Here is a 57,671-nt window from a genome sequence, read left to right as displayed (position 1 = left end):
AGCCCTCATGGAAATGGATGCCTGCATAGTTGATAACCCCACTCGCCTTGGATTCCGAGGTTCCGTGAGCACGGGCGTAATGCCCTGACGCGTTGATCTCCCCGCGGCTTTCAACCTGGACCGTCGACGGGGCACCAAATGGGGAAACGGCCAACCGGTTTCGCTGGTCCGTAATGATTGGCGGCTCCTGCATTGCAGCAAGCGCTGTCTTCGAGTGAATTTCGATGAACGCGGTACAGCCTGATGCACCGCTCGCCGGTGGATGCTGGATGCTCGTAATGGACATGGGCATCTCACCGTCGGCCTCCATCTGGACTCTTGCCCCGGCGCGAGACCAGATTTTTCCGCGGCAGTTCTCCATGGCTTGCGCAGGGTCAGCTCTGGCCGGGAATAGGACGGCCGGCCCTGCTGGCGAGACACAGGCTGACAGCATGACAGCCTGCGCCGCAATGAAGCCCACGGCTATTGAAACCCGCATCTCGACTCTCCGACCAGTGTTCAGGCGTCGCGCCGTTGCCTGACCGGGGAACGCACCCGCTAACGCTGCAGCGCCCATCTCGCGACGGATGCCGCAGCGAGTGGCCGATGCGCCGCCGCATTAGCGGATTTCACTTGGATTTTGCTCCTTCCGTATAAGGATCCGGCTTGCCGGTACGCGCGCCGTCGGTATACGGGTCAGGTTTCCCTGACTTGCCTCCGCTGGTGTACGGATCCACCTTTGATCCATCCTTGTTCAGTCCTTCCGCGGTCGACTTCTTTGCCCCCTCGGTGTATGGGTCAAACTTGCCAGACTTCGCCCCGTCCGTGTAAGGGTCCGCACTGCGTCCCCCGTCCGTATAAGGATCCGGCTTCTTTTGCCCCTGCGCCATCGCCACGCTTGCCATCATGGAAAGCACTACGAGAGTTAGGTAAGCGCGCTTCATCATTGCACCTCCGCTTTAGCGAATTTTCCTGTCAGCAAGGTACCGCAGGTAGTTCATGGTGGCACTGAGAGGTGGAGAAGCCTTGCGCCAGATCAAGGAACCGCCGCTGACAGGCTGAGCGGGGCTTGAGCGTGTCTCCGCCCGCACTATGCGAAAGCCGTTAAGCGGCCAATCGATGACTCAGGCCCTGTCGAGTTGCAGTGCTGGCAATCAGGTAACGGTGGATCGGGGGTGATGTGCGCCAGGCCGAAGGCTGGCTGATGGTCCGTCGCGGTACCGGCTACAAGCGATCGGGTGAAAATCGTTCCGCCAGCCTATTGGGTATCGCCATGGAAAGGCATTGCCGTGGCAGCAACTGCCAGGTGGAATCTTGGTGCGCCCGGCTGGGATCGAACCAGCAACCCCTGCCTTCGGAGGGCAGTACTCTATCCATTGAGCTACGGGCGCACAGGGTATGACGGGGTACTTCGCTGACAGCGCGCGAGTGCCGCTGCCGGAAAGTCGCATAGGATACCGTGTTTGTCCGCGGACGTCCATGTCCGGCTCAATCAGGGTGGCGTGGCGACGTCTCTTCCAAGCCGCTTTTGCCTCATGCCATAGGCCTTTGAGGCTATAATCGCGAGTTATTTGTGTAAAAACGGGGCTGCGCAACGTCCACATCAGGTCAGTGGACAGCGGTGGCGCACCCTGCTGGCTGGCCCCTTTGGGGACAGTTGACGCCGGATAACAGTCCGATGCACGCAATTGGCCAGGGGGAATTGGCCACCGAGCAAGCGGCCACATAAGCAGCCGATCGCGAGCGGCCACAGGTTTCCTGCAAATTGAGAGTTGAGTATGAGCGACGTCCACAACGCACACGACGAACACGAGTCTCCCATCAAGACCCCCAAGCAGCTGATCGCTGTGGTGATTGCCGCCTTCCTGGTGCCAATCATCGTGATCATCCTGCTGGTCAATTTTGTCGGACACGGCGCCAAGGAAGGCGCGGGCTCCACCGCTACCGTGGAAGCCGTCAATGACCGCATCAAGCCGGTCGCCTCGCTCGAACTGAAGGATCCGAATGCGGCGCGCGTCTTTAAGACGGGCGAACAGGTCTACAAGGAAGTCTGCGCCGCCTGCCACGCCACCGGTGCTGCCGGTGCGCCCAAGTACGGCACCGCCGGCGACTGGGCTCCGCGTATCGGCCAGGGCTTCACCGGCCTGCTGAACTCCGTGCTGCACGGCAAGGGCGCCATGCAAGCCCGCGCCGGCACCACCGCCGACGATTACAGCGACTACGAACTGGGCCGTGCCGTGGTCTACATGGCCGACGCCGGCGGTGCCAAATTCCCGGAGCCCGCAGCGCCCGCTGCCGCCGCTCCGGCTACCGCCGCCGCCTCGGATGCCGCTGCCGCGCCTGCCGCCGCAGCAGCCCCGGCAGCTCCCGCCGGTGCTGCACCGGCTGCCGCACCGGCTGCTGCTGCTGCAGCGCCGGCTTCCGCCGAAGTGGGCAAGAAGGTCTACGACCAGGTCTGCGCCGCCTGCCACGCCGCCGGTGTTGCCGGCGCGCCGAAGCTGGGCGACAAGGCTGCCTGGGCGCCGCGCCTGAAGGAAGGCATGGACGCCGTTCACGCCTTCGCCCTGAAGGGCAAGGGCGTGATGCCGCCGAAGGGCGGCTACGCCGGCCCGGACGCCGACGTGATCGCAGCGGTCGACTACATGGCCAACGCGTCAAAGTAACCGGCCGGAAATCATCCCGGGCCACCCACCACGGCGCAAGCGGTGGAACGGACCCGGAGAACAAAAAGCCCGCGGCACGCCGCGGGCTTTTTGTTTGCCTGTGCCAGGCGTCAGTGGCTCAGACCACGCGCGAGTAGCGCAATGGCGCCGGCAGCGGCGTACCTGTATCAGCGCCCGGGGTTCCCGCTGGTGCCACTGCCGGCACCGCGTCCGCAGCCCGCCGCGCGTCTTCACGCAGGAAGCCGTCGAAGACCATCGCCAGCCGGCGCACCAGCAAGCGGCCCAGCGGGGTCACTTCGATGCGGCCGGGCTCGCATCGCACCAGGCCTTCCCCGGCAAGCCGCGCCAGGTCCGCCATCTCGCCAGCGAAGTGCGCGGCAAAGTCGATGCGATGCCGGGCTTCCACCGCTGCAATATCGAGCACGCCGTTGCACATCAACGCGCCGATGACCTCGCGCCGCAAGTGATCTTCATCGCGCATGGCGAAGCCGCGCATCACCGGCAGCACGCCGCCGTCGAGCACGCGGTAATAGTCGTCCAGCGTGCGCGCATTCTGTACATAGCGGCCCGCCACCGCCCCGATCGACGAGACGCCAAATCCAAGCTGGTCATAGCCGGCGTGGGTGGAATAGCCCTGAAAGTTGCGCTGCAGCCGGCCCTCGCGCTGGGCCACGGCCAGCGCGTCGTCCGGCAGCGCGAAATGATCCATGCCGATGTAGACATAGCCCGCGGCGGTGAGCTGCTCGATGGTGCCGACCAGGATGTCGAGTTTTTCAGCGGGCGCCGGCAGCGCGCGCTCGTCGATGCGCCGCTGGGGCTTGAATACGTGCGGCAGGTGCGCATAGCTATACACGGAGAGCCGGTCCGGGCGCATCGCCAGCACTTGCTCCACGGTGGCGGCGAAGCGCGCCGTGGTCTGGTGCGGCAGGCCGTAGATCAGGTCCATGCTGACCGAGCGGAAGCCGAGCCGGCGCGCGGCGTCGACCACTGCCCGGGTTTCGGCCTGCGATTGCACGCGGTGGATCGCTTGCTGCACCTCGGCGTCGAAATCCTGCACGCCCAGGCTGATGCGGTTGAAGCCGAGTTCGGCCAGCAGCGCCATCTGCGCGTCGCCGATCCGGCGCGGGTCGATCTCGATGGAGTGCTCGCCCTCGGGCAGCAGGTTGAAATGCTGGTGCAAGGCATCCATCACGCGGCGCATCTCCGCCGGGTCGAGGAAGGTCGGCGTACCGCCGCCCCAGTGCGATTGCACCACCTCGCGCCGCGCGCCGAGTTGTTGCGCCACCAGCGCCATCTCGCGCGCCAGGTAATCCACATAGCGGGCGCTGCGGCGATGGTCTTTGGTAATGATCTTGTTGCAGCCGCAGTAGTAGCAGATGTTCTCGCAAAACGGCACATGCACATAGAGCGACAAGGGCGGCTGCCGGCCGGCATCCACGCCGGCGCTGGCCGCGCATTCGGCCAGTGCCTGCCGGTAGTCCTGCTCGCCAAAGCCGCCATGGAAGCGGTCCGCCGTGGGATAGGAGGTGTAGCGCGGGCCGTTGATGTCCATGCGGCCGGCCAGCTCGCGGAAGTCCGACAAGGCATGCCGGTCCGGTGCCGAGGCGGCGCGCCCCGGTTGCTTGCTCTTGCAGGCGGCGCCGCAATTGCCGGAGCAGGTGTTCGGTGGACTGGCAAGGGAAACGGGGACGGATGCGGTGGCGCGGGTGAGCTCAGCCATGGGGCGGCCTTCGTGGTGGACTGGATGGCTCATCGTAGTGGGGGCCGCTCCTGCGCGCGTTGACCGGCATCAAGTCGTGGCCCATGACACCAGGGCCCTTGGCCGGCCACCAGCGGCCAGGCCGTCACAAGCGTGCGCCGCGTCATGCCAGCGTCACCTGGACCGGATAGGCTGCCCCGCGCTTGCCGGCTTTCCATCCACCAGCTCAATCCGTCCCTTCGGCCCCCATGCACGCTTCTCCCCTGATTGCGCAGGCGCATTGCGCGCCACAAATGCCGCGCCGCCGCCTGCTGGCTGCCCTCGGCAGCGCTCTGCTGGCGCCCGCCACGTTGCTGGCGCAGGCACCCCCGCGACGCCCGCTGGTGATTGGCCACCTGGTGGATCGCGGCGGCGCGCAGGCCGATCTCGCGCGCGACTACCTGGCCGGCGCCAAGGTCATGTTCGACGCGGCCAACGCCGGCGCGCGCGATCCGCGCGTGGTGCACGTGGTGCGGGAAGTCGAAACCGATCCGCGCGCTGCCACCGCGCAGGCGCTGTCGCTGGTCGACGGCGAGCGCGCCGAACTCCTGTTCGGTCCCAGCGACGCCTTGTTGCCGGTGCTGGCCGCCTCTCCCGAGCTGGCCCGGCGCGGCGTGCAGATCGTTGCGCCCTTATCGGGGCTGTCGCTCGCGGCCGATCATGTCTGGTACACGCGGGCCGACTACCGCGCCGAACTGGATGCGGCGATTCACCAGTTGCGCAGCTACGGGCTCAAGCAGCTGGCGTTGGCCGTGGCGCCGGATTTCGCTGCAGGAAGCCTGGCCGCCGGCACGCCGTGGCGGCGCCAGCTGGAGCAGGAGCCTGGCCTGCAAGCGCTGACGCTGGAAGCCGGCAAGGGCAGCGACGGCGGCGCGGCGGCGGCGCGCATCGCCGCGGCGCGCCCGGCGGCGGTGATCGTGGCCGGCGACACGCTGGCCTACGGCAATCTCGGCCGTGCGCTGGCCGCGCGGGGGTGGTACGGCTTCCTGGTGGGCTTGTCCGCGGTCAACCCGCTGGCGGCGCGCGAGATTCTCGGCGCCGGCTATAACGGCGGCATCGTGCTGACGCAGATTGCGCCAGGTCCGCAGGACCTGACCCTGCGCGTGGTCAAGGAGCACGTGGGCCGGATGAAGCAGTTCCTGGACGAGCCCGCTTCACCCGCCACGCTGGCTGGCTACATCGGCGCGGCCTGGCTGGTGCGGGCTGCGTTGTCTGCGCCGCGCGCCGCCACGCCGGCCGACCTGCGGCGTGCCCTGCAGGCCCGCGTCGATGTGGGCGATTTCGTGCTGGATTTCACGCATGGCTCGCGCGGCTCGCAATACGTGCAGCTCGCGGCGATGGGCAGCGCAACGGCCCGCTGAATGGTAGCGGCCGCGCACTAGCTGCCGCTCAGGCTCGTGGCAGCACGATCCGCACGCGCAGCCCGCCCTCCGGCCGGTTGGCCAGGCTCAGTTCGCCACCGTGGCGCGAGACGATATCCGCGGCGATCGACAGGCCCATGCCGACCCCGCCGGTGGCGCGGTTGCGCGAGGATTCGAGCCGGTAGAACGGCTCCAGCACGCGCGCCATTTCTTCCGGCGGAATGCCGGGGCCGTCGTCGCAGACGTCGATGACCACGCGCTCGGCGCTGTCGGCCAGCGCGATGCGCGCGCTGCCGCCGTAGCGGTGCGCGTTTTCCACCAGGTTGACCACGGCGCGGCGCAATTCGGCCGGATAGGCCAGCAAAGGCTCAGCGCCGCCGGACAGGCTGACGTCCTGGCCAATCTCCGTGGCGTCGTCCACCACCGCCTGCAACAGGGCATGCACATCCACGCGCTGGCGCGGCGCGGCGGCGCCGTCGCGCTCGCGCAGGTAATACAGCGTGGCATCGATCAGCCCGTTCATCTCGGCGAGGTCCTGGCGCAGGCGATAGCGCACCTGGTTGTCGTCGACCCCTTCGATACGCAGGCTCATGCGCGTGAGCGGCGTGCGCAGGTCGTGGGACACCGCGGCCAGGAAACGCGATTGCTGCGCCAGCTGGGTGCGGATGCGCTGCTGCATATGATTGAAGGCTTTGGCGGCGTCGCGGGCCTCGGCCGGGCCGCTGTCCTCGTCCAGCGGCGGCGCGTGCACGTCCTGGGCCAGCCGGCTGGCGCTGCTGGCAAGGCGCTGGACGGGCCTGGCCAGCAGGCGCGCTCCCACCCACGACGCAGCCACGATGGCCGCAAGCTGGAACAGCAGCCCCAGCCGGGGCGGGCCAAAGCCACGGCTGCCGCGCGGCCGGCGTGGCGGCGGCGGACCGCCTTGGCTGCTGCCCGCGCCCGCTTCGGCGCCGGACGGGGGGACTCCCCCGCGGCCTGGTTCGCCCGGCGGTGGGGGCGGAGGCTCGTCGCCGGGGACGAGAGTGAATCCGCTGTGCCCGGGGTGAGGAAAGATGCTCTCGATGACCGTGACGCCGAGCAGGTGCACGGCCAGCATGATCGCCGCCATCACCAGGAACAGGCGGATGAACATGGAGTCGTGGCGGGCCACCCAGGCCGGGCGCTCAGCCTTCGACGGTGCCGGTAAAGACATAGCCTTCGCCTCGGACGGTACGGATCAGCGCCGGGTCGCGCGGGTCATCGCGCAGCTTCTGGCGCAGGCGCGAGACCAGCAGGTCGATGCTGCGGTCGAAGACATCGAGATCGCGGCCACGCGCCTGGTTGATCAGCAGTTCGCGGTCGAGCACGCGGTTCGGGTATTCGATAAAGGCCAGCAGCAGGCGGAACTCGGCATTGGACAAGGGCACCACGGTGTCCTCGCCGTCCACCAGTTGCCGCAGCGTGGTATTGAGGCGCCAGTGGCCGAAACGCAGCTCATGGCCGCCCACCGCCGGGGGGCGCTTCACGCCGCCGCCCCGGCTGCGGCGCAGTACGGTGTGGATGCGCGCCACCAGTTCGCGCATCTCGAAGGGCTTGGTGACGTAGTCGTCGGCGCCCACTTCCAGGCCGACCACGCGGTCGGCCAGTTCGGTGCGCGCGGTGAGCATGATCACCGGCAAGTCGCCGCGCTCGCGGATTTCGCGGCAAAGCGCCAGGCCGTTTTCGCCGGGCAGGGAGAGGTCGAGTACCACCAGGTCGTAGTCGCGCACGGCCAGCGCGGCGCGCATGGCGGCACCACCCTCCGCGCCATCGGCTTCGATGCCGAAGGTGGCCAGGTACTCGGCCAGCATGGAGCGGATCTGTGGATCGTCGTCGACGATCAGCAAGTGCAAGGGCGTAGCGGGGGAAAGATCCATCGGGTTTCGCAGGAGGCTATTGCGGCGGTTTGCAGCGGAGTTCGCGGCAGGTTTGTGTCTAATCGGGGGGAATCGGGCTCGACCGGGCAGCGCCCGCCGCCAGGGATTCACTCTACCAGCCCGGCGTTGCGCCCTGATAGGCGCGTTGTGGCCGCTTTGTATCACGCGCGATACAAAGCCCGCCGCCCGGCGGCCCGCTTTGTACGGCATTGCTTCGGCGCGCTGACCAAGCGCTCAAGCAAACGGAGGCCTGCCTTTTTAAGATGGCATGTCGCCAACCCGCCGCTTTGCACCCGGCAGGCCCGCACCGGCGGCCCGGCGCCCCGCTATGCTTGAGCCATCCGCATGGTGTCGGCAGCCCGGGCCTCTCCCCGCAAGACTTCCACGGAGATTCCCATGACCCAGCCACAAGCCTTGTTACCCCGCTTGTTACCCTCGATCCGCGCCCTGGTATCGCTTGCCGCGCTGTGCGCGGCGTGCGCGCTGGCCTTGCCCGCCCATGCGCTGCAGACCGGCGCGCCGGCCACGGCCGGGCCTGGCCTGCCAGGCTCGCCCGACTCGCTGCGTGACGCGCTGGCACTCACGCCGGCGCAGACTGCCCTCTGGCAAGCCGCCCGCGCCGCCGCCCGCGAGGCGCATGCGCATGCACTGGAACTGCGGGCGCGCTTTATCCGCGAGGAGGGCCAGTCCGATGCCACCGGCACGGCCAATGCGCCGGAGCCGTCGCTGCGCGCCCGGGCGGAGCGCGAAGACCACCTGCACGACGCGCTCGACAAGGACCGCCGCGCCGTGCGCGACCGCTGGATCGCCTTTGACGAAAGCCTGGATGCCGGCCAGCGCAAACGCCTGCGCGCCATGCCGGAAGCGGGCCGCTGGCCGGGGCCGGGCGGGATGCCTGGCCCCTTCGCCGACGGTGCGATGCCGCCGCATGGGCCCGCGCCCATGCCCTGCGCCTTCGGCGCGGACGGCCCGGGCAACGTACCCGGTGCTGCGGGACCTCACCGACAAGGAGCACACGATGCGCAGTAAGCATGACTCCCCCGGCAGTCGGCGCCGCTTTCTCGGCGGTGTGCTGGGCGGCTCGCTCGGCGCGGGCTTGATCGGGCTGGCGGGCGATGCCGCCGCGCAGTCCGCGCCGACCGCCTGCCTGCTTACGCCGGCACTGACCGAGGGCCCTTTCTATATTGACGAGGCGCTGATGCGCAGCGATATCCGCGATGGCCGGCCCGGCCAGTTGCTTCGACTGCGACTGGTCGTGGTGGATTCCGACCGCGGCTGCGCGCCGGTGGCCGGCGCGCTGGCCAGCATCTGGCACTGCGATGCCGGCGGCAGCTATAGCGGCTATGACCAGGCCGGCATGCCGCCGCCGCCCGGGGCGCGGGGAGGCCGCATACCACCGTCCGCGGGTGGCGCCGGGCCAGGGCGGGAAGAAGGCGGCATGCACGCCGCGCCCACCAGTGCCGCTCGCTTCCTGCGGGGCGTGCAACCTACCGGAGCCGATGGCAGCGCGCAGTTCCTGACGATCTACCCCGGCTGGTACGCGCCGCGCGCGGTGCATATCCATCTGAAAATTCATGTCGGCAAGGAGGAGGTGCTGACCTCCCAGATGTTCTTTGACGAGGCGCTGAACCGCGAAGTGCTTCTCGGCCACCCCGCTTATCGCGCTCGCGGCGCCTCGCCGTACCGGAACAGCCAGGACCCGATTGCCGGCGCGCATCCCGGCCTGGTGCGGGTGCGCCGCCTGCAGGATGCGGCCGGCACGCTGGAGGGCGAGTTCACGATCGGTATCGCGCGAACCTGAGGCAGCCCCCGGTCCTGCCCATCAAAAAAACGCCCCCGGACACTAAAGTACGGAGGCGCGTAACAGGGAAGAAGTCGGGCATCACGGCCCGGCCACCCCGCTCCGAAGGGACGAAGCGGTGCGGCGCCCGGACCAGAACGACAGCCCAGGCACGATCAATGGTAATGAGGCATCAGGCCGGGGTCTTGTCCCGCTTGTAGGGCAATGTATCGGCTGTGTAGGTTCGGGCTTTATACGTCCGGCGCTGGCTACGCCGCGGTCTTGCCGGGCGTGCCCAGCAACGCCTTGAGTCCGGCCAGGCGGTCTTTCGGACTCATGGCCGGGGTCTCGTCCTTGATCTCGGGCGCTTCCTCCAGCTTCATCTCGCCGATAAACCGCGAGGGCTGGCACGAGTAGGTGTCGCGCGCGCGCTTGCGCTTCTTGCACCAGCTGATATGCAGGCTGCGCTGGGCGCGGGTGATGCCCACATACATCAGGCGGCGCTCTTCCTCGATTTTCTCGTCGGTCATGTCCTCGTCTTCGCGGCAGTGCGGCAGGATGCCCTCTTCCACGCCGACCAGGAACACGTGCGGATACTCCAGTCCCTTGGAGGCGTGCAGCGTGGACAGGCGCACGGCGTCGGGATCTTCCTCGCGGCCTTCAAGCATGCTCATCAGCGCCACCGTCTGCGTCAGCTCCAGCAGGTTCTTGCCTTCGTCGCCAAAGCCGTCGGCGGTGTCGAAGCCAGTGGCTTCGCCTTCACCCGTGGCCTCGGGCTTGGTGCCCTTGCGCTTGAGCCAGTCGAGGAATTCCAGCGTGTTGGTCCAGCGCGACTGCGCCTGGCGTTCGTCGAACATGTCGTAGAGGTAGGCTTCGTAGTGGATGCCTTCCATCAGGTCGTCCAGCACTTCGGTAGCGGGATCGCTGGCCGCGCGCCCGGCCAGCCGCACCATCGCCTCGCAGAACACGCGCAGCGGCTCCAGCTGGCGCGGCTGCAGCTTGCCCTCGATGCCGCCCATCATGGCCGCCTCGAACAGCGAGACCTTGGCCTGCCCGGCGAAGGTGCCCAGCACTTCCAGCGTGGTGTTGCCCACGCCACGTTTGGGCGTGGTGATGGCGCGGATGAAGGCGGGATCGTCATCCGGGTTGGCGATCAGGCGCAGGTAGGCGCAAATGTCCTTGATCTCGGCCTTGTCGAAGAAGCTCTGCCCGCCCGACAGCACATAGGGAATGCGCTCGCGGCGCAGGATCTGCTCGAACAGGCGTGCCTGGTGGTTGCCGCGGTACAGGATGGCGTAGTCGCGGAACTGCGCGCGCCGCTCGAACTTGTGCGCCGACAGGCGGAACACCACGGATTCCGCCTCGTGCTCCTCATCGTTCATCGGGTTGATGGCGATGGGGTCGCCCATGCCGTGCTCGCTCCACAACTTCTTGTCGAACAGCTTGGGATTGTTGGAGATGACCGCGTTGGCCGCTTCCAGGATGCGCACTGTGGAGCGGTAGTTCTGCTCCAGCTTGACCACCTTGAGGTCGGGAAAATCGGTCTGCAGCAGCTTCAGGTTGTCCAGCGTGGCGCCGCGCCAGCCATAGATGGCCTGGTCGTCGTCGCCCACCGCCGTAAAGGCCGGGGCGCGCAGGTGCGAGCCGCCGGCGAGTTGCTTGAGCAACTGGTACTGGCAGGCGTTGGTGTCCTGGTATTCGTCCACCAGGAAGTAGCGCAGCCGGTTCTGCCAGCGCATGCGCACCTCTTCGTTGCGCGCGAACAGCTCGGCCGGCAGGCGGATCAGGTCGTCGAAATCCACTGCCTGGTAGGCATGCAGCGTGGCCACGTAGTTGCGGTAGATCAGCGCCGCCTGGTGATCGTCGGGGTTTTCGGCCTGGGCGATGGCCGTCTCGGGATCGACCATGCCGTTCTTCCACAGCGAGATGGTGCTCTGCACGCTGCGGATCAGCTTCTTGTCGGTGCTGGCGAGCTGCTCCTGCACCATGCCGAAGCAATCGTCCGAATCCATGATGGAGAAGCGCGGCTTCAGGCCTACGTGCTCCGCCTCGGCGCGCAGGATCTGCACGCCCAGCGAGTGGAAGGTGCTGACGGTGATCTGCTTGATCGGAATGCGCTTGCCCTCGCGCGTGGTCTTGCCTTCCATCAGCTTGGCGATACGCTCCTGCATCTCCTTGGCGGCCTTGTTGGTAAAGGTCACCGCGGCGATGTGCTTGGGCTGGAAGCCCTTGTCCTCGATCAGGTGGGCGATCTTCTGCGTGATCACCCGGGTCTTGCCCGAACCGGCGCCGGCCAGGACCAGGCAGGGGCCATCGAGGTAGCGAACGGCTTCGGATTGGGCAGGATTAAGTCCGTGGGTCATGCGAGGGCTGGTGGTGAGGCTGGGTGGCGGGATGGCCGGCAAGGGCGGGCGCGAGGCTCCGCGCGGCACATGGGCAGTACATGGGCAGCACATGCGCGGCCACGAGTGAAGCCTGCGGCACAGGAAAAGCCATCGGAGCCGCAGATGTTAACATGCCCGCAGGCCGCCCCGCCCTCCGGGCCAGCCCGGCAATCGCCCGCGTTGACAAGCCCCCGAGGCTGGCTGTAGAGTCGCGCCATCCGACCGGGAGAGCGCGCAGATCTTGCGCCGCCGAAGGGGTATCACCCGAAAACTCTCAGGCACCATGGACTGGTCGGATCGGCTTGCAACATGCACACGATGCACGCCGTACTCTGGAGAGCGGCACCCGCCATTGCTGAATCAATGGTGAGCGTGCCCACCGAAGGGGCGCGCAAGGCCTGGGTCCTGGTTTAGCCGGGGCCGCCTTGTAATCTCTCAGGTATCGAGGACAGAGGGGTCATCCGCCGCAGCGGATTTGGCAGCGCTATTGCGCGCCGAATCCTGCGGCGGATGGCCCTTTTTTCGTTTTCGAACCGAGATTAGCCTTCCCCCGAGGATTCCATGACGCTCCAGGCCACGCCCCTCAACGCTATCCACCGCGCCATCGGCGCCCGCATGGTCGACTTCGGCGGCTGGGACATGCCGGTCAACTACGGCTCCCAGATCGAGGAACACCACGCCGTGCGCACGGACGCCGGCATGTTCGACGTCTCCCACATGTGCGTGGTCGATCTCAATGGCGAGCATGTGCGTGCCTTCCTGCGCGGCCTGCTGGCCAACAATGTGGACAAGCTGCAAACGCCGGGCAAGGCGCTGTACGCCTGCATGCTCGACGAAAAGGGCGGCGTCATCGACGACCTGATCGTCTACTTCTTCGCCGAGGATCACTTCCGCCTGGTGGTGAACGCCGGCACCGCCAACGCCGATATCAAATGGATCGCCGCACGCAACGCGGCCACCAATAGCGGCGTGAGCATCACGCCGCGCCGCCACGACAACGCGCCCGACGGCGTGGCCCCGCTGGCCATCGTCGCTGTGCAGGGCCCGAACGCCCGCGCCAAGGTGTGGAGCGCCTTTCCCTCGACGCAACCCAGCGAAGCCCTGAAGCCGTTCAACGCCGTGGTGGTGCAGGATCCCGCGCTCGGCGAAGTCATGGTGGCGCGCACCGGTTATACCGGCGAAGACGGTTTCGAACTGGTGGTGCCGGCAGAGAACGTGGCCGGCCTGTGGGAAAAGCTGATCGCCGCCGGCGTGCGCCCGGCCGGCCTGGGCGCGCGCGACACGCTGCGCCTGGAAGCCGGCATGAACCTGTACGGCCAGGACATGGATATCCATACCTCGCCGCTCAACGCGGGCCTGGCCTGGACCGTGGACCTGCAAAGCGAACGCGATTTCACCGGCAAGGCGGCGCTGGTCGCCGGCGGCCAGACCCAGCAGTTCGTCGGGCTGATCCTGCGCGAAAAAGGCGGCGTGCTGCGCGCCCACCAGAAGGTGATCACCCCCGCCGGCGACGGCGAGATCACCAGCGGCACCTTCAGCCCCTCGCTGTCCCAATCCATCGCTTTTGCCCGCCTGCCGCGCGACGTTGCCATCGGCGCCGAGGTTCAGGTCGAGATCCGCGACCGCAAACTCGCCGCGACTGTGGTTAAACTGCCGTTTGTGCGTAATGGCAAGGCACTCGTGAGCTGAACGCTCGCACCCGGTCACAGCGCGCCAGCCGGCGGTTACCCATCGATCATCGTGTATCGGAACCTCCGCCCGGCTGGCGCTGAATAACAAATTGAATCTGGAGCAATCCCATGAATTTCCCCGCCGACCTGAAATACACCGAGTCCCATGAATGGGTGCGCGTCGAAGCCGACGGCACGCTGACCATCGGCATCACCGACCACGCGCAGGACGCGCTGGGCGACATCGTCTTCCTGGAACTGCCGGAAGTGGGCAAGTCCGTCGGTGCCGGCGATGCGCTGGCCGTGGTGGAATCGGTCAAGGCCGCGTCCGACATCTACGCCCCGGTGGCCGGCGAAGTGATCGCCGTCAACGATGCCGCCGCCGCCGCGCCCGAGAGCGTCAATGCCGACGCCTTCGACGCCTGGCTGTTCAAGCTCAAGCCGGCCAACAGCGACGACGTGAACGGCCTGATGTCGGCCGACGCCTACAAGGCCAACGTCGGCGCCTGATGCCAGATCGTCATTCCCGCGCCACGGGAATGACGGACAAAGACTGCCGCGACGCGCACCGGGCCGACCACCCGCCGCACCGCTCCCACGAGATTCTTGCCATGAACGCTCCCCTGCCCATGACTGCCGCCCAAGTTGCCCGGCCCACGCTGGCCGAACTGGAGGCGCGCGACGCCTTCGCCTCCCGCCATATCGGCCCCGACGCCGCCGAGCAACAACACATGCTCAAGGTGCTAGGCTATGACAGCCGCGCCGCGCTGATCGACGCCGTCATCCCCGCCGCCATCCGCCGCCGCGACGGCATGCCGCTGGGCGAGTTCACCGAGCCGCTGACCGAGGAAGCGGCGCTGGCCAGGCTGCGCGGGCTGGCGAACAAGAACAAGGTACTCAAGAGCTTTATCGGCCAGGGTTACTACAACACCCTGACGCCGGGCGTGATCCTGCGCAATATCTTCGAGAACCCGGCCTGGTACACCGCCTACACGCCCTACCAGCCCGAGATCTCGCAAGGCCGCCTGGAAGCCATGCTGAACTTCCAGCAGATGGTGACCGACCTGACCGGGCTGGACATCGCCAACGCGTCCATGCTGGACGAAGGCACCGCGGCCGCCGAGGCCATGACGCTGCTGCAGCGCGTCAACAAGCACGCTTCCAATACCTTCTACGTGGCCGACGACGTGCTGCCGCAAACGCTGGAAGTGGTACGCACCCGCGCCCTGCCGCTGGGCATCGAGGTCAAGGTCGGCCCCGCTTCGGAAGCCGCCGGCGCCCATGCCTTCGGCGTGCTGCTGCAGTACCCCGGCGTCAATGGCGAGGTCGCCGACTACCGCGCCATCGCCGATGCCGTGCACGCCGCCGGCGGCCTGGTGGTGGCTGCCGCCGACCTGCTGGCGCTGACCCTGATCGCCGCGCCCGGCGAATGGGGCGCCGACGTGGCGGTGGGCAACTCGCAGCGCTTTGGCGTGCCGCTGGGTTTCGGCGGCCCGCACGCCGGCTATATGGCGGTCAAGGATGCCTTCAAGCGCTCCATGCCCGGCCGCCTGGTTGGCGTGACGATCGACGCGCAAGGCAACAAGGCCTATCGCCTGGCCCTGCAGACGCGCGAGCAGCATATCCGCCGCGAGAAGGCCACCTCGAACATCTGCACGGCGCAGGTCCTGCTGGCCGTGATGGCCTCGATGTACGCCGTGTACCACGGCCCGCAAGGCCTCAAGCGCATCGCGCAGCGCGTGCACCGCCTGACCGCCACGCTGGCCGGCGGCCTGCAGCAGCTCGGCTATGCGCGCACCAACGCCGCCTATTTCGACACGCTGACCCTGGAAACCGGCTTCAACACCGAAGCCCTGCACGCATCGGCAACCGCCCGCGGCATCAACCTGCGCCACGCCGGCGCCGCCCGCATCGGCATCTCGCTGGACGAAACCACCTCGCGTGAAGACGTGGTCACCCTGCTGGAAATCTTCGCCCACGGCAAGCCGGTGCCCGATTTCGACGCGCTGGAAGCCGCCGCGCAGGACGCCTACCCGGCCGGCCTGGCGCGCCAGAGCGCCTACCTGACCCATCCGGTGTTCAACACGCATCACGCCGAGCACGAGATGCTGCGCTACCTGCGCATGCTGGCCGACAAGGACCTGGCGCTGGACCGCACCATGATCCCGCTGGGCTCGTGCACCATGAAGCTCAACGCCACCAGCGAGATGATCCCGGTGACGTGGCCCGAGTTCAGCAAGGTGCACCCGTTCGCGCCGCTGGACCAGACGGTCGGCTACCGCGAGATGATCGACCAGCTTGAAGCCATGCTGTGCGCCGCGACCGGCTACGCCGCGGTGAGCCTGCAGCCCAACGCCGGCTCGCAAGGGGAATACGCCGGCCTGCTGATCATCCACGCCTATCACGCCAGCCGTGGCGAAAGCCATCGCGACATCTGCCTGATCCCCTCCTCCGCCCACGGCACCAACCCGGCCTCAGCGCAGATGGCCGGCATGAAGGTGGTGGTGGTGGCCTGTGACGAGAACGGCAACGTCGACCTGGAAGACCTGGCCAAGAAGGCCGAGCAGCACAGCAAGAACCTCGCCGCCATCATGATCACCTACCCGTCCACGCATGGCGTGTTCGAGCAGGGCGTGCAGCAGATCTGCGACATCGTGCACAAGCACGGCGGCCAGGTCTACGTGGACGGCGCCAATATGAACGCCATGGTCGGCACCGCCGCGCCGGGCCAGTTCGGCGGCGACGTGTCCCACCTGAACCTGCACAAGACCTTCTGCATCCCCCACGGCGGCGGCGGCCCGGGCGTTGGCCCGGTGGCGGTCGGCGCGCACCTGGCGGACTTCCTGCCCAACCAGGACAGCGTGGGCTATCGCCGCGACGACCAGGGCATCGGCGGTGTTTCCGCCGCGCCGTTCGGCTCGGCCAGCATCCTGCCGATCTCGTGGATGTACATCGCCATGATGGGCTCGGCCGGCCTGACCGCCGCCACCGAGAACGCCATCCTGGCCGCCAACTACGTGGCCCGCCGCCTGTCCCCGCACTTCCCCGTGCTCTACACCGGCCAGCACGGCCTGGTGGCGCACGAGTGCATCCTGGACCTGCGCCCGCTGCAGAAGACCACCGGCATCTCCAACGAGGACGTGGCCAAGCGCCTGATGGACTACGGCTTCCACGCCCCGACCATGAGCTTCCCGGTGCCGGGCACGCTGATGATCGAGCCGACCGAAAGCGAGGCCCTGCACGAGCTGGACCGCTTTATCGACGCCATGATCGCCATCCGCGCCGAGATCGGCCGCGTGGAAGACGGCAGCTTCGACCGCGAGGACAACCCGCTGAAGAACGCGCCGCACACCGCCGCCGTGATCACCGCCGATGCGTGGGAGCACAAGTACACGCGCCAGGAAGCCGCCTACCCGGTGGCCGCGCTGCGCACGCAGAAGTACTGGCCGCCGGTCGGCCGTGCCGACAACGTGTACGGCGACCGCAACCTGTTCTGCGCGTGCGTGCCGATGAGCGAGTACGCTGAGGAGTAAGCTGGTGGATGCCGGGGTTGCGGCCGTCGCGGCAACCCCGGCGCTTCGCCAGCGCGCTATGCTCGGTGTGGATGCGCGGCCACCCGGCCGTGCCCGGCAAACGGAGCACGCATGTGGAATCTCAGCGCCCCATGGTGGGAATTCGTCCTGCGCGGACTGATCGTCTACGGCAGCCTGCTGGTGTTACTGCGGCTTTCCGGCAAGCGTCAGATCGGCCAGCTCACGCCGTTTGACCTGGTGCTGCTGCTGGTCCTGTCCAACGCGGTGCAGAACGCCATGAACGCGGGAGACAATTCGGTCACCGCCGGCCTGATCCTGGCCGTGACGCTGATCGCGGCCAATCTCGGGCTGGCCTGGTTGAGCTGGCGCAGCCGGCGCTTCGAGAATGTGGTCGAAGGGCGCCCCGAGATACTGATCCACGAAGGCAAGGTGTTTCCCGACGTGATGAAACGCGCCTTCATCACGCGCGACGACCTGCACAAGGCGCTGCGCCATGCCGGCTGCGAGCGCGTGAGCGATGTGCATTTCGCCATCCTCGAAAACGACGGCACCATCAGCGTGATGGCGAAGAAAGACGCCCCACCCACCCCCCAGGACGCTGCCACCTCGCTGTGGCGCGCCCCCGATAACGACATCGGCAACTCGTCGGTCTGAGACCGGCGCGTAGCCAACCAGGAGCCTTGCCGTGGCTGTCAGCGTTTTCGACCTGTTCAAGGTGGGCATCGGCCCCTCCAGTTCCCACACCGTGGGCCCGATGCGCGCGGCCCTGATGTTTGCCCAGGGCCTGGCGCGCGACGGCCTGCTGCCGCAAGTGGCCAGCGTACGCATCGAGCTGTACGGCTCGCTCGGCGCCACCGGGCGCGGCCACGGCACCGACAAGGGTGTGATCCTCGGCCTGCAGGGCGAGGCGCCGGACACCATCGACCCCGACACCATCGAGCTGCGCCTGGCCGCGCTGCGCGCCAGCCGCACGCTATCGCTGCTGGGCACGCACCCCGTGCCCTTTGTCGAGAAGGAACACATCGTCTTCTATCGCCGCGAGGCGATGGCCGAGCATCCCAACGGCATGAAATTCCATGCCTTCAATGCCGGCGGCGAGCCCATCCGCGAGGGGCGCTACCTGTCGGTGGGCGGCGGCTTCGTCATCACCGCCGGCGCGGCCAACACGCAGATCCTGGAAGCCGACCAGCAACTGCCGTACCCCTTCCGCAGCGGGCGCGCCATGCTGGAAATGGCGGCCGCCAGCAAGAAGAGCATCGCGCGGATGATGATGGAGAACGAGTGCGTGTGGCGCAGCGAGGCCGAGGTCAATGCCGGCCTGCTGCAGATCTGGGCCGTGATGCAGGCCTGCGTGGCACGCGGCTGCCGTACCGACGGCGAGCTGCCGGGACCGTTCAAGGTCAAGCGCCGCGCCCCCGAACTGTTCCGCAACCTCACCGAGCACGCCGAGCGCGCGCTGGCCGATCCGCTCTCGGTCATGGACTGGGTCAACCTGTACGCGATCGCGGTCAATGAGGAAAACGCAGCCGGCGGCCGTGTGGTCACCGCGCCAACCAACGGTGCGGCCGGCATCATCCCGGCCGTGCTGCATTACTACGACCGCTTCGTGCCTGGCGCCAACCCGCAGGGCGTGATCGACTTCCTGCTTACCGCCGGCGCCATCGGCATGCTCTACAAGCTCAATGCCTCGATCTCGGGTGCCGAGGTGGGCTGCCAGGGCGAAGTCGGCGTGGCCTGCTCGATGGCCGCCGGCGCGCTCGCCACAGTGATGGGCGGCACGCCCGAGCAGGTCGAGAACGCGGCCGAGATCGGCATGGAACACAACCTTGGCCTGACCTGCGACCCGGTTGGCGGGCTGGTGCAGATTCCCTGCATCGAACGCAATGCCATGGCGTCGGTGAAAGCCGTCAACGCCGCGCGCATGGCGTTGCGCGGCGATGGCATGCATTACGTGTCGCTGGATTCGGTCATCAAGACCATGCGCGAGACCGGTGCCGACATGAAGACCAAATACAAGGAAACGGCGCGCGGCGGGCTGGCGGTGAATATCGTGGAGTGCTGAGGCCGCTTCCCGTTCCTTCTTCCACTGCCACGCTTTCTGCTACGCTTGCCGGGCATCCACCCACTTCACCCACTTGGAGTCCGGCATGGTCAAAATCAGTTTTCTCTACCCGCACAGCAAGGGCGGCAAGTTCGACATGGACTACTACCTGCAGCGGCACATGCCGCGCGCCATCGAACTGTTCGGCGCGCAACCCGGCTACCGGGGCGCGGCAGTGGAGCGCGGGCTGGGCGGCGGCGCGCCGGGCTCGGATCCGGCCTACACGGTGATGTGCCATTTCCTGTTCGAGTCGGTGCAGGACTTCGTTGCCGCCGCCAAGGCCGCCGGCAACGAGCTGCAGCTCGATATCCCCAACTACACCGATGCGGTGCCGGTGGTGCAGATCAGCGAAGTGGTGTCCGTCGCTTGACCCGATTGCCGCCCCAGCCGCAGCAGCCCACCCGACTTACCCACAACCGTTTCGTCCACCCCAGGCCCGGCCTGCCCGGCAGATGGCTGGCCCGGCTGGTGTCCTCGCCGCGCCTGCTGGCGGCACGCCGCGCGGTGCTGTCGCGCCTGCCCTTCATGGTGCTGCAAAGCGAGGTCGAGCAGGTGGTCTACCTGAACTGGCTGGTGGACGCCACGGCGGCCGCCCGGTACGCGCCGCCGGGCGTGCGCCTGTGGCAACGCGACGGCAAGACCTTGTTCACCGTGCTGACCTACGCGCACCGGCACTTCGGCCCGGCCGCGGCGGGACCGCTGCGGCGCCTGTATCCATCGCCGCTGCAAAGCAACTGGCGCTTCTACGTCGACCAGCTGCCCGGCGGCGCGCGCGCCGGGCGCGTGGTGCTGTTCGTCAAGAACACGCTGGACAGCGCCATCTATGCACTCGGCAGCCGGTTCTTCAGCGACGCCCTGCCATCGCACCTGGCGGCGCGCTTCGTGCACCGGCGCGAAGACCGCGCGATCCGCACCGAGATCGTGCCCGGCGCGGGCAGTGCGCCCGCGCTGCGCAGCACGGTACGGCCCGCCGCCACGCGCACGCTGCCCGCCAGCTTCGCTGGCTGCTTCGACTCCTGGGAATCCGCGGTCGCCTTCCTGTGCCTGCAGGACAGTGCGATTTCGCACGTAGAGGATGCCGGCCGCATCGCCCACGCCGGCATCGACCTGCCGATCGATCTCGCCGCCGTGCAGCCGCTGGAAGCGGTCATTGGCGAGTGCAATCTGCCGATGCTGCGCGAACTCGGCGTGCCGCCCGGCGAGTGCGCGCAGCCGTTCTGTTTCCTGGTGCCGGCGGTGCCATTCCGCGTGCTGTGGGAGCGGCTGCTGTGAGGCCATGAAGCCACGCGCGGATAGCCATGAATTCGTGCGGTAGCGCTATCATGTCCGTTCCCACTCAGGCGGTGCAGCCATGCAGACCTTCCATCAGCTCTTCGACGAAACCTCCTCCACCTTTACCTACCTGCTGATCGACGCCGCCACACGGGAGGCGCTGCTGATCGATCCGGTGGATCACCAGCTAGACCGCGACCTGGCGCTGCTGCAGGCCAGCGGCGCCACGCTGGCGTGGGTGGTCGAGACCCATGCCCACGCCGACCACATCACCTCCGCGGGCCATGTTGCGCTGCAAACCGGCGCGCACACCGCCGCGCCCTCGGGCTGCGATATCCAGCCCGCGCAGAAGCAGCTGATCGACGGCGACACGCTGCAGTTCGGCACGCAGACGCTGCGCGCCATCCACACGCCGGGCCACACTGCCGGCAGCATGAGCTACCTGTGGGAAGAGCCCACCCCCGCCGGCGTGGTGCGCCGCATCTTCACCGGCGACGCGCTGCTGATCGACGGCTGCGGCCGCACCGATTTCCAGTCCGGCGACGCCGGCACGCTATACGACAGCCTCACGCAAAAACTCTTCGCCCTGCCCGACGACACCGTGGTCTATCCCGCCCACGACTACAAGGGCCGCACCGAATCCACCATCGGCCAGGAACGCGCGCATAACAGCCGCGTGGCCGGCCGCACGCGTACCCAGTTCATCGAGATGATGGCGCAGCTGAACCTGCCGAAGCCCAAGCTGATCGACGTGGCCGTGCCGGCTAACCAGCGGCTTGGTTTGCGCGATGGGGAACAGGTCCCGCACGGGGCATAGGCGGGCGCCGCCGCAGGCGCGTTGGCCACGGCAAGATAATGCAGACAGGAGAGACAGGACATGGCCCAGTACACCGCAGAAATCCTATGGCTGCGTGGAGAACAGGATTTCCTCGGCAACCGCTACAGCCGGAAACACACGCTGCGATTCGATGGCGGCATCGAGGTGCCGGGTTCGTCGTCGCCGCATGTCGTGCCGCTGCCCATGTCGGAGGCCGCGGCGATCGATCCTGAAGAGGCCTTCGTCTCCTCGCTGTCCAGCTGCCACATGCTGTGGTTCCTGTCCATCGCCGCCAAGCACAAGTTCTGCGTGGACCGCTACTTCGATGCGGCGGTCGGGACCATGGCGAAGAACGCGGACGGCAGGATGGCCATCACGGTGGTCACGCTCAGGCCGGAAGTCACCTTTTCCGGGGAGCGGCAGCCGAGCCGCGATGAAATCGCCCACCTGCATCACACGGCGCACGAGGCGTGCTTCATTGCCAACTCGGTCAAGTCAGAGGTGCGCTGCGAGCCGGTGTACGGGGGCGCGCAGGCCTGATATCACGGCGCCAGCGCAGGAACGGCGCGCGACAGAGGCAATGCGATGCGACCGCCACGCCAGGTGGCAGCGGTTGAGGATCGGCGTCGGCTTCCGGCCTCGCGGTGCGGACCGGGCTAGTCCCAGATGCAGCGGACCGCCGCCGCGGCGATCACCGGCACAGACAGGACCAGCGGAATCGCGAAGTAAGGCACCTCGAAATTCACGACATGCTCATAGATGAGCCAGCCGATGCCGATGGCTAGCGTGACCAGTCCGACAATCGCAGCGAGAACGTTCACGGCCCGGTCCGAAGGACGTCCGCGCGTCCGTTCTGCTTTGGTGGAAAGCGCTTTCATCGTAGCTCCGAAAGTTGTCGTCACGGGCATCTGATGCGTTAATTCTAGTCCTGCTCCACCGGTTTGCGCGGGTTGCCTGCGCACGGTACCCGTAGCGCGCTCAGATCGCCCAGCTATCGCAAGTCTGCCGCACCGTTTCGCGCAGACTCCGCGTGCTGGCGTCGATCTGGCGCACGCGCTCGGCATCGCCGTTGCGGCTTTGCGCCAGCGCGCGGATATTGGCCAGCGCATCGAGCGATCCCAGCGCTTCGGCATGGGGGACCAGCGCATCGCAGATCGAGATGATGTGATCCGCGATCGGCATGCGCGTGAGCTCGTTGGGATGCACATACTCGCCTTCCAGCCCGAAGCGGCAAGCCTGGAAGCGGTTGAAGGTGTAGACGAGGTAGTCGTCTTCCTGTGGCATGAAGGGGCGCGAGAGGAGCAGGTAGCGCGCAAGCGCCTGGATGTAGGCGGCGATATCGCAGGCACGGCCCACCGTGAGCGGCGTGTCCATCACGCGGACCTCGATGGTGCCGAACTCGGGCTTTGGACGGATATCCCAGTAGAAGTCCTTCATGCTCTCGATCACGCCGGTCTTGCGCATCTTCTCGAAGTAGGCGGTGAACGCATCCCAGGTGAGCAGGTGCGGCGCGCGCCCGCTCATGGGGAAGGCCGCGACCGAGTTCAGCCGCGCCGAGGCGAACCCGGTGTCCACGCCCTGCACATATGGCGACGAGGCGGCCAGCGCGATGAAGTGCGGCACGTAGCGGCCGATGGCATGGAGCAGGAACAGCGAGTCGTCGGCGCTCGGGCAGCCGATATGCACGTGCTGGCCGAACACCGTGAACTGCTTGGCCAGGTAGCCATAGAGTTCGGAGATGTACTGGTAGCGCGGCGAATCGGAGATGGTGCGGTCGGCCCACTGCTGGAAGGGATGGGTGCCGCCGCCGCAGATGCCCAGGTTGAGCGAACGCGAGGCATCCACCATCAGGTCGCGCATGGTGCCGAGTTCGTCCAGCGCCTGTGCATAACTCGTGCAGATGCCGGTGCTGATCTCGATCATCGAGGGGCTGATCTCAGGCTTGATGTCGCCGGCATGCTGCGCGCCTTTCAGCGCACGCAGCAGGTCCGGCGCGAACGGCGCCAGGTCATAGTCGTGACGATTGACGAGCTGCAGCTCCAGTTCCACGCCGAAAGTCAGCGCTTCGGAGTGCTTGAACGGTTCGAGTGACATCAGCGTCCTCCTCCATTGCTTCTGACCTCGCCCGCAAAGCGAAGTGCCCAGGCCGCCATCGTGGGCCCCATCAATTGTTCGATCGCCAGCGTGCACAGGATGATGGCCGCCAGCGGCTCGCCGGTGTTCGGATACAGCAGCGCGACATCGCTCATCAACAGGTACGCCAGACCCGACATGGGCGCCAGCGCGAGACCGAGCGCCACGCACTGCTTCAGGCTCAGGCCCGAGAAGGAGCCCAGCGAGACCACGCCCACCAGCTTGGCGAAGTGGCGCAGCAGTACCAGCACACAGGCGGCGCCGCCGCCGATGGCCCAGTCGTGCGCGGTCAGCGGCAGGCCGAGCGACACCACCATCACGATGATCAACAGGCTGCCCGCGCTGCCGAAATGCGCCGGCCACACGCGCGGCTGGCTGTCCTGGTGCTTGAAGACGACGCCGGCCAGCATCAGCGTGAGCGGCATGGAAAGCTTGAGTACGCGCGTGAGCGCGAGCGTGAGCAGCACCAGTCCCACCAGCACCAGGAAACTGTAGTGATCGTCCGAGGCCATGCGTGCGTAGATGCCGTGCCCGAGCTTGCCGACGATCCAGGCCAGCAGGCAGGATCCCGCCAGCAGGTAAAGCGGATGCAGCAGCGCGGCGCCGAGATTGCCGTATTCGGAATGCAGCCAGCCCGTGGCCAACTGGACGATGGTGGCGGCGTAGATGCTGTTCAGGGCCGCCATGGCGAGCAGCCGTTCAGTCACCTGCCCTTCCGCGCGCAGTTCATTCTTGAGTTGCAGCACGATGGTCGGCGAAGTGCTGACGGCGATACCGCCGGCCAGGATGGCCACGGCCGGGCTCACGCCGATCCATTGCAGCACGGTGGCCACCAGGCCCCAGGTCAGCAGGCTTTCAAAGGCACTGGTGAAGAGCAGCCAGCGGTTAGCCCGCAGCCAGGTGAGCGAGAGCCGGTGCCCCAGTTCGAACAGCGCCAGCGCCAGCGCCATATCGATCAGGACGCGGCTCTGCGCGATCATGTCTTCGTCCACGATGCCGCGGCCGAGCATGCCGGCCAGCAGGCCCGCGGCGGCATAGCCGACGATCCGGGGCAGCCGCAGGTACGTGCGGCATATCTCTCCCGCCAGGCCGGCGCCCACCAGCGCCAGCCCGACCCAGAAAAGCCCGCCCGGTACCAGGGGCAGGCTTGGAAACAATTGGCTTAGTCCATTCATGGGCTACATGGTAACGGAGGCGCACGAAAATCCTTGTCGGATTTTGTCCGACAGAGAATGGAATTTGCAGGCAACGTGATGCGTTCAGGCGTAAAAAAACGCCATCTTACCGGGATGGCGTTTTTTTTTGCATCAGGGTCAGAGCGCTTCCGTACAGACGCTATACAGACGCTACACGCCCCAGAACTTCCATGCCGGCCGGGTCGCGCGCAAGCCGGCTTCCACGCGAGCGTACAGTGCGCGCGATTTGCCCTGCGCGGCGCCACCCGCGCGGGCCTTCTCGAAATAGCCCAGCGCGGTCTCGCGCTGCTCCAGCCCGAGCGCGGCCTCGACGGCACCGAGATAAGCATCGCCTTCCCAGCCGTCGCGCGCGGCAAAGGCCGCCTGGAAATCCGTCAGCGCCTCGGTGTACTGCTTCTGGCCGTTGCGGATCAGGGCACGCTGCAAACGCGGGAAAGCCTGGTCACGGGGGTCGTCGCCAGTCAGCCCGATGGCTTGCTCGAACAGCGGCAGTGCACGGTCGGGGGCGCCAAGGTCACGCCAGATCGTGCCGAACTCGTTGCACAGCCACGCGTCCTCGATCAGCAGCGCGCGGCGTTGCAAAGCCTCGATCTCGGCCAGCGCATCGGTGCGGTCATGCTGGTCCATGCCGCCTGTGGCATTGCGCAGCAGCCCGGCGAAGTGGGCGCGGGCGTGCGCCAGCGCGTGCGCGGCCTGGCTGCGCTCTTCCACTGGCAGGGCATCGGCGCGGGCATCCATATGCGCCAGCGCGTCTCGGGCTGCCGAAGTCACTTCCGCACCGCCGATCGCCTTCCAGGTGCTCATCAGCCGGCTGAAGATCCAGCCCACATTGGCGGGATCGCGCTCCAGCGGGTAGCGATTGAGGACATCGCCCGCCACTTCCACGGCTTTCTGGTGCTGGCCGGCAGCCTCCAGGCATTCGAGCAGGTCGATCCAGTGCTCGATGAATTCGCTGACCGCGATGCCCTTCTCGTGCAGGGCGATGCGCTCGGCGCGGTTGGCGGCACCTTCCAGCCGGGTGGCCAGGTTGTGGCACAGCATCGAATAGATATGCGGGTCGGCGTCGTCGTAGCCGCCCTCGCCGCTGGCAAAGTACGACTCGAAGCGCGCCACGCCCAGGCGGTACGCCTTGAGCAGGTGCGGCGTCAGCGCGGCCTCGGCCGCCGGCACGGCATCCATGAACTCGGCCAGCGCCACGCCGGCGTTGTAGTAGCCGGTCGCGTCGGTGGCGTTCTCCACGAAAGCGAAGCGCAGCCACGGCTCGGCTTCACCGGACTGGTGGCGCCATTCCAGTTCGCGCACCTGCGCCTTCGGGTCCGGCGCCTGGCGCTGGTAGGTGGCGAAGTCGTCCCAGGCGCCGTCCAGCTCGCCGGCCCGGTAGCGCAGCGGGGCACGGATGCGGCGGGCTTGCGGGTGGTCCGGCTGGCTGGCCAGCACGATTCCCGCCTGTTCGGCGGCCAGGGCGTCGCCCGCGGCTTCGTCGAGTTCGAGCAGTTCGGGGTTGTCCAGGCCGATCCGTGCCAGGCACAGGCGCAGCATCGGCTCGGCCTGCTCGCCGGCGGCGTTCACGTAGGCCACTGCCTGGCCCAGGATATCAGCAGCGCCCAGGTCGGGAGCGCGGTACAGCAAGTCGTACCAATAAGCGCCAGCCCGGGCGAAATCCCCCAGGCGGTAGTGCACCAGGCCCGCATGCAGGCGCGCGCTCCACTCCCCCGAGGACAAGCCGTTGCGCAGCGCCGCCTCTTCCAGCCAGGGCAGCGCCTCCTGAGGGCGGTCCATCCCCAGCAGCAGCATGCCGTAGCGATGCGCAATCACGCCGCGCGAGGACCAGCGGTGCGCCGGATGCAGCGGCAGGCCGGGCAGCTTCGCCAGCGCGGCGTCGAGCACGGCGAAAGCCTGCTGCGCGTCGCCGCGGTCATAGTGCAGGCGTGCCCGCAGGCAATCGAAATCCACCACTTGCGGCTGCGCCTGCGAGAGCTGGTCGAGGATGACCAGCGCTTCATCGTAACGCTCGGCGTTGGCTAACTCGATGGCGTGGTCGTAGCTGACTTCCTGCACGGACAAGGACTGCTCCTTCTGGGTGGATGTGCGAGTGCGGAATTATGGGGCATTGGGAAATTTCGCGCCCCAAATTCAGAAAGTGCCGATTGAGGTGCCCCGGACGGTTCGCCTACCTTGGATGGGTAGGACAGCTTACGCCGCACCTTACACGCTAGCGGCGATTACCCATTAGCCGATCAGAGGAGGGATCCCATGCGTATATTCGGATATTCAAGAGTTGCGCTGCTCGCACTGCTGCCCGCTTTGGTCATTGCCGGTACTGCCCAAGCGCAATGGAAACGTCCTCCCGCCGTTCCATCCAAGATAGGCTGGGACCCGTCCGATGCAGCGGACGTCGTAGGAAGAAATTTGGACCTATGGGGCATCGGAAGCATTGGTCATGTTGGCATATGGAGTGGCAACCATGTCATTGAAGCGCTCAACACTCCAGGAAATGCCATTAATACCAACACCCTAGCCGACTTCAAATCGCGAACACGATATTGGGGTTCTGCGTTCGTTGCGGGCCTCGACAGGCTCCCGCAGCAACGCATGTGTAGCGATGCAGCATGCTCGTATCTGATCACTTTGGGCATGAAACACGCTATCGTCCAAAATGCCAAGGTCATTGGACAAGTGGGCGCCGATTACACAGTCACCGACGGCTACATTTCCGCGCGGCCAGCATGCCGCCCGCCAATGTGCGCAAGCTACCGTCCGCAAATGCGCGGACAATATCGTTGCGATAAGTTTGTCATCGACGCCTACACGCCGCTTAGTAACGGAAATTCGACAATGTGGACCGCACTGTTCAGGTCCACGACACCGGAAAGCCTTTTCATGCGGCTAAATGAGAGAGGCATCGAAGTAGGGAAAAAGTAATGCCACGCCAAAACGCTCATGAAGATACGACTCGCTGTCGGTACTTTGGCCGCCATTTCGTGCCTGCTAGGGATAGACTCCTTAACTTCTGAAAGCTCGTCCGAAAAGGAGAATTACCCTACATCGGCATCCCTCCGGCGGGTTATTACTGCGCCGGCTTCCTCCCCCCAGCAAGGTAGGATCGAGACAACGGCCCCTAGTCATGCTTCACTATTCGAAGGCGCCGGTCTTGAAGGCCTTCGGCACCACACAGACAAGATAACTTCGGATCCCGCTCTCACACCTGAGCAAAAATTCGATTTCCTTTGGGCAGACTTCCAGGATGCGGGGCGCCGCCCGATTATCGCCAAATTTTTGCTTGACACGATGAGGTTGCTGCCACTTCGGGCCACCACCGAAAGAGTGTCAAAAATAGAAGACGCCTTATATGGGAGCATTCACGAGCAGCAGGTCAAACGCGCCCTGGTCAACCTGTTGGCGTCGCAATATGAAACTAATGAAGCGTTGACCCTCACGGAGCAATCTCGCCTCGGTGTCAATCCTTTGGTTGCAGCCACTCTCGCAAAAGCCGCTCGCTCGCCGGACACTGAAATTTCGCATCAGGCCATCATACAATATACGCGAATCGGTTTTTTCCCCGACACGCTTCCAATCCTGAATGCGGCTTTGTCAAATGGCGCAATAAGTCGCGCCGAATACACCAGGGAACTGGGTTTCCTCCTGCCCTTGATCCAGGAACCCGAGGCACAGCGACTCGCGCTACACGCTATTACGCATTCAGGCGTCCCGGGTGGGCACACTGCCGAGGATCTGGCAACCGTGGTGCTTTTGCCTTATGCGCTGTCATCGCTGCACTCGGACACACTGAGCCAAATCCAGAAACATCTCGCGGAGAACCAGCCAGTTTTCCCGGACGCCCTTGCCACAATCGATTTCCTCGACTTGGTCCGCTACAGCGATTGGTTGTCTGCCATCGCAGCGATCGAAGCAAGTCTTTCAGGTGGCAGCACCATAGATCGCATCGCTACCGTTGTCATGCAAGAGGGGGCCGATCCGCGTGGACTTCTCGCCGTTGTCGCGTCTCCCGCAGCGGAAGCGGTAACGCGGACATTGGCACAGCGCGGGCAAACAGCGGCCGCGCAACAAAAGCTCGCCCTGCTTTCATTGGAAGTCCCCAATGATGTCGCCATGGCGCGAATGATCAGAGAGGCGCAAGACATCATCGGGCGCCGGCCGCCGTAAAGCGCGGCGATCGCGCGCCCTGCGATGCGGAGCCATCAGCATGCTGGACGTCGCCTGGCACAACGTAAGAAAACGCCGTCCCAAAGGGACGGCGTCAGATAATACCCGCTGATCACTCCTATTCTGGAGTCATAGCTTACTTGCCGCCAACCGTCTCCAGCACGGTCCACTTGCCGCCAACCACCTTGTAGACGGTGATGCCGCCGTCCTTCAGGTCGCCACGCGCGTCGTAGGCCAGCGTCTTGGTGGTCACGCCTTGCATGTTGGTGGCCGCCAGCACCGGCAGGTAGCGCGCCGGATCGGCCGAACCGGCCTTGATCATGGCGGTCATCATGGCCGTGGCGCCGTCATAGGCGTACGGCGAGTAGGTCTGCACCTTGCCGCCGAAGCGCTTCTCGTACTTCTTCTCGTAGGTGGCGCCACCGGGCATCTGCTCCAGCGGCAGGCCGGCCAGCGATACTACCGTGCCCTCGGCGGCAGGGCCGGCCAGCTTCAGGAAGTTGTCGGTCTTCGACATTTCGCCCGATACCACCGGCGACTTCATGCCAAGCTCCTTGACCTGCTTGGCCATCGGCGCGGATTGCGTTTCCGCGCCGCCGAAGAAGATCACGTCCGGGTTGCTGCGCTTGATATTGGTCAGCACGGCCTTGAAGTCCACCGCCTTGTCGTTGGTGAACTCGCGGCGCACGATCTTGCCGCCGGCGGCCTTGGCGGCCTTCTCGAACTCGTCGGCCAGGCCTTGGCCGTAGGCCGTGCGGTCGTCGACGATGGCGATGTTCTTGGCGCCCAGCTTCTTCACCACGAAAGCACCGATCACCGAACCCTGCTGGGTGTCGGAGGTCATCATGCGGAAGGTGGTCTTGAAGCCCTGGCGGGTGTACTCGGGCGCGGTGGCCATGGCGATCTGGGGAATGCCGGCGCGGTTGTAGACCATCGAGGCCGGGATGCTGGTGCCCGAGTTGAAGTGGCCCAGCATGCCCTGGATACCGTTGTCCACCAGCTTCTGCGCCACGACCGAGCCGGTCTTGGGGTCGGCCGCGTCGTCTTCGGAGAGCAGTACGAACTTGACGTCCTTGCCGCCGATCTTGGGCTTGGTCGCGTTCATTTCCTCGATGGCGAGGACGACGCCGTTCTGCATGTCCTTGCCGTATTGCGCCTGGCCGCCGGTCATCGGCGCGGCAAAACCCAGCTTGATTTCCTGCGCCTGGGCGAAGGCGGCCGAGGTGGCGCACAGGCCTGCAACGGTCAGGGCGACGGTCAGGGCCGTCTTGTGGAAAGTCGAGTTCATCAGTTCTCCTTGGTGGCTTTTGGATAGCCTTGCTGCGCTTTTGGACGCGTCCGGGTGTGGCGCGAAACGCTCCCCGATTTTTCAAATACGCGAGGTCTGCGGGATCGCCGCTGCCTCGCGTCGCTTCGATCGACGGCCGGCCGGTCAGCCGATCGTCATCAAACTGGCATTGCCGCCCGCCGCCGCCGTGTTGACGGACAGCGAACGCTCGATCAACAAACGCTCGATGGCCACATTCGGTTCACCGTGAGCCAGGCCTTGCACCGAAATGATCGGACCCTGACGCGTGGCCAGTTGCTCGCACACGGTGCGCAACTGGTCGGAATCGCCGTGGTGCAACACCGCGTCGAAGTTCGTGTCGCCGGCAGCCCAGTCGGGCACCAGGCGGACGCGCGATTGTACTGCCTTGGGCAGCCGTGCAAACAGCGCCCGGGCCATGGGGCTTTCGGGCCACACTGCCTGGCTGCCGGCGGCCAGCACCGCGGCCAGCTGGGTGGCCAGGTCGGCCTCCTGCTGGGCCAGGCACAGCACGGCCGCGCGCGGCAGCAGCGTATAGGTGTTGCGTTCGCCGGTCGGGCCGGGCAACGTGACCGACAGGCCGGCTGCCGAGGCGGCCGCAAAGCGTTCGCACGCCGCCGCCAGTTCGGGGAGTGCCGCGCTCTCGCGCTGGGCCCATTCCTTGAGCGTAGCCAGTGCATCGGCCAGCGCGCGGCGCACCGGGCTGGTTGCGTCGGCGCCGCCGAGCGTATCGGAGGCGCGCACCACGCGGGCCACGGCGTCCTGCGGGCAGATCGACAGCAGGCGGTGCAGGTAGAGCGGGCCGCCGGCCTTGGGACCGGTGCCGGACAGGCCTTCGCCGCCAAAGGGCTGCACGCCGACCACCGCGCCGACGATATTGCGGTTGACGTAGAGATTGCCCACCTCCGCCCGCTCCACGATGTGTTCGATGGTCTCGTCGATGCGGGTATGGATGCCCATGGTCAGGCCGTAGCCGGTGCCGTTGATCTGATCAAGCAAGGTGTCGAGCCCGGTGCGCGGATAGCGCACCACGTGCAGCACGGGGCCGAAGACTTCGCGCTGCAGCTCCTCGATGCTGTCGAGTTCGATCAGCGTCGGCGACACAAAGGTGCCGTTGCGGCAGGCGGCGCTGGCCGCGCCGTTCGGATCGGCCTGGTGGACGCGGCGGCCCTTGGCGCGCATGGCGTCGATATGGCGCACGATATTGTTGCGCGCTTCCTCGTCGATGACCGGGCCGACGTCGGTCGACAGCCGGTCCGGGTTGCCCATGGTGAGTTCATCCATGGCGCCCTTGAGCATCTCCAGCACGCGGTCGGCCACTTCTTCCTGCAGGCACAGCACGCGCAGCGCGGAGCAGCGCTGGCCAGCGGAGTCGAAAGCGGAATTCACCACATCGCCCACCACCTGTTCCGCCAGCGCGGAAGAATCGACGATCATCGCGTTCTGGCCACCGGTCTCGGCGATCAGCGGCACCGGGCGGCCGGCGGCGTCCAGCCGGCCGGCCACGCTGCGTTGCAGCAGGCGCGCCACTTCGGTGGAGCCGGTGAACATCACGCCCTTGACGCGGGCGTCGCCCACCAGCGCGGCGCCCACGGTCTCGCCACGGCCCGGCAGCAACTGCACCGCGCCGGCCGGCACGCCGGCTTCGCGCAGCAGGCGCACGGCCTGGGCAGCGATCAGCGGGGTCTGCTCGGCGGGCTTGGCCAGCACCGTATTGCCGGCGGCCAGCGCGGCCGCGACCTGGCCGGTAAAGATGGCGAGCGGGAAATTCCACGGGCTGATACAGACCACCGGCCCCAGCGGGCGGTGAGTATCGCTGGAGAAGGTCTCGCGTACCTGCGCGGCGTAGTAGCGCAGGAAGTCCACGGCCTCGCGCACTTCGGCGATGGCATTGGAGAAGGTCTTGCCGGCCTCGCGCATGATGATGCCCATCAGGGACTGCATCTGCGCTTCCATCAGTTCCGCCGCGCGTTCGAGCGCGACCGCACGGACGTCTGCCGGGGTCGCCTGCCAGATCGGCGCGGCATTGACGGCGGCCTGCAGCGCGGCTTCCACCTCGGCCATGCTGGCTTCGGTGACATGGCCGACCACATCACGCAGGTCGGACGGATTGCGCACAGGAGCGGGCTGGCCGGCGTCCACGCCGGCAGCGGCTTCCACGCCCAGCAGCGGCACGGCACTGACGGCCTCGCTGGTACCGGCCAGCAGCGCCGAGGACAGCGAGGCAAGGCGATGTTCGTTGGAAAGGTCGATACCGGCCGAGTTGGGCCGCGATTCGCCATAAAGGTTGCGCGGCTGCGGGATACGCGGATGCGGCAGGCCAAGCGAGCCTTCGTCGGCGTGCATGCGCTCGACCACGGTGACCGGATCGGCCACCAGCTCGTCCAGCGAGATGGTGTCGTCGGCGATGCGGTTCACGAAGGACGTGTTGGCACCGTTTTCCAGCAGGCGGCGCACCAGGTAGGCCAGCAGCGTCTCATGCGTGCCGACCGGCGCGTAGATGCGGCACGGGCGGTTGAACTTGCCGTCGGCCAGCGGGCCGACCACCTGGTCGTACAGCGGCTCGCCCATGCCGTGCAGGCACTGGAACTCGTACTGGCCGGGATAGTAATTGTGGCCGGCGATCTGGTAGATGGCCGCCAGCGTGTGGGCGTTATGGGTGGCGAACTGCGGGTAGATGGCGTCCGGCACCGACAGCAGCTTGCGCGCGCAGGCCACGTAGGACACGTCGGTATAGACCTTGCGGGTATAGACCGGATAACCCTCCAGCCCGTCCACCTGGGCGCGCTTGATCTCGCTGTCCCAGTAAGCGCCCTTGACCAGGCGGATCATCAGGCGGTGGCGGCTGCGGCGTGCCAGGTCGATCAGGTAGTCGATCACGAAGGGGCAGCGCTTCTGGTAGCCCTGCACCACGAAGCCGATGCCGTTCCAGCCAGCCAGCTCGGGCTCGAAGCACAGGCGCTCCAGCAGGTCGAGCGAGATTTCCAGGCGGTCGGCTTCCTCGGCGTCGATATTGATGCCGATGTCGTACTGGCGGGCCAGCAGGGTCAGGGACTTGAGGCGGCCATAGAGTTCGCTGACCACGCGCTCGTGCTGCGCGCGGCTGTAGCGCGGATGCAAGGCCGAAAGCTTGATCGAGATGCCGGGGCCTTCATAGATGCCGCGCCCGCGCGAGGCCTGGCCGATGGCGTTGATGGCCTGCTCGTAGGAGGCCAGGTAGCGCTGCGCGTCGGCCTCGGTCATCGCCGCCTCGCCCAGCATGTCGTAGGAGTAGCGGAAGCCCTCGGCCTCGTACTTGCGCGCGTTGGCGAGCGCCTCGGAAATGGTCTCGCCGGTGACGAACTGCTCGCCCATCAGGCGCATCGCCATGTCCACGCCCTTGCGGATCAGCGGCTCGCCGCCCTTGCCGATGATGCGGGTGAGCGCCTTGGACAGGCCGGCCTCGGTATGGGTGGCCACCAGCTTGCCGGTAAACAGCAGGCCCCAGGTCGCGGCGTTGACGAATACGGACGGGCTCTGACCCAGGTGCGACTGCCAGTTGGCGCCGCTGATCTTGTCGCGGATCAGCGCGTCGCGGGTGGCCTTGTCGGGAATACGCAGCAGCGCTTCGGCCAGGCACATCAGCGCCACGCCTTCCTGCGAGGACAGCGAGAACTCCTGGATCAGGCCCTGTACCAGCCCTTCCCGGCCCGTGCCGACCTTGCGTTCGCGCAGCCGTGTGGCCAGGGTCCGGGCCATGGCCAGGGCGGCTTCGGCCTGTTGGTGCGGCAGGCGGGCCTGTTCCAGCAGCACCGGCACGCACTCGGGTTCCGGGCGGCGGTAAGCAGCGGTGATGGCGGCACGCAGCACAGACTGCGGCTGCACGCTCTGGGCAAACTCCAGGAAGGGTTGCACCGCGCCTTCGCCGGTCCCCGCATCGAAGCCGTCGGCGCCATCCGCCGCACCCTCGCCCCCCATGCCCGCGGCACTGGTCTCATGCGGGACGTTGCCTCGCTCGACCTGCTCCAGATACGTAAATATTGCCTGCTTGATCAGCCAGTGCGGCGTGCGGTCGATTGACTGGGCAACGCGCTTGAGGCGCTCGCGGGAGGCGTCGTCGAGTTTGACGCCAAGGGTGGTGGTGGCCATGCGCTTGATTCTCCGTAAGACGCGAACGCTGGTTCCCGATACCGCGAGGAAACCTGCAGATGGCGCGATCATACTCTGGGGCAAACCAAAGGTGCAACTAGGTACAACCACTCATGCCAATCCGGAAATGTGGGTTGCACCGTACCTGGCGCTGCGCTGGCCCCAGCGCGTTCCGGAGCGGACTCAAATTCGCAGCGGATCGATCTCCAGCTGCCAGCGCACGCCCTTGGCATCGGCCATTGCATCACCAAAAGTTTGCACCCACTCGCTGATAAACCGCTGCAGTGCAAGGCGTGACGTACTCTCTACCAGCATCTGCGCACGCTCCCGGTTAAATACGCGCACCATCGACATCGGCACCGGGTCATGGAGTTGCACCTCCGGTGCCATTGGGCATGCATCTGCGCGGTTGCGCGCGCTTTGCAGGAAAGCCAGCGCGCGTTCCAGCTGCGCATGCTCGGCCGTGACCAGCACCTGGTAAGCAAACGGGGGCAACCCGGCCTGCCGGCGCTCGCGCAACTGCGTGGCCGCGAATCCATCATAGTCATGGCGTACCAATGCCTGCAATGCCGATGCGTCGGGATAGCGTGTCTGGATCAGTACTTCGCCAGCCAGCCCTGCCCGTCCGGCGCGGCCGGCCACCTGCATCAGCGAGGCGAACAAGTGCTCGGCGGCGCGGAAATCATGGCTGAACATGGCGGCGTCGGGATGGACGATGCCGACCAGCGTCACACGCTGGAAATCGTGTCCCTTGGCCACCATCTGGGTGCCGACCAGGATGTCGACCTCGCCCGCGTGCACTTCGTCGAACATGGCCTGGGCGCTGCCCTTGCGGCGCGTGGAATCGGCGTCGATGCGTGCAATGCGCGCTTGCGGGAAACGCGCGGCCAGGGCCTCCTCGATGCGCTGGGTGCCCCGCCCAAGCGGCGCGACGTCCACGTTGCCGCAGTCCGGGCAGTGATGCGGCACCGGTGATTCCAGCCCGCAGTGATGGCAGCGCAGGCGGCGCTCCGGCCGGTGCAGCACCAGGTAGGCCGAGCAGCGCGGGCAGCCGGAAAGCCAGCCACAGCTGTCGCAGGCGAGCACCGGCGCATAGCCGCGCCGGTTGAGAAAAAGCAGGCTCTGCTCGCCACGCTTCAGGCGAGCCTCGATGGCGTTGAGCAAAGGCACCGACAGGCCTTCGTAGAGCGCGCGCTGGCGCTGGCGCTCCTGGTTGATATCGATCAGGCGCACCGTGGGCAGCGTGGCGTCGGTCTGGGCGCGCTCGCGCAGCACCAGCTTGCGGTAGGTGCCCTGCTCGGCGCGCCACCAGGACTCCATCGACGGCGTGGCCGAGCCCAGTACCACCGCGGCGCCAAGCTGCTTGGCACGCCATACCGCGAGGTCGCGGGCCGAGTAGCGCAGGCCTTCCTGCTGCTTGTAGGAGGTGTCGTGCTCCTCGTCGACCACGATCAGCGCCAGGTGCGGCAACGAAGCCATGACCGCCAGGCGCGTGCCCAGCACGATGCGGGCCTCGCCGCGGTGCGCGGCCAGCCATTGCAGGGTGCGCTCCTGGTCGGCCAGGCCGCTGTGCAGCACCGCCAGCGGCAGATGCGGGAAACGCGCGGCAATGCGGCCCTGCAACTGCGGGGTGAGGTTGATTTCGGGCACCAGCATCAGTACCTGCGCCTGCGCGTCCCGCGCCAGCACTTCGGCCATGGCGTGCAGGTACACCTCGGTCTTGCCGCTGCCGGTCACGCCGTGGAGCAGGAAAGGTGAGAATCCCGTGGCCTGCACGATCGCCTCCACGGCCACGCGCTGCTCGTCATGCAGCGGCGGCGCGGCAGACGGCTCGCTTGCCGCAGGCGTGCCCAGCAAAGGCTGGTCGGCACGCTCGGAGGTCACCCAGCCGGCCCCGGCCCACTCAGCCAGGCGCGACGGGGCGGCGCTGCACAGCGCACGCGCCTCGGCAGCGGATACCGCCTGCCCGTCCTCCGCGGCGGCTACCAGCGCCTGTGCCAGCGCCAGCACCGTACGCGCACGCGCCGGCACCGCCGCCAGCAGGGCCGCGCCTTGCCCCGGGACTACGCGGTAATGTTCGCTGCGGGCACGCAGGGCCAGCCGCGCCCAGCCGTCGGCTTCGCGCAGTGCCGGAGGCAGCGCGGGCAACATGACTTCGCCCAGGCAGCGATGATAGTAGCGGGCGGCAAACGCCGCCAGGGCGATCCAGTGCGCGCCGAGCGGCGGCAGCCAGTCCAGGTGCTGGGCGACGGGACGCAGGCGCTCGGCAGGTACGTCCGAGTGCGCCGAACGCGATACCGCCACGCCCACCAGCATGCGGCGGCCAAACGGCACGGCCACCAGATCGCCAGGCTGTACTTCGGGACCGGCAAGGTAGTCGAAAACGTCGTCGGCCGGCGTATCGAGCGCCACCTGCACCACGGCGAGCGGGGCACCATCCCTGCCCGCAACGCTTGCCGGTGCCGCCGCCGACCCGGCTTCCCCGGGGATCGCCGGGGACATCACACTGCGCCTCCCGACCCGGACGCGGAGCGCAGCAGCAGGTACGTTCCACAATGGGGCAAAGAGGCCCGAAGCGTGTGCAGACGGGCGCCAGGCCGCTTTTCGGCCAAATTAAGTGTGCGGCGCAACATCAACTTAAAGTAACGCTTCAAATGTGCCCCTAAGTCGATGATAGATGGCTGGTTTTCCCGGCCTCGGGCACCGCCTGTGGATAACTTTGTTGAAAACTCGCCCGGAGTTCCCGCAAACGCCCGTGAAACAAGGCTCCCATGGGCATTCCAACCCGACCTTGCCCGGATGCAATCCCTTGTAAATCAAGGACTTGCAGACCCCCCTCAGATGAGTTAAGGACTAACCCGCTCTTGCACTGCGGAAAACCCATTGATGTGCATAAGTCAAGCCTTGACAAGCGCGAACCAGCACCGAAAGGACGAAATATTGCAAAATAGTTTACTTGACAGCGCTTCTTGCAAGCCTAACCCGGCACGCGGACAGCCCTGCGCGGCGCGCGAGGCCTGCTCGCTGCGCCGCACAGATGGCAGCCCTGGGCGGGCGGGAAGACGTGCCCCCCCTGTCACGTCGCGGCGACGCGCAGCTGCCGGCTGTAGCGATGTACCTCGTCCACCAGCACCGTCACATTCTCGGGCGGCGTGAACTGGGAAATCCCGTGACCCAGGTTGAAAACGTGACCGTCGCTGCCGCCGCCGGCGGCATAGCTGTCGAGTACGCCGCGCACCTGCTCGCGAATCGCGGCCTCCGGCGCAAACAGCACATTGGGGTCGATGTTGCCCTGGAGGGCCACCTTGCCACCGGTCCGGCGGCGCGCCTGGGTCAGGTTGACCGTCCAGTCCAGTCCCAGCGCGTCGGCGCCGATGCCGGTGAGTTCTTCCAGCCACAGGCCGCCGCCCTTGGTGAACACGATGGCCGGCACCTGCTGGCCGTCGTGCTCGCGCTTGAGCCCAGCCAGCACCTGGCGCATATAGGCTAGCGAGAAGGCCTGGTACATGCCATCGGCCAGCGTACCGCCCCAGGTATCGAACAGCATCACCGCCTGCGCGCCAGCCTCGATCTGCGCATTCAGGTAGGCCGCGACTGCCGCGGCGTTGATCTCCAGGATGCGGTGCATCAGGTCCGGGCGGCTGTACATCATGGCCTTGACCGTGCGGAAATCCGCGGAGCCGGCGCCTTCCACCATGTAGCAGGCCAGTGTCCAGGGGCTACCCGAGAAACCGATCAGCGGCACGCGCTGGCGGCCGTCCTGCACCAGGGCGCGGCGGATCTCGCTGACCGCGTCGAACACATAGGAGAGCGAGGCCATGTCCGGCACCGCCAGCTTCTTGACGTCGCCCTCGGTACGCAGGGGATGCGCGAAGCGCGGCCCTTCGCCTTGCGCGAACGACAGGCCCAGGCCCATGGCGTCGGGCACGGTAAGGATGTCGGAGAAGAGGATGGCCGCGTCGAGCGGATAGCGCTCGAGCGGCTGCAGGGTAACTTCGGTCGCGTAGGCCGGGTTCTTGGCCAGGCCGAGGAAGCTGCCGGCGCGAGCGCGCGTGGCGTTGTATTCAGGCAGGTAGCGCCCCGCCTGACGCATCAGCCACAGCGGGGTGTACTCGGTGGGTTGCCGGCGCAGCGCGCGCAGGAAGGTATCGTTCTGCAATGCGGTCATGGTCATCCTCGTAAGACCGCCATTTTACGGGATGGCCAGTCGCTGCCGGCAGTCTTGTGGCTGGCTCGGGACGATAGGCGATGCCCGGCGGCTCCGGCGGCCCCTCTGCCGGGGCCGCCTGCTCAGATATCGGCCGCCAGTTCCTTGAAGGCCTGCGCGGCGCGGCGCATCCATTCGCGCGCGCGCGGGACATCGGGCTGCAGGCGGGCAAAGCCGTGCGTCATGCCGCTCGCTTCCAGCGTGATCACCGGTGCGCCGTAGCGCACCAGGTAATCGGCATAGGCCAGGCCGTCGTCACGCAGCACATCGTGAGCGGCGACCATCACTACGCTGGCCGGCGGCAGGTGCTTCGGTGCTGCGCCCATCAGGTGGATGCGCGTGTCTTCGATGGCGGCGCCTTCGGCGAGGCGCCCGGCACCGATGAATTCGGTCCAGAACCAGGCCATTTCGTCGCGTGTGAGGCCGGGACCATCCGCGAAGGCGCGATAGCTTTCGGTCGCCAGCACCGGGGCCGTCACGGGATAGACCAGCATCTGGGCGTTGACCAGGCCCGGACGCGCATGCGCATTGGCCCAGCGTGCCGCCTGCGCCGCCAGGTGGCCGCCCGCACTGTCGCCAGCCACGGCCAGGAAGCCCGCGTCCAGGTGCAAGCGCACGCGCTGCTCGGCGAACCACAGGACGGCTTCCAGCGCGTCGTCGCAAGGCGCCGGAAATGGAAATTCCGGCGCCAGCCGGTAATCCACGCTCGCCACCGCGCAGCCCGTGTCGGCAGCCAGCAGCGCCGCCACGCTGTGGTGCGTGTCATGCGAGCCGACCACCCAGCCGCCACCATGGAAGTAGACGATCAGGCGCGGCTCGGCCACGGCCTCGGGCCGGAACAGGCGCGCGGCCAGGGTGCGGCCCGGCAGCGGGATCTCCAGATCGGAGGCAACGATGCCTTCCGGATCCGGCATGATCGAGGTGGCTGCGATCTCGGCGAAGCGTGCGCGGCGGCCCGCCGCATCGGCCGGTGCGGGCTGGCCGGCGTAGCGCTCGGCGAGACGGCGATAGTAGTCGAGGAGCTGGGGATCGATGGCCATGGCTGCTTGCGAATGGAATTTGTCTGGTCTGTGCTTGACCGGCTAGTGTAGCGGGATCAGGACGCGAGGCGCATCAGCTCGATCTTGCTGCAGCGGTCCTGCACCGCCAGCAGGCCTGCGGCGCTGGCCCGGCCGAAGGCAACGTCATTGACGATGCCGAGCTGAAACCAGACCCCGCGGGCGCCGATCGCGATGGCGTCCTCGACCACCGGAGGCACGTCGGCGGCGCGACGGAAGATATCGACCCATTCGATACGCTGCCCCGACTCAGCCAGCACCGCGGCGGCGTCGGCCAGGCTGGCGTGGCAGGTTTCCCCCAGGATGCGCTCGCCGGCATGGCGCGGGTTGACCGGCACGATGCGGTAGCCGTGGCGCTGCAGGAAGGTAGCCACTTCGTGACTGGCGCGGTCGGGGTGGTCGGAGAGGCCAACCACAGCCACGGTCTTCATCGCCAGCATGCTGTGTATGGCCTGATGCATCTCGCTCACGTCTGTTCCTTCTCGTTGGTTTCCGGGGATTTGTCGCGGCCGGTGGCAGCCGGGCGGGCACAACTGCCCAGCCGCGCGAAAGGCACCGCCACCTGGTATGCGCCCTGTGCAAACGGCCCTACCGCGTAAGGCGCATAGTGCATTACCAGGCCACCGCGGTACAGGGTAAATGGAGTGCGCGTATCGCGCAGGGCTTGCACATCGAGCGCGCCGCGTTCGGGCTCGGCCGCGCCCTGCCGCTTCAACTCGACCTGCAGTTCGTCGTTGAGTTTTTGCAGGCAAGCCTCGCCCGGCTGCAGCAGGTCTGCGAGCCGGACAGGCGTATAGACAGACCGGGCAGGCGCCGCGGATGCCGCTGATGCGGATTCGGCAGTATCGCGCCGCCAGGTACCGCCGACAAAGTCGAGACTGCCGTGGGCACCGCCGTTATAGCGCCAGGTGGTACGCAGCAGGCTGACGGCGCCGCCGTCGAGGCGCATCAGCTCGATCCCGCTGCGGCATTCGTGCTCGCCCTCACCGCATCCGCTGTCACGCAGCGACGCAATCAGCGCATCGAGTCGGGGACGGCCAGTCTCCGGAAAGCGTTCGGTAAGTCGCGCGCCTGCCACTTTCACGGTGCGTTCGCGGTAAACCGCCTTGCGGGTCAGCGTTAGTGTCTGCCGGCGGGTACCGTCGATACTCATCCACTGCCCGGTTGCACTCAGCCCATCGGCTGAGACGGTGCCCTCGAAACGTGCACCAGCGCGGGGCTCGGGATACTCAGCCGGCGCCTGGACGTCGTCGCGCTCGCGCAAGCTCAGGCGCCGCTGCGCTGTCAATTGGCCATCGAGTTGACGAGGTGCGGCGGCAAGCATTGAATCGTAACGGGCCGTTCCTTCGACCCGCTCGGTCCCGGCGCGCGGGAAAATCGTCAGCGCTACCTGCACGCCGCCGTCAAGCTCGCCCTGCCACAGCACGCCATTGGGCGCTTGCAACTCGGCTGCGCAAGCAAGGCCACCAGCACACAGAGAAGCGGTTGACAGCGTCGCAATGCCAAGCTGGACAAGGCCTCTCGTGGTATGTGCGAAGCCAGGAGCGACGGGGGAAAAGGCTGAGTGAGGCGGCATGGCAATCGATGGCCGAACCGCAAAGCGGATGGCGAGTTCAGCGAAACCTATCGGACCCGCGCCACGTGGTGATGTTCCCGCCGCCTGGAGGCGGAGCAGATGCAATGCGCGCTAAAACGCCTGTTTAGACGCTTTTTTAGTTACCGCGCTTTCAACTTCTTGCAAACCGATACATTTTGTTACTGCCATCCCCAAAAGTTTCCCCCACAATGCTTTAACACAATCAGTTTTTGTGAAAGGCGTTCCCTCCCCCAAACAGAAAGGGAGGGCGCATTGAAGAAAGCCTAAGGAAGCATTCCCACCTAGATTAACCGGATCGCAGACGATGCTGCGGTCGGTGTACCAGGTTGAGATGATGTTGGCGCGTGCCGGTTCTGGCTGGTTGGATCGTCTGAATGCGATCAATACTGCCCGACCGGATGTTGGACCACCAAGAAAGTGGTTTGCGCCTGTTGGTTGACCTGGACCTTACCCGTTCCTTCGAATTGACCCCTCGAAGGGATTTTCCCGTCCGCGCGGAGCCTCCCCGGCCCGCGCGCTTTTTTTTGTCCTGAGCCGACAGAATAGTCGTTGGGATTCAAAAAAGGCAGCCGCGAGGCTGCCTTTTTTTTCGCCGCTGCCAAAAAAACAACAGCTGCGGCGGTGCTGCTTCTTCTTACCGTTTCCGACGCAGGCGCGCGATGGCAGCCAGTTGCGCAGTAGCAACAGCCAGCTCGCCTTGCGCACGTGCCAGGTCGAGATCGCTGCTCTGGTTCTGCATCAGCTCCTCGGCGGCGCGCTTGGCTTCCTGCGCCTTGGCTTCGTCGAGGTCGCCGCCACGGATCGCGGTGTCCGCCAGCACGGTGACGTGCTTGGGCTGGACTTCGAGAATCCCGCCGGCCACGAACACGAACTCTTCGCTGCCGTCTTCCTTCTCGATGCGCACCGCGCCCGGCTGGATACGCGTAATCAGCGGCGTATGGCCCGGCAGGATACCCAGCTCGCCCGACTCGCCCGGCAGCGCCACGAACTTCGCCTGACCGGAGAAGATCGACGATTCGGCGCTGACGACGTCTACAAGAATGGTTGCCATGTGAATTCCTTTAGTCCCTGAAAGCTTCGGCTTCCCGTTGCCAGGAAGCAAGTATTCCGCGCTCAGGCTGAGCGCGGCCACCGCCGACATTGCTGTCCGCGGCAACCGCCACTACGGCGCTGAAAGCGAAAGACGCCGCTTACTGGAGCTTCTTGGCCTTCTCGAAGGCTTCGTCGATCGAACCGACCATGTAGAACGCTTGCTCGGGCAGGTGATCGCACTCGCCGTCCACCAGCATCTTGAAGCCACGGATGGTTTCCTTCAGCGGCACGTACTTGCCCGGCGAACCCGTGAACACTTCCGCGACGTGGAAGGGTTGCGACAGGAAACGCTGGATCTTACGAGCGCGCGACACAGCCTGCTTGTCTTCCGGCGACAGTTCGTCCATGCCCAGAATCGCGATAATGTCGCGCAGTTCCTTGTAGCGCTGCAGCGTTTGCTGAACGCGACGGGCCACGTCGTAGTGCTCCTGCCCCACGACTTGCGGGTCGAGCTGACGCGAGGTCGAGTCGAGCGGATCGACGGCGGGGTAGATACCCAGCGCGGCGATGTCACGCGACAGCACGACGGTCGAGTCCAGATGCAGGAAGGTGGTAGCAGGCGACGGGTCGGTCAAGTCATCCGCAGGCACGTACACGGCCTGGATCGACGTGATCGAGCCGGTCTTGGTCGAGGTAATGCGCTCTTGCAGCTTGCCCATTTCCTCAGCCAGCGTCGGCTGGTAACCCACTGCGGAAGGCATACGGCCCAGCAGTGCGGACACTTCCGTACCGGCCAGCGTGTAGCGGTAGATGTTGTCGACGAAGAACAGGATGTCACGGCCTTCGTCGCGGAACTTCTCGGCCATGGTCAGGCCGGACAGCGCCACGCGCAGACGGTTGCCCGGCGGCTCGTTCATCTGGCCGAACACCATGGCCACCTTGTCGAGAACGTTCGAGTCCTTCATTTCGTGGTAGAAGTCGTTCCCTTCACGGGTACGCTCGCCCACACCGGCGAACACCGACAAACCGCTGTGCTGCTTGGCGATATTGTTGATGAGCTCCATCATGTTCACGGTCTTGCCAACGCCGGCGCCACCGAACAGGCCAACCTTACCGCCCTTTGCGAACGGGCAGACCAGGTCGATCACCTTGATGCCGGTTTCCAGCAGGTCGACCGAAGGCGACAGTTCGTCGAACTTCGGAGCCTTCTGGTGGATCGCGCGCAGCTCGTCCGATGCGATCGGGCCGGCATCGTCGATGGGACGACCCAGCACGTCCATGATGCGGCCCAGGGTGCCTTGACCAACCGGCACCGAAATCGGGGCGCCGGTGCTCTTCACCGCCATGCCGCGGCGCAGGCCGTCCGACGAACCCAGGGCAATGGTACGCACCACGCCGTCACCCAGCTGTTGCTGCACTTCGAAGGTCAGGCCCTTCTCGGCGAACGAGGCTTCGTTGCTCTCTTCCAGCACGAGCGCGTCGTACACCTTCGGCAGCGCGTCGCGGGGGAACTCGATGTCCACCACGGCGCCAATACACTGCACAATATTTCCGATACTCATTTCGTATCTCCGATAGCTTGAATACTTGACGCCTTAGACGGCTGCGGCACCGCTGACGATTTCCGACAGTTCCTTGGTGATCGCTGCCTGACGGGTCTTGTTGTAGACCAGTTGCAGTTCGCCGATCACGTTCTTGGCGTTGTCGGATGCAGCCTTCATGGCCACCATGCGCGCCGACTGCTCGGACGCCATGTTTTCGGCCACGGCCTGGTACACCAGCGCTTCGACGTAGCGGACCAACAGTTCTTCCACTACGGTCTGGGCGTCGGGCTCGTAGATGTAATCCCACGAGTAGGCGCGCTTTTCATCTTCGGTCTGGGCAAACTTGTCGGCGGGGAGCGGCAGCAGCTGCTCCACCATCGGCTCCTGCTTCATCGTATTGATGAACTTGGTGTAAGCCAGGTACACAGCGTCCACCTCACCATTGGTGTAGGCGTCGAGCTGGACCTTGATCGCACCGATCAGTTTTTCCAGATGCGGGGTGTCACCGAGCTGCACCACGTGCGAAACCACCTTGGCGCCGATGCGGCCCAGGAACTGCATGCCCTTGGAACCAATGGCGGTGCTTTGCACCTGCACGCCGCGGCCTTGCAGCTCACGCAGCTCATTGGTCACCGCGCGCAGCACGTTCGTGTTCATGCCGCCGCACAGCCCCTTGTCGGTCGTCACCACGATCATGCCGACGCGCTTGATGTCGCGCGCCACCATGAAGGGGTGCTTGAACTCGGGGTTGGCTGAAGCCAGGTGCGCCGCGATATTGCGCACTTTCTCGGCGTAAGGACGGGCGTTACGCATCCGTTCCTGCGCCTTGCGCATTTTGGACGCGGCGACCATCTCCATCGCCTTGGTGATCTTGCGCGTGTTTTGCACGCTCTTGATCTTGGTTCGAATTTCTTTCGTTCCGGCCATATCTTCCTCTCCATTCGTGCTGCGGCGGCACCGTCATGGCAACGGCGCCGGCGCAGTTTCGTGGAATTGCGCGGTTAGAACGCGGCGGACTTCTTGAAATCCTCGATCGCGGCACGCAGCGTGGCTTCATCTTCCTTCGACAGATCCTTGGTATCTTCGATGCGGTTGATGAGGTCGGCGTACTTGGTCTTCAGATGGTCGTGCAGGCCCTTCTCGAACGCGAGAATGTCCTTCACTTCCACGTTGTCGAGGAAGCCGTTGTTGGCTGCGTACAGCGACGCGGCCAGCTGCCACACCTGCAGCGGCAGGGNGGCCGCGCACGGCGCCGCGCCCCCCTGCCACACCTGCAGCGGCAGGTATTGAGCCTGCTTGAGCAGTTCGGTCACGCGGCGGCCGCGTTCGAGCTGCTTGCGGGTGGCATCGTCCAGGTCGGAGGCGAACTGCGCGAACGCAGCCAGTTCACGATACTGGGCCAGGTCGGTACGGATACCGCCGGACAGCTTCTTGATGACCTTGGTCTGGGCGGCACCACCAACGCGCGACACCGAGATACCGGCGTTGATTGCGGGGCGGATACCGGCGTTGAACAGGTCGGTTTCCAGGAAGATCTGGCCGTCGGTGATCGAGATCACGTTGGTCGGCACGAAGGCGGACACGTCGCCAGCCTGCGTTTCGATCACGGGCAGCGCGGTCAGCGAGCCGGTCTTGCCGGTCACGGCACCCTTGGTGAACTTCTCGACGTAGTCGGCGTTCACGCGGGCTGCGCGCTCGAGCAGACGCGAGTGCAGGTAGAACACGTCGCCGGGGTAGGCTTCGCGGCCCGGCGGGCGGCGCAGCAGCAGCGACACCTGGCGGTAGGCCCAGGCTTGCTTGGTCAGGTCGTCATAGACGATCAGCGCGTCTTCGCCGCGGTCACGGAAGTACTCGCCCATCGTGCAGCCGGCGTAGGCAGCCAGGTACTGCATGGCGGCGGAGTCCGAAGCCGTTGCCGCGATCACGATGGTGTACTCCATCGCGCCCAGCTCTTCGAGCTTGCGCACCACGTTGTTCACGGTCGAAGCCTTCTGACCGATTGCCACGTAGACGCAGAAAACGCCCTTGCCCTTCTGGTTGATGATGGCGTCGACAGCGACGGCGGTCTTGCCGGTCTGGCGGTCGCCAATGATCAGCTCGCGCTGGCCACGGCCGATCGGCACCATCGCGTCGATCGACTTCAGGCCGGTCTGCACCGGCTGGCTAACCGACTGGCGTGCGATCACGCCAGGGGCAACCTTCTCGATCACGTCAAATTCCTTGGCGTTGATCGGGCCCTTGCCGTCGATCGGCTGGCCCAGCGTGTTGACCACGCGGCCCAGCAGTTCCTTGCCAACCGGCACTTCCAGAATGCGGCCGGTGCACTTGACCGGGTCGCCTTCGGAAATGTGTTCGTAGTCGCCCAGCACCACGGCGCCGACAGAGTCGCGCTCGAGGTTCAGCGCGAGGCCGAAGGTGTTGCCGGGGAATTCCAGCATCTCGCCCTGCATCACGCCGGACAGGCCGTGCACGCGGCAGATACCATCGGTCACGGAAATCACCGTGCCGGTGTTGCGCACTTCAGCGTCAGCGCCAAGACCCGAGATGCGGGACTTGATCAGCTCGCTGATTTCTGAGGGGTTCAGTTGCATCACAATGCTCCTAATTCTTCAATCCGTCGGCCGGTATGCGCGCTTACGCGCATCATGCGGTCAGCGCCACTTGCATTGCTGCCAGGCGCGCACGCACGGAGGTGTCGAGCACTTCGTCGCCGACCTTGACGCGCACGCCGCCAATCAGCGACGGGTCCACCGCAACCGAAGGCTGCAGCTTGCGGCCGAACTTGCGTTCGAGTGAGGCGACGAGGTCGGTCAGGGTTGCGCCCTCGATAGGGAAGGCACTCGTGATCTCGACATCTGCCGACCCTTCACGGTCGTTCTTGAGCGCATGGAACTGCTCGGCGATTTCCGGCAATACCGACAGGCGGTGGTTAGCCACCAGCAGGCTGACAAAGCGCTTGGCTTCGTCGTTGACCGGAGACTTCAGGGCCGACAGGAACAGTGCGGTCAGCTTGTCGCCTTGCACGTTCGGATCGCCAGCCACCGCCTTCATGTCGGGATTGGCGGCAACTTGCCCCATTTCCGACACCAGCTCGGACCATGCATCCAGATTGCCGCTCGACTCGGTCGCGACGCGGAACAGCGCCTCTGCGTAGGGACGGGCAATGGTTGCGGTTTCAGCCATGATTAGAGCTCAGCCTTGAGTTGATTGAGCAGATCCGCGTGGACCTGCGCGTTCACTTCGCGCTTGAGGATCTGCTCGGCACCCTTGACGGCCAGCACGGCGACCTGGTCGCGCAATTGCTCGCGCGCGCGGGTAACTTGCTGATCGGCTTCGGCCTTGGCCTGGGCAATGATGCGTGCGGCTTCTGCCTGGGCGTTCTGCTTGATCTCGTCAGCCGTCAACTGGGCGCGCTTCTCGGCGTCGGCGACGCGTTGGGCACCTTCGGTGCGGGCTTCGGCCATGGCCTGGTCCACACGCTTGTTGGCGAGTTCGAGCTCAGCCTTGCCTTTTTCGGCGGCGGCGAGGCCATCGGCGATCTTCTTTGCGCGTTCGTCGAGCGCCTTCACCAGCGGCGGCCAAATGAATTTGGCAACTACCCACCACAGGATGAAGAACACGACCATCTGCGCAAGAAACGTTGCGTTCAGATTCATGGTGTGTTCCTTTCGGTAATCAAACTACAGATAAATGCGCAAGGGCGGCCAGGCTAAGTGGCCCGCGCCGCCCGTCAGCATCATGCAGACCGAAAAGAATTACTTGATGACAGCCAGCAGCGGGTTGGCGAATGCGAACAGCATTGCAACACCAACACCGATCAGGAATGCCGCGTCGATCAGGCCAGCCAGCAGGAACATCTTGGTCTGCAGCGGGTTCATCAGCTCGGGCTGACGTGCGCACGCTTCGATGTACTTGCCGCCCATCAGGGCGATACCCAGGCAGGCGCCGATTGCGCCCAGACCGATGATGATGCCGATACCGATGGCGGTCAGACCCTGGATGTTGGCGAGATATGCTTGCATGACGACTCCTTTAATTGAGAAGAGACTTAGAACCAAAAAACCGAAAAACCGAAAACTTGAAAATCAGTGGTGATCGTGAGCCTGGCCGATGTACACCAGCGTCAGCATCATGAAAATAAAGGCCTGGAGCAAAACGATCAGAATGTGGAAGATCGCCCAGACAGCACCGGCCAGTACGTGACCGACGAAGCCCAGCGCGGACAGGTCCGCGCTGAACGTCCAGATGGAACCCAGCAGCGCGATCAGCAGGAACACCAGTTCGCCGGCGTACATGTTGCCGAACAACCGCATGCCCAGCGAAACCGCCTTGGCCAGGAATTCGATCAGGTTCAGGACCAGGTTGAACGGGGCCAGGTACCACTTGGCGCCGAACGGGGCCGACAGCAGCTCATGTGCGAAACCGCCCACGCCCTTGATCTTGAAGCTGTAGTAAATCATCAGCACCAGCACGGCGCATGACATGCCCAGCGTACCGTTCAGGTCGGCCGTGGCAACGGCACGATGGTGCGGCAGGTGGATGTGGAAGATGCCCAGCAGGCCGTTCAGGCCGGTGACCCAGTCGACCGGGATCAAGTCGACGGCGTTCATCACGGTGATCCAGCAGAACACCATCAGCGCCAGCGGAGCAATGAAGGAACGGTCGCCGTGGATGATGCCCTTGGCCTGGTCGTCGACCATCTCGACGATCATTTCGACGAATGCCTGGAAACGGCCCGGCACGCCGGCGGTGGCGCGGCGCGCTGCGGCGTACAGGAACAGGCAGGCGATGGCGCCGCACAGTACCGACCAGAACACGGTGTCGTAGTTGAGGACGCTGAAGTCAACCACGGAGGCTTGCTTGCCGCCGACCGAGTTGAGATTCTGCAAGTGTTCGGCGATATAGCCGGAGGGGGTGAGGGCCTGTTCGGCGCCTTGAGCAGCTGACATGTCGAAACGAACCGTAATATTGCGAAACCAGTTGCCGGCATTTTGCCGGTACGCTTCTTGCACCGCCTTCAGCATGATTTGCTGGTCACCGCGGGCAAGCTCGTTTGAACCTTATCTGCGCCGCGCTTCACTGTTGTGACGCGCCACGCCAAAAAACTCTTGATATTCTGTTTTCGTGCCCCACTTCGACAGGAAGCACACTTATTCGATCTACTGCGCCTGGCCACTTTGCCCTGAGGCACGCCCTCAGCGAATCGCCAGCGCCACCCAGTAGGTCTTGAGCGCAAGCAGGAACGTGACCAGCATCGGAACCCAGCGCAACTCGCTGTACAGCACCACCACCAGCACAAACAGTGCGGCGGTGGCAAACACCTTGATCGCCTCGCCGACCACAAGCCCGCTGATCGAGGGACGCTCGCGCGACATCCAGAGGCGCAAGGCGAAGAAGCCGCTGGGCACGAAACATACCGTGCCACCAAATAGTGCGGACCAACCCGCCGCGCCGGCGTTGCCGCCGGCAAACAGTCGCCAGGCAATGGCCGACAAAACAGTAACCGCCACCTGCGCCAGCACGACCCTGCCGGGCGTCATGCGCGAAGGGCGCAGCGCGCGCTCGCCGAACAGCGTTTCCGCCTCGACGCGCGACAGCGGATCGACCGCCTCTTCCTCGCGCTCTGCCTCGTCGCCGTCCCAGGTTTCCCAGGCTGCATTACGTGCGACTTCACGTGCGGCTTGACGTGCATTACGCGGCTGCCGGTCTTTATCCTGACCAGCATCATGACGATCTGAAACCACCTGCGTATTGCCTCTGCTTGTTGTTTAATCCGACCCGGAACTTTTCTGAACCGGCCGGAATTCAAACCGCACGATTTTACGAGGAATGCACCATGCGAGTCAATCTGCTTACAGACTCCTTGCAACAGTCCGCATTGCGCTTGCAATTTCCACGCGCCCATCGTGCGCGCGCGACCGACCGCCTCCAATAACGCGCCAGGTAATTGAAGCGCCTTGGGACAGCGACGCACCATGATCGTTTAACGCCCTTGCGTGACGCTTACGAAGGGATCATCGCGGCCGGCCCGTGGCACTAAAACCACGCAGCCCGGCCGTTAATCGCGCACTATTTTTGGGAAGCCCGCTCAGGCGGGAGACTGGCTCTCGCCGGGCTCGCGAAGGCGTGTCAGCACACCGTCGAGCGCATCGTTGCTGGTGAAGTGGATGGTGAGCTGGCCTTTGCCGCGCGTGCCCAGCTTGATCTGCACGGGCAAGCCAAGCACGTCGGATAGTTCTTCCTCAAGGCGCGTCACGTCGCGCGCCGGCGCGCCGTTGTTTGGTTTCTGCAACCTGAGGTCCAGGGGCTTGAGGGTGGAGGCTACCAGCTTTTCGGTCTCGCGCACCGACAATCGCTTATTAATGATTTGATTGGCGAGCGTGATCTGGTTGGCGCCGTCGACGGATAGCAACGCGCGCGCGTGCCCCATGTCGAGATCGCCCGCCATCAGCATGGTCTGTACCGGCTGGGCGAGGTTCAGCAGACGCAGCAGGTTGGATACCGCGCTGCGCGAGCGCCCTACCGATTCCGCCGCCTGCTCGTGCGTGAAATTGAACTCGCGCACCAGGCGCATGATGCCTTGCGCTTCTTCCAGCGGATTGAGGTCTTCGCGCTGGATATTCTCGATGAGCGCCATCGCGGCGGCGGCTTCGTCTGCCACGTCCTTGACCAGCACCGGCACCTCGTCGAGCCCGGCGATCTTGGAGGCGCGGAAGCGCCGCTCCCCGGCAATGATCTCGTAGCGATCCGGCTCGGCCACGCGACGCACCAGGATGGGCTGCATCAGACCCTGGGAGCGGATGCTCGCGGCCAACTCCTGCAGCGCGCCCTCATCCATACGCGTACGCGGCTGGTACTTGCCGGGTTGGAGCTGGTCCAGACGCAGCACCGAAGGCGCGCCCTCCTGCTTGACGGCATCGACAATTTCAGCCGGCCCACCCAGCAAGGCTTCCAGTCCGCGGCCCAGGCCCTTCTTCTTCACGGTGCTCATCTCGGTATCCTGTATACGTGAATCTCAGGCCCGGCGCTTAGCCGAGTTGCTTGACGCGCGCGATCATTTCCGCGCCGAAGTCGAGGTAAGCCTTGGCGCCTTTGGAGGACGGATCGAAGGCCACGCCGGGTACGCCGTAGGACGGTGCTTCCGCCAGCCGCACATTGCGCGGGATGACGGTCTTGAACACCTTGTCGCCAAAATGCGACTCAAGCTGGGCGGACACCTGCTGCTGCAAGGTCACACGTGGATCAAACATCACACGAAGCAAGCCAATCACCTTCAGGTCGCGATTGAGGTTGGCGTGCACCTGCTTGATGGTGTTGACCAGATCGGACAGCCCTTCCAGCGCGAAGTACTCGCATTGCATCGGCACGATCACGCCGTTGGCCGCGCAGAGGCCGTTGAGGGTCAGCAGGGAGAGCGAGGGCGGGCAATCGATCAGCACGAAATCGTACTCGTCATCGACTTCGGCAAGGGCGTTCTTGAGCCGGCGCTCACGCTGATCCAGCTCGACCAGCTCCACCTCCGCACCGGCCAGTTCACGGTTGGCAGGCAACACATCGTACTTGCCGGACTCGGAGTGCTGGCGCGCCTGTTTCACCGTGGACAGCCCGACCAGCACCTGATAGACGCTGTGTTCGAGCGACTGCTTGTCGATGCCGGATCCCATCGAGGCGTTGCCCTGGGGATCGAGGTCGACTAGCAGCACGCGCTGGTCCTGTGCCGCCAGGCCGGCGGCAAGGTTCACCGTGGTGGTGGTCTTGCCGACGCCGCCCTTCTGGTTTGCGATCACGAATACCTTGGCCATATGCTCCTGCTGCTCCTGCTTGATTTCAACCTGCCGGGGGTGGGCGCCGGCGACAACCACCGGCCGGGTCAGCGGCGCGACAGCACCACCAGGTGACGCTCTGCGTCCAGCTCCGGCACGGTCAGGCGCGGTATTGCCTCGACCTGCCACTGTGCCATCAGCCCGGCCGCTTCCATGCGATCGATCTCGGGCTGGGGATAAACGCCCTTCATTGCTATCAGCTTGCCGCCCGGCGCCAGCAGGTGGCCGGCGAGCGAGACGAAATCGCTCAGCTCGGCAAATGCGCGCGAGGTGATCACCGCATAGCCCTTGTTGTCCTCCAGCTTCTCGACCGGCCCCCAATGGGCAGCGGCATTGGACAATCCGAGCTGTGCCCGGCACTGCGTGAGGAAGGCTGTCTTCTTTTGCACGATATCGACCATCAGCACCGATACATCGGGACAGGCGATGGCAAGCGGCAGGCCGGGCATGCCGCCGCCCGAACCCACGTCGAGCACCCGGCGGCGCGCGCCCTCCTCCACCACGGCGGCGCGAGCCGCCTCCGCCAGCGCCGGCACGGCGGCGAGCGAATCCAGCATGTGGTGGGTGAGCATCTCGTCAGGGTGACGGATGGCGGTCAGGTTATAGACGCCGTTCCATTTGCGCAGCAGCGCGAGGTAGGCAAACAACTGGTCGATCTGTGGCGCGGAGAGAGCCAGCCCGATGGCGGACAGGCCGGCTTCCAGCCGACGGCGCTGGTCGGCATCGTCCACGGCGGCGTAACGTTGGTTCCTCACTCAGGCGGCCTCTTGGCTGGAGCCGGACTTGGTACGCCCCATGCCCTTTTTCTTCAGATGGACCAGCAGCAGTGAAATCGCCGCCGGCGTCACGCCGGAAATACGCGATGCCTGGCCGAGTGTCTCCGGCCGGTGCTGGTTCAGTTTCTGGCCGACCTCAATGCCCAGGCCGCGCACTTCCGTGTAATCGAAGTCTTCTGGCAAGCGGGTGGATTCGTTGGCTTCCAGCTTATCCACCTCCGCAGCCTGGCGTGCGATGTAGCCGTGATACTTGATGCCGATCTCGATCTGCTCGCAAATCTGCTCGACCAGCAGGGGATCGGTATCCAGCGGCTGGGCCGGCGCGAACTTGCCATCCTGCAGTGCCATCAGTGCGTCGTACGTAACGGCCGGACGGCGCAGCAGGTCGGCGAGGTTGTACTCGCGCTCGATCGCCTTGCCGAGCAGCGGCACCGCATCCGCCTCGGGCAGCAGGCTCGGATTGACCCAGGTCCCCTTCAATCGCTCTGTTTCACGTGAAACAGCATCGCGTTTCCGGTTAAATGCATCCCAGCGCACATCATCGACAACACCAAGCGCCCGACCAGCCTCGGTCAATCGCATATCGGCATTATCTTCGCGCAGGCTCAAACGGAACTCCGCGCGGCTGGTGAACATTCGGTACGGTTCCGAGACCCCGCGGGTGATCAGATCGTCGACCAGAACCCCAAGATAGGCCTGGTCCCGCCGGGGAGTCCAGGCCTCGCGCTCCTTCACGAAACACCCGGCATTGATACCAGCCAGCAGGCCCTGGGCCGCCGCCTCCTCGTAACCAGTCGTGCCGTTGATCTGGCCCGCGAAGAACAGCCCGCGGATCGCCTTGGACTCCAGCGAGGCCTTCAGGGCACGCGGATCGAAGTAGTCGTACTCGATAGCGTACCCTGGGCGCAGGATATGCGCGTTCTCCATGCCACGGATCGAGTGCACCAAGGCGAGTTGCACGTCGAACGGCAGGCTGGTGGAGATCCCGTTGGGATAGAACTCGTTGGTCGTCAGCCCTTCCGGCTCCAGGAAAATCTGGTGGCTGTCTTTGCTTGCGAAGCGGTGGATCTTGTCTTCAATGCTGGGGCAGTAGCGCGGCCCTACCCCTTCGATCACGCCGGTGTACATCGGCGAACGATCAAGGCCGCCGCGGATAATGTCGTGGGTTCGGCCATTGGTATGCGTGATCCAGCACGGCAATTGCTGCGGGTGCTGTTCGGCACGGCCCAGGAAGGAGAACACAGGCACCGGGTCGAGATCGCCGGGCTGTTCCTCCATCACGGAGAAGTCGATGGTGCGGCCATCAATGCGCGGCGGCGTACCGGTCTTCAAGCGGCCCTGGGGCAGCTTGAGTTCCTTCAGCCGCACAGACAGCGATACCGACGCAGGATCGCCTGCACGTCCGCCGGTGTAGTTATCCAGCCCCACGTGAATCTTGCCGTCGAGGAAGGTGCCGGCCGTCAGCACAACCGCGCGCGCGCGGAAGGTAATGCCAACCTGAGTAACGGCACCGACCACGCGGTCTCCTTCCACCACGAGGTCATCCACGGCCTGCTGGAACAGCATGAGGTTCGGCTGGTTTTCCAGCCGGGTACGGATCGCCTTGCGATACAGCACGCGGTCGGCCTGGGCACGGGTGGCGCGAACGGCCGGGCCTTTGCTGGAATTCAGGATGCGGAACTGAATGCCCGACTCATCCGTGGCGGCCGCCATGGCGCCACCCATTGCATCCACTTCCTTGACGAGATGGCCCTTGCCAATGCCGCCGATCGACGGATTGCAGCTCATCTGGCCAAGGGTCTCGATGTTATGGCTCAGCAGCAGCGTCTGGCAGCCCATACGAGCCGCGGCGAGCGCGGCTTCCGTGCCGGCGTGGCCGCCGCCGACAACAATGACATCGAATTCTTTTGGGTAAAGCATGGAGGCACCTCCTCCGGGAGGCTGGCGGGAAATGAATCGGGATGCCGAATTATAGCGGCATTCGCTGTGGCGTCCCTGCACCGCGGCATGTTTCACGTGAAACATGCCGCATGAATAACTCGGGTGTGTTCCACGTGAAACAAAAAAGCCGGGCTCGATGGCCCGGCTTGGATACTGACTGGATTAGCGTCTACGCATCATGCCCCGCCCTGCTCTCGCAGGTAGCTGGCGATGCGTTCGACCAGTCGGCCCAGATCCGCCTGAAGCTGGCCGAACCCGGCGCTGCGCTCGCGCGTTGCCTCATCCATATACAGCGGTCGGCGAATCTCGATCTGCAAGCTGTTACGCCGCTCGGCGGGGCGCCCAATTTGCGCTATCAGTTGCACGCCTTTGTACGGATCGTTACGCGCCACCGTATAGCCAAGCGCCCGCAATTCGGATTCCACTAGCGCGACGAAATCCGGCTCGCAGGTCGTGCCGTCGCGATCGCCCAGCACGAAGTCCGCCAGTGGATGCGGACTCTGGATCTTGAGCCGCTCATAGGCATTGTTCGGCATGGAGTGCAGGTTCAGATGCCAGACGGCACCGAAGCGCTGGTAGGCCCCCTCCACTGCCGCCGATAGTGCCTGATGGTAAGGGCGGTAGTATCGATCGATCCGGCTGCGTACCTCTTGCAGCGAGAGCTTGCGGTCGTAGATCCGCGTGGCTGCATCCACATTGCGCCAGATCAGTCCATAGCCCAGGCGTGTCTTTTCACCTGGCGCCAGCGGCTCAGGCCAGGTGCCATCCAGCAGCTCGGGATCCAGATCTTCAAGCGTACGATTGGGATCGATATAGACGCGGGGGAAATTCGCGGCGATCAGCGTGCCGCCGATCCGAGGCACGGCTTCCCACAGCGATTCCACGTGGGTGTCCTCGCCGCTCCGAAGACGCTGCAGCGGGATGGCCGCACCGAAGTCCTGCGGGTAGCACGTGCCGCTGTGCGGCGAATCGCAAACCAGCGGCAAGGCCTGATCCTGCGGCGCGGACTGGACAAAGGGTTCGAAGCTATCGTTCATGCCATCAATCCAGTTTGATATTGGCCGCCTTGGCGACGCGCGCATAGCGCGTCATGGCCTGCTGGATCTGCACCTTGAAGCCATCCGGCGTGGTCGGCACGAGCGTGCCGCCGGACTCTTCCACCTTGCGCTTGAACTCCGGGTTCTGCATGGCTTTGTGTATGGCGCGGTTGAGCTTCTCGACAATAGCCGGCGGCGTGCCCGCGGGTGCCACGATGCCGAACCAACCGCCATCCCCCATCTCCTTGTAGCCCAGTTCCGCGTAGGTCGGCACATTGGGCAGCTGCGGTGAACGAGCAGCGCCCAGCACGGCGAGCGCGCGCAGCCGGCCGGATTTCACGTGGGGCAGCGTGGACGACAGGTTGTCGGTGATCGCATTGACCTGCCCCGCCACCACATCGTTGAGTGCCAGGCCGGCGCCCTTGTACGGTACGTGCAGCAGGTCGATCTTGGCCAGCATCATGAAGTTCTCGATATTCACATGGCCCAGCGAGCCCGCACCCGGCGAAGCAAAACTGTATTTGCCGGGGTTGGCACGGACCAGGGCAACGAACTCCTGCATGGTCTTCGCCGGCACGCTGGGATGCACGGCGAACACACTGGGGATCGCCACCACATTGGTGACCGGCGCGAAATCCTTGATCGGGTCGTAATTCAGTTTTGGGTACACGGCTGGGTTGGAGCCGTGCGTGCTGACGGTAGCCATGCCGATGGTGTATCCATCCGGTGCCGCGCGCGCAACCTGCTCCATGCCGAGCGATCCGCCGGCACCGCCCTTGTTCTCCACCACGATCGACTGGCCCAGCTCGCGGCCGCCGAACTCCGCCACCAGGCGCGCCGACAGGTCCGTCGAACCGCCAGCGGCAAACGGTACGATCAGGCGGATCGGGCGGTTCGGATAATTGGCCTGTGCGAACACGCCACCTGCGGCGCAGAGACTGGCACATGCCGCCAGGCAGGACAGGACGAAATGCCGGCGCGGCAAACTGGCTCGGATCATGGGGGTTTTCTCCTTGGCGTTATATGGGAAGGTGGCCAAGTGTCGGCAGTTTACCGGGTCCGCACAAACGACTATATTGCACGGTTGCATTACCAAAGCTCATTCTCGGCTCCGCCCTCCCCCAATGCGGCTACGCTCGCCCTCGATGTCCGAACTGCATGCCTTTGTCGCCGCCGCGCGGCTAGGCAGCTTTACGCGTGCGGCCGAGGATCTGTGTGTCACCCAGGGGGCGATCAGCCGCGCCATTGCCCGTCTCGAATCGCACTTCGGCCAGCCCCTTCTCCAGCGCAATGCGCATCGCCTGACCCTGACGGATGCCGGCCGGCAACTGCTCGACTCGGTGGCCGGCCCGCTGGCAGCCATTGAGCACGCCAGCGCCGCCCTGCTCTCTCGCGACCGTCAGCATCACCTCACGCTGTCCGCAGTGCCCACGCTGGCCAGCGTATGGCTGATACCAAGGCTGCCGGATTTCCACCGTCGCTACCCCGAGATCCGCCTGGACTTTGTGCCCTACCGGCGCAACGAGGATTTCACAGGCCCGGCGCCGGATGCCGCAATCCTGGCCGGCACCCCGGACCGCTGGCCAAGCCTGCAATGCGACTACGTGATCGGCAGCGAAATGGTACCCATCTGCCATCCCGACCGGGCCCGCGCCCGCCATGAGGCTGGGCGATGGTCACAGCCGGCAGAACTGCTGCAAGAACCCTTGCTCTACCACACCACCGCCCCTGCCAACTGGCAACACTGGCTGTCCGCGGCAGGCGTACCCAGTGCTGCGCCGGCGCTTGCCACGGGCTTCGACCAGGTCTCGATTCTGGTCCAGGCGGTCAAGGCGGACATGGGCGTGGCCGTGCTGCAGCGCTGTCTGGTACGGGATGAGATTGCCGCGGGGCTCGTGGTGGCGCCGTTCGATTTGCCGATCAGGCTGACGCGGGGGTACTTTCTGTGTGTGCCAAGAGAGAGGCGGGACCATCCCGCGTTTGCCAAGTTTCGCGCGTGGCTACTTGGCATGGCAGCGCAAGATCCCGACGTGCTGCAGGCCAATCAGGAAAATTCACCAGACAAATAACAAAAGTCAGAATTCTGTAAGTTATTTTTGTTCACCGAATAGTTATTCGCCTCTTGGCGCAGATATATCTACAAAATGAATTAAGCACCAAGCCGTGTGCGCATTTACATTCCTTCCGTAGATACATAGCGTACCTATCGCTGCGCTAACCCCTCGCTAACCCTGGATCAAGAACACTTCCGTGGGAGTCCGGCTTCTCGCCATCCAACCCACAAATAATAATGACGGGCAGTGCCCGTCATTATTCGTCGTATAAATTCTGACAATCGATAAGGCCTAGGCCGCCTTCTTCGCCAGCCCCAGATACGTCTCGATCACCTTCGGATTCGCCGCCAGTTCCGCCGCCGGCCCCTCCATTGCCATATCCCCCGTCTCGATCACATACCCATAGTCCGCCACCTGCAGCGCCGCGCGTGCGTTCTGCTCGATCAGCAGCGTCGCCACACCGGTCTTGCGCAGGTCGTTGA

At 65.4% G+C, this 57,671-nt stretch carries 48 protein-coding genes, 1 tRNA gene, 2 pseudogenes and 2 riboswitches (1 of these 53 running past the window's edge); of the genes and pseudogenes, 16 read left to right on the top strand and 35 right to left on the bottom strand.

The features are described from left to right. The 3 genes from CF70_RS28310 to CF70_RS28300 form a co-directional block, all read right to left on the bottom strand. Window positions 1-286, bottom strand: the 5' end (the start) of a protein-coding gene (locus CF70_RS28310) for a hypothetical protein (protein WP_152561938.1). 374 nt of this gene lie to the left of the window's left edge; 286 of the gene's 660 nt are visible here — the first part of the coding sequence; it begins with the start codon at window positions 284-286; its stop codon lies off the left edge, out of view. A 322-nt stretch (window positions 287-608) separates the two neighbouring features. After that, the gene (locus tag CF70_RS28305) at window positions 609-926 is read right to left on the bottom strand and encodes a hypothetical protein (RefSeq protein ID WP_081862399.1); all 318 of its coding nucleotides are present in this window, start codon (window positions 924-926) and stop codon (window positions 609-611) included. Window positions 927-1,294: 368 nt separating this feature from the next. Continuing rightward, window positions 1,295-1,370 (bottom strand) — tRNA-Arg (locus CF70_RS28300). Window positions 1,371-1,757: 387 nt separating this feature from the next. Here CF70_RS28300 and CF70_RS28295 point away from each other — a divergent pair. Then, on the top strand, window positions 1,758-2,642 hold the full coding sequence (locus CF70_RS28295; RefSeq protein WP_035873103.1) for a c-type cytochrome: 885 nt from the start codon (window positions 1,758-1,760) through the stop codon (window positions 2,640-2,642). 118 nt (window positions 2,643-2,760) lie between these two features. Here the strand turns inward: CF70_RS28295 and hemN are convergent, their stop codons facing one another. Next, entirely contained in the window at window positions 2,761-4,194 is a 1,434-nt protein-coding gene (gene hemN, locus CF70_RS28290; protein WP_200876828.1) for an oxygen-independent coproporphyrinogen III oxidase, read from the bottom strand. A 395-nt stretch (window positions 4,195-4,589) separates the two neighbouring features. On the opposite strand from hemN, the gene CF70_RS28285 reads away from it, so the two are divergent. Continuing rightward, entirely contained in the window at window positions 4,590-5,741 is a 1,152-nt protein-coding gene (locus CF70_RS28285; RefSeq protein ID WP_035873099.1) for an ABC transporter substrate-binding protein, read from the top strand. 28 nt (window positions 5,742-5,769) lie between these two features. Here CF70_RS28285 and CF70_RS28280 read toward each other — a convergent pair whose 3' ends face one another. Both CF70_RS28280 and CF70_RS28275 read right to left on the bottom strand, forming a co-directional pair. Continuing rightward, entirely contained in the window at window positions 5,770-6,933 is a 1,164-nt protein-coding gene (locus CF70_RS28280; RefSeq protein ID WP_051649135.1) for an ATP-binding protein, read from the bottom strand. Further along, window positions 6,905-7,636: a response regulator gene (locus CF70_RS28275; RefSeq protein WP_035873092.1), complete on the bottom strand. Its 732-nt coding sequence runs from the start codon at window positions 7,634-7,636 to the stop codon at window positions 6,905-6,907. Before CF70_RS28275 ends, CF70_RS28280 begins: the two co-directional genes overlap by 29 nt. Window positions 7,637-8,032: 396 nt before the next feature. On the opposite strand from CF70_RS28275, the gene CF70_RS28270 reads away from it, so the two are divergent. Beyond that, the gene (locus CF70_RS28270; RefSeq protein ID WP_035873089.1) at window positions 8,033-8,665 is read left to right on the top strand and encodes a hypothetical protein; all 633 of its coding nucleotides are present in this window, start codon (window positions 8,033-8,035) and stop codon (window positions 8,663-8,665) included. Then, complete coding sequence (locus CF70_RS28265; RefSeq protein WP_035873087.1) at window positions 8,655-9,437, top strand: protocatechuate 3,4-dioxygenase; 783 nt, start codon at window positions 8,655-8,657, stop codon at window positions 9,435-9,437. Before CF70_RS28270 ends, CF70_RS28265 begins: the two co-directional genes overlap by 11 nt. A gap of 248 nt (window positions 9,438-9,685) precedes the next feature. Here CF70_RS28265 and CF70_RS28260 read toward each other — a convergent pair whose 3' ends face one another. Further along, entirely contained in the window at window positions 9,686-11,779 is a 2,094-nt protein-coding gene (locus CF70_RS28260) for a UvrD-helicase domain-containing protein (RefSeq protein WP_035873084.1), read from the bottom strand. A gap of 234 nt (window positions 11,780-12,013) precedes the next feature. After that, window positions 12,014-12,101, top strand: a riboswitch (glycine riboswitch). Window positions 12,102-12,122: 21 nt separating this feature from the next. After that, window positions 12,123-12,262, top strand: a riboswitch (glycine riboswitch). 99 nt (window positions 12,263-12,361) lie between these two features. Between CF70_RS28260 and gcvT the strand changes: the two genes are divergently transcribed. The 9 genes from gcvT (at window position 12,362) to CF70_RS28215 (ending at window position 21,733) form a co-directional block, all read left to right on the top strand. Beyond that, window positions 12,362-13,489, top strand: a complete 1,128-nt coding sequence (gene gcvT, locus CF70_RS28255) for a glycine cleavage system aminomethyltransferase GcvT (protein ID WP_035873081.1) — start codon at window positions 12,362-12,364, stop codon at window positions 13,487-13,489. 110 nt (window positions 13,490-13,599) lie between these two features. Further along, complete coding sequence (gene gcvH / locus CF70_RS28250; protein ID WP_035873078.1) at window positions 13,600-13,980, top strand: glycine cleavage system protein GcvH; 381 nt, start codon at window positions 13,600-13,602, stop codon at window positions 13,978-13,980. 101 nt (window positions 13,981-14,081) lie between these two features. Further along, entirely contained in the window at window positions 14,082-17,003 is a 2,922-nt protein-coding gene (gcvP, locus tag CF70_RS28245; RefSeq protein WP_035873330.1) for an aminomethyl-transferring glycine dehydrogenase, read from the top strand. A gap of 111 nt (window positions 17,004-17,114) precedes the next feature. Beyond that, window positions 17,115-17,657 carry a DUF421 domain-containing protein gene (locus tag CF70_RS28240; protein ID WP_035873074.1) on the top strand — a complete coding sequence of 181 codons (543 nt, stop codon included), beginning with the start codon at window positions 17,115-17,117 and terminating at the stop codon, window positions 17,655-17,657. A 31-nt stretch (window positions 17,658-17,688) separates the two neighbouring features. Further along, window positions 17,689-19,065, top strand: a complete 1,377-nt coding sequence (locus CF70_RS28235) for an L-serine ammonia-lyase (RefSeq protein WP_035873071.1) — start codon at window positions 17,689-17,691, stop codon at window positions 19,063-19,065. 85 nt (window positions 19,066-19,150) lie between these two features. After that, window positions 19,151-19,474 carry an EthD family reductase gene (locus CF70_RS28230; RefSeq protein ID WP_035873067.1) on the top strand — a complete coding sequence of 108 codons (324 nt, stop codon included), beginning with the start codon at window positions 19,151-19,153 and terminating at the stop codon, window positions 19,472-19,474. Continuing rightward, window positions 19,471-20,376, top strand: coding sequence for a DUF2071 domain-containing protein (locus CF70_RS28225; protein ID WP_235185243.1), 906 nt, complete (start codon window positions 19,471-19,473; stop codon window positions 20,374-20,376). Before CF70_RS28230 ends, CF70_RS28225 begins: the two co-directional genes overlap by 4 nt. 79 nt (window positions 20,377-20,455) lie before the next feature. Next, window positions 20,456-21,193: an MBL fold metallo-hydrolase gene (locus tag CF70_RS28220; RefSeq protein ID WP_035873064.1), complete on the top strand. Its 738-nt coding sequence runs from the start codon at window positions 20,456-20,458 to the stop codon at window positions 21,191-21,193. Window positions 21,194-21,253: 60 nt separating this feature from the next. Then, window positions 21,254-21,733 (top strand): OsmC family protein, encoded by a 480-nt coding sequence (locus CF70_RS28215; RefSeq protein ID WP_035873062.1) that lies wholly within the window; start codon window positions 21,254-21,256, stop codon window positions 21,731-21,733. 116 nt (window positions 21,734-21,849) lie between these two features. On the opposite strand, the gene CF70_RS28210 is transcribed toward CF70_RS28215, so the two are convergent. From CF70_RS28210 to CF70_RS28195, 4 genes are all read right to left on the bottom strand, one after another. Beyond that, entirely contained in the window at window positions 21,850-22,071 is a 222-nt protein-coding gene (locus CF70_RS28210; RefSeq protein ID WP_035873059.1) for a hypothetical protein, read from the bottom strand. A gap of 100 nt (window positions 22,072-22,171) precedes the next feature. Beyond that, window positions 22,172-23,287: a YbdK family carboxylate-amine ligase gene (locus CF70_RS28205; RefSeq protein ID WP_035873056.1), complete on the bottom strand. Its 1,116-nt coding sequence runs from the start codon at window positions 23,285-23,287 to the stop codon at window positions 22,172-22,174. Continuing rightward, window positions 23,287-24,501, bottom strand: coding sequence for a cation:proton antiporter (locus CF70_RS28200; RefSeq protein WP_035873053.1), 1,215 nt, complete (start codon window positions 24,499-24,501; stop codon window positions 23,287-23,289). The genes CF70_RS28205 and CF70_RS28200 overlap by 1 nt, the downstream gene beginning before the upstream one ends. A gap of 171 nt (window positions 24,502-24,672) precedes the next feature. Beyond that, window positions 24,673-26,586 carry a tetratricopeptide repeat protein gene (locus CF70_RS28195; RefSeq protein WP_035873050.1) on the bottom strand — a complete coding sequence of 638 codons (1,914 nt, stop codon included), beginning with the start codon at window positions 26,584-26,586 and terminating at the stop codon, window positions 24,673-24,675. Between the two features lie 189 nt (window positions 26,587-26,775). Between CF70_RS28195 and CF70_RS36345 the strand changes: the two genes are divergently transcribed. Both CF70_RS36345 and CF70_RS28190 read left to right on the top strand, forming a co-directional pair. Beyond that, window positions 26,776-27,444, top strand: a complete 669-nt coding sequence (locus CF70_RS36345; RefSeq protein WP_152561937.1) for a hypothetical protein — start codon at window positions 26,776-26,778, stop codon at window positions 27,442-27,444. Between the two features lie 18 nt (window positions 27,445-27,462). Further along, window positions 27,463-28,686 carry a hypothetical protein gene (locus CF70_RS28190; RefSeq protein ID WP_035873048.1) on the top strand — a complete coding sequence of 408 codons (1,224 nt, stop codon included), beginning with the start codon at window positions 27,463-27,465 and terminating at the stop codon, window positions 28,684-28,686. A gap of 136 nt (window positions 28,687-28,822) precedes the next feature. On the opposite strand, the gene CF70_RS28185 is transcribed toward CF70_RS28190, so the two are convergent. From CF70_RS28185 to CF70_RS28080, 23 genes and pseudogenes are all read right to left on the bottom strand, one after another. Next, entirely contained in the window at window positions 28,823-29,974 is a 1,152-nt protein-coding gene (locus CF70_RS28185) for a branched-chain amino acid ABC transporter substrate-binding protein (RefSeq protein ID WP_035873045.1), read from the bottom strand. 144 nt (window positions 29,975-30,118) lie between these two features. After that, window positions 30,119-34,120 carry a trifunctional transcriptional regulator/proline dehydrogenase/L-glutamate gamma-semialdehyde dehydrogenase gene (gene putA, locus CF70_RS28180; RefSeq protein ID WP_035873042.1) on the bottom strand — a complete coding sequence of 1,334 codons (4,002 nt, stop codon included), beginning with the start codon at window positions 34,118-34,120 and terminating at the stop codon, window positions 30,119-30,121. A gap of 183 nt (window positions 34,121-34,303) precedes the next feature. Beyond that, window positions 34,304-36,622: a primosomal protein N' gene (locus CF70_RS28175; RefSeq protein ID WP_035873039.1), complete on the bottom strand. Its 2,319-nt coding sequence runs from the start codon at window positions 36,620-36,622 to the stop codon at window positions 34,304-34,306. Window positions 36,623-37,196: 574 nt separating this feature from the next. Then, window positions 37,197-38,294, bottom strand: a complete 1,098-nt coding sequence (gene hemE / locus CF70_RS28170; protein WP_035873036.1) for a uroporphyrinogen decarboxylase — start codon at window positions 38,292-38,294, stop codon at window positions 37,197-37,199. A gap of 116 nt (window positions 38,295-38,410) precedes the next feature. Further along, window positions 38,411-39,367: an alpha/beta hydrolase gene (locus CF70_RS28165; RefSeq protein ID WP_035873033.1), complete on the bottom strand. Its 957-nt coding sequence runs from the start codon at window positions 39,365-39,367 to the stop codon at window positions 38,411-38,413. Window positions 39,368-39,423: 56 nt separating this feature from the next. Next, complete coding sequence (locus CF70_RS28160; protein WP_035873322.1) at window positions 39,424-39,846, bottom strand: CoA-binding protein; 423 nt, start codon at window positions 39,844-39,846, stop codon at window positions 39,424-39,426. Window positions 39,847-39,851: 5 nt separating this feature from the next. Continuing rightward, the gene (locus tag CF70_RS28155; RefSeq protein ID WP_235185242.1) at window positions 39,852-40,829 is read right to left on the bottom strand and encodes an RsiV family protein; all 978 of its coding nucleotides are present in this window, start codon (window positions 40,827-40,829) and stop codon (window positions 39,852-39,854) included. A 787-nt stretch (window positions 40,830-41,616) separates the two neighbouring features. After that, a complete protein-coding gene (locus tag CF70_RS28150; protein ID WP_035873030.1) occupies window positions 41,617-42,033 on the bottom strand; it encodes a F0F1 ATP synthase subunit epsilon in 417 nt (138 codons plus the stop codon). A gap of 139 nt (window positions 42,034-42,172) precedes the next feature. After that, the gene (gene atpD / locus CF70_RS28145; RefSeq protein ID WP_035873027.1) at window positions 42,173-43,576 is read right to left on the bottom strand and encodes a F0F1 ATP synthase subunit beta; all 1,404 of its coding nucleotides are present in this window, start codon (window positions 43,574-43,576) and stop codon (window positions 42,173-42,175) included. Between the two features lie 33 nt (window positions 43,577-43,609). Then, a complete protein-coding gene (gene atpG, locus CF70_RS28140) occupies window positions 43,610-44,485 on the bottom strand; it encodes a F0F1 ATP synthase subunit gamma (RefSeq protein ID WP_035873025.1) in 876 nt (291 codons plus the stop codon). Window positions 44,486-44,559: 74 nt separating this feature from the next. Then, window positions 44,560-44,795, bottom strand: a pseudogene (locus CF70_RS38355) (F0F1 ATP synthase subunit alpha); the annotation flags it as partial. A gap of 1 nt (window position 44,796) precedes the next feature. Continuing rightward, on the bottom strand, window positions 44,797-46,149 hold a 1,353-nt coding region (atpA, locus tag CF70_RS28135; RefSeq protein WP_235185241.1), incomplete at its 3' end, for a F0F1 ATP synthase subunit alpha. Window positions 46,150-46,201: 52 nt separating this feature from the next. Beyond that, a complete protein-coding gene (locus CF70_RS28130; RefSeq protein ID WP_035873019.1) occupies window positions 46,202-46,741 on the bottom strand; it encodes a F0F1 ATP synthase subunit delta in 540 nt (179 codons plus the stop codon). A gap of 2 nt (window positions 46,742-46,743) precedes the next feature. Then, a complete protein-coding gene (locus CF70_RS28125; protein ID WP_035873016.1) occupies window positions 46,744-47,214 on the bottom strand; it encodes a F0F1 ATP synthase subunit B in 471 nt (156 codons plus the stop codon). Window positions 47,215-47,313: 99 nt separating this feature from the next. Next, the gene (gene atpE, locus CF70_RS28120; protein ID WP_006157246.1) at window positions 47,314-47,580 is read right to left on the bottom strand and encodes a F0F1 ATP synthase subunit C; all 267 of its coding nucleotides are present in this window, start codon (window positions 47,578-47,580) and stop codon (window positions 47,314-47,316) included. 63 nt (window positions 47,581-47,643) lie between these two features. Next, window positions 47,644-48,507, bottom strand: coding sequence for a F0F1 ATP synthase subunit A (gene atpB / locus CF70_RS28115; protein WP_035873316.1), 864 nt, complete (start codon window positions 48,505-48,507; stop codon window positions 47,644-47,646). Window positions 48,508-48,753: 246 nt separating this feature from the next. Then, complete coding sequence (locus CF70_RS28110; RefSeq protein WP_035873014.1) at window positions 48,754-49,302, bottom strand: ATP synthase subunit I; 549 nt, start codon at window positions 49,300-49,302, stop codon at window positions 48,754-48,756. 344 nt (window positions 49,303-49,646) lie between these two features. After that, window positions 49,647-50,549 carry a ParB/RepB/Spo0J family partition protein gene (locus CF70_RS28105; RefSeq protein WP_035873011.1) on the bottom strand — a complete coding sequence of 301 codons (903 nt, stop codon included), beginning with the start codon at window positions 50,547-50,549 and terminating at the stop codon, window positions 49,647-49,649. A gap of 37 nt (window positions 50,550-50,586) precedes the next feature. Further along, on the bottom strand, window positions 50,587-51,360 hold the full coding sequence (locus tag CF70_RS28100) for a ParA family protein (protein ID WP_035873008.1): 774 nt from the start codon (window positions 51,358-51,360) through the stop codon (window positions 50,587-50,589). A gap of 68 nt (window positions 51,361-51,428) precedes the next feature. Further along, window positions 51,429-52,136, bottom strand: coding sequence for a 16S rRNA (guanine(527)-N(7))-methyltransferase RsmG (rsmG, locus tag CF70_RS28095; protein ID WP_035873005.1), 708 nt, complete (start codon window positions 52,134-52,136; stop codon window positions 51,429-51,431). Then, a complete protein-coding gene (mnmG, locus tag CF70_RS28090) occupies window positions 52,137-54,077 on the bottom strand; it encodes a tRNA uridine-5-carboxymethylaminomethyl(34) synthesis enzyme MnmG (RefSeq protein ID WP_035873003.1) in 1,941 nt (646 codons plus the stop codon). It abuts the gene before it with no gap. Window positions 54,078-54,274: 197 nt separating this feature from the next. Next, entirely contained in the window at window positions 54,275-55,135 is an 861-nt protein-coding gene (locus tag CF70_RS28085; RefSeq protein ID WP_035873000.1) for an N-formylglutamate amidohydrolase, read from the bottom strand. A 4-nt stretch (window positions 55,136-55,139) separates the two neighbouring features. Continuing rightward, complete coding sequence (locus CF70_RS28080) at window positions 55,140-56,135, bottom strand: tripartite tricarboxylate transporter substrate binding protein BugE (protein WP_035872998.1); 996 nt, start codon at window positions 56,133-56,135, stop codon at window positions 55,140-55,142. 124 nt (window positions 56,136-56,259) lie between these two features. On the opposite strand from CF70_RS28080, the gene CF70_RS28075 reads away from it, so the two are divergent. After that, on the top strand, window positions 56,260-57,204 hold the full coding sequence (locus CF70_RS28075) for a LysR substrate-binding domain-containing protein (RefSeq protein ID WP_035872994.1): 945 nt from the start codon (window positions 56,260-56,262) through the stop codon (window positions 57,202-57,204). Between the two features lie 276 nt (window positions 57,205-57,480). On the opposite strand, the pseudogene CF70_RS28070 reads toward CF70_RS28075, so the two are convergent. After that, window positions 57,481-57,671, bottom strand: a pseudogene (locus CF70_RS28070) (ABC transporter ATP-binding protein); the annotation flags it as partial.

The sequence above is a fragment of the Cupriavidus sp. SK-3 genome, assembly GCF_000611145.1.
Taxonomy (GTDB): Bacteria; Pseudomonadota; Gammaproteobacteria; order Burkholderiales; family Burkholderiaceae; genus Cupriavidus.
Note: the sequence above shows the minus strand (reverse complement) of the source record. Positions and strands in the feature narration are given on the sequence as shown.

Bases quoted from the DNA above. Each gene is read 5' to 3' on its own strand.
- CF70_RS28105 (WP_035873011.1), bottom strand. From the start codon at position 50,549: ATGAGCACCGTGAAGAAGAAGGGCCTGGGCCGCGGACTGGAAGCCTTG.
- putA (WP_035873042.1), bottom strand. From the start codon at position 34,120: ATGGCCACCACCACCCTTGGCGTCAAACTCGACGACGCCTCCCGCGAG.
- CF70_RS28185 (WP_035873045.1), bottom strand. From the start codon at position 29,974: ATGAACTCGACTTTCCACAAGACGGCCCTGACCGTCGCCCTGACCGTT.
- CF70_RS28085 (WP_035873000.1), bottom strand. From the start codon at position 55,135: ATGAACGATAGCTTCGAACCCTTTGTCCAGTCCGCGCCGCAGGATCAG.
- gcvT (WP_035873081.1), top strand. From the start codon at position 12,362: ATGACGCTCCAGGCCACGCCCCTCAACGCTATCCACCGCGCCATCGGC.
- CF70_RS28260 (WP_035873084.1), bottom strand. From the start codon at position 11,779: ATGACCCACGGACTTAATCCTGCCCAATCCGAAGCCGTTCGCTACCTC.
- CF70_RS28100 (WP_035873008.1), bottom strand. From the start codon at position 51,360: ATGGCCAAGGTATTCGTGATCGCAAACCAGAAGGGCGGCGTCGGCAAG.
- CF70_RS28075 (WP_035872994.1), top strand. From the start codon at position 56,260: ATGCGGCTACGCTCGCCCTCGATGTCCGAACTGCATGCCTTTGTCGCC.
- CF70_RS28125 (WP_035873016.1), bottom strand. From the start codon at position 47,214: ATGAATCTGAACGCAACGTTTCTTGCGCAGATGGTCGTGTTCTTCATC.
- CF70_RS28130 (WP_035873019.1), bottom strand. From the start codon at position 46,741: ATGGCTGAAACCGCAACCATTGCCCGTCCCTACGCAGAGGCGCTGTTC.
- CF70_RS28295 (WP_035873103.1), top strand. From the start codon at position 1,758: ATGAGCGACGTCCACAACGCACACGACGAACACGAGTCTCCCATCAAG.
- CF70_RS28305 (WP_081862399.1), bottom strand. From the start codon at position 926: ATGATGAAGCGCGCTTACCTAACTCTCGTAGTGCTTTCCATGATGGCA.
- atpD (WP_035873027.1), bottom strand. From the start codon at position 43,576: ATGAGTATCGGAAATATTGTGCAGTGTATTGGCGCCGTGGTGGACATC.
- CF70_RS28160 (WP_035873322.1), bottom strand. From the start codon at position 39,846: ATGCATCAGGCCATACACAGCATGCTGGCGATGAAGACCGTGGCTGTG.
- mnmG (WP_035873003.1), bottom strand. From the start codon at position 54,077: ATGCTTTACCCAAAAGAATTCGATGTCATTGTTGTCGGCGGCGGCCAC.
- CF70_RS28275 (WP_035873092.1), bottom strand. From the start codon at position 7,636: ATGGATCTTTCCCCCGCTACGCCCTTGCACTTGCTGATCGTCGACGAC.
- CF70_RS28240 (WP_035873074.1), top strand. From the start codon at position 17,115: ATGTGGAATCTCAGCGCCCCATGGTGGGAATTCGTCCTGCGCGGACTG.
- CF70_RS28150 (WP_035873030.1), bottom strand. From the start codon at position 42,033: ATGGCAACCATTCTTGTAGACGTCGTCAGCGCCGAATCGTCGATCTTC.
- gcvH (WP_035873078.1), top strand. From the start codon at position 13,600: ATGAATTTCCCCGCCGACCTGAAATACACCGAGTCCCATGAATGGGTG.
- CF70_RS28220 (WP_035873064.1), top strand. From the start codon at position 20,456: ATGCAGACCTTCCATCAGCTCTTCGACGAAACCTCCTCCACCTTTACC.
- CF70_RS28080 (WP_035872998.1), bottom strand. From the start codon at position 56,135: ATGATCCGAGCCAGTTTGCCGCGCCGGCATTTCGTCCTGTCCTGCCTG.
- CF70_RS28215 (WP_035873062.1), top strand. From the start codon at position 21,254: ATGGCCCAGTACACCGCAGAAATCCTATGGCTGCGTGGAGAACAGGAT.
- CF70_RS28265 (WP_035873087.1), top strand. From the start codon at position 8,655: ATGCGCAGTAAGCATGACTCCCCCGGCAGTCGGCGCCGCTTTCTCGGC.
- CF70_RS28205 (WP_035873056.1), bottom strand. From the start codon at position 23,287: ATGTCACTCGAACCGTTCAAGCACTCCGAAGCGCTGACTTTCGGCGTG.
- atpB (WP_035873316.1), bottom strand. From the start codon at position 48,507: ATGTCAGCTGCTCAAGGCGCCGAACAGGCCCTCACCCCCTCCGGCTAT.
- gcvP (WP_035873330.1), top strand. From the start codon at position 14,082: ATGAACGCTCCCCTGCCCATGACTGCCGCCCAAGTTGCCCGGCCCACG.
- CF70_RS28200 (WP_035873053.1), bottom strand. From the start codon at position 24,501: ATGAATGGACTAAGCCAATTGTTTCCAAGCCTGCCCCTGGTACCGGGC.
- CF70_RS28280 (WP_051649135.1), bottom strand. From the start codon at position 6,933: ATGTCTTTACCGGCACCGTCGAAGGCTGAGCGCCCGGCCTGGGTGGCC.
- CF70_RS28175 (WP_035873039.1), bottom strand. From the start codon at position 36,622: ATGTCCCCGGCGATCCCCGGGGAAGCCGGGTCGGCGGCGGCACCGGCA.
- CF70_RS28230 (WP_035873067.1), top strand. From the start codon at position 19,151: ATGGTCAAAATCAGTTTTCTCTACCCGCACAGCAAGGGCGGCAAGTTC.
- CF70_RS28190 (WP_035873048.1), top strand. From the start codon at position 27,463: ATGAAGATACGACTCGCTGTCGGTACTTTGGCCGCCATTTCGTGCCTG.
- CF70_RS28165 (WP_035873033.1), bottom strand. From the start codon at position 39,367: ATGGCCATCGATCCCCAGCTCCTCGACTACTATCGCCGTCTCGCCGAG.
- CF70_RS36345 (WP_152561937.1), top strand. From the start codon at position 26,776: ATGCGTATATTCGGATATTCAAGAGTTGCGCTGCTCGCACTGCTGCCC.
- hemN (WP_200876828.1), bottom strand. From the start codon at position 4,194: ATGGACATCAACGGCCCGCGCTACACCTCCTATCCCACGGCGGACCGC.
- atpG (WP_035873025.1), bottom strand. From the start codon at position 44,485: ATGGCCGGAACGAAAGAAATTCGAACCAAGATCAAGAGCGTGCAAAAC.
- CF70_RS28285 (WP_035873099.1), top strand. From the start codon at position 4,590: ATGCACGCTTCTCCCCTGATTGCGCAGGCGCATTGCGCGCCACAAATG.
- CF70_RS28270 (WP_035873089.1), top strand. From the start codon at position 8,033: ATGACCCAGCCACAAGCCTTGTTACCCCGCTTGTTACCCTCGATCCGC.
- hemE (WP_035873036.1), bottom strand. From the start codon at position 38,294: ATGACCATGACCGCATTGCAGAACGATACCTTCCTGCGCGCGCTGCGC.
- CF70_RS28210 (WP_035873059.1), bottom strand. From the start codon at position 22,071: ATGAAAGCGCTTTCCACCAAAGCAGAACGGACGCGCGGACGTCCTTCG.
- atpE (WP_006157246.1), bottom strand. From the start codon at position 47,580: ATGCAAGCATATCTCGCCAACATCCAGGGTCTGACCGCCATCGGTATC.